Genomic DNA, 54,563 nt, shown 5'->3' on the forward strand with positions numbered 1-54,563 from the left:
CGATCGAAGCCTGCAGATGCAGGCCTTGCGTCTTGCGGTCCTCGGTGACCAGTGCAATGCCCAGCCGCCTTGCGTCGCGGGGCGAACGGATATCCACAGGCCGGCCGTCGACCTGGATTTCGCCACCGGTGCGGCCATCGCTCGAGCCGAAGATCGCTTCCAGGATCTCGGTTCGGCCCGAACCCAGCAGCCCGCCAATGCCGAGGATCTCTCCGGCGGCAAGATCGAAGCCAACGCCGTCGATCACCGTGCGCCAGCCATGCGCATCGGGCTTCGAGAGCGACAGGTTTTCGACCGAAAGCACAATGTTGCCGCCGGAGTGGCGCTCTTCCTGGGAGGAAGCGAGCAGGTTGCGTCCGACCATCGCCGAAATGATCGCATCTTCGTCCAGCCTGGCCATCGGCTCGGTCAGTACATGGCGGCCGTCGCGAAACACGGTGACGCGGCTGGCCAGATGCATGACCTCGTCGATGCGGTGCGAGATGTAGACGATGGCGACACCGCTCTCGGCAAGCTGGCGGATGATGCGGAACAGCCGCTGGCATTCGGCCGGCGACAGCGCCGAGGTCGGCTCGTCCATGATCAGGATGCGTGCCGACATCGACAGCGCCTTGGCGATCTCGACCAGCTGCTGCTCGCCGACACGCAGGGCACCGACGCGGGCTTGCGGATCGAGCTCGATGCCGAGCCGCTGCAACAAAGCGCCCGCCGCGCGGCTGCTTGCCTTGCGGTCGACAATCAGCCCGGCGATCAGCTTCTCGCGGCCAAGGAAGATGTTGTCGGCGACGCTGAGTTCAGGCACCAGGTTGAGCTCCTGATGAATGATGGCAATGCCGGCATCCTCGGCGTCGCGTACGCCAGCGAAATTGACAGGGTGGCCATCGACGCTGACCGTGCCTTCATAGCCGGTGTAGACGCCGGAGAGGATCTTCATCAGCGTCGACTTGCCGGCGCCGTTCTCGCCCATCAAGGCATGAACCTCGCCGCGCCGCAGCTCGAAGCCGACATCGACCAGGGCGGCGATGCCGCCGAAGCTCTTGGAAATATGCTCGGCGCTCAGAACGGTGTCCGACCGATCGGCAGCGCCGTGCTGCGGGGAAAGGGAACTGCTCTCTCGCATGACAATGGCGGCCTCCCTTCCGTCCTCGTCAACTTCCCGCAAACGCTAATCTAAACGTTTCGATCATGTCAAGCTGATATGAGGTGCCGCATGTTTACTGCATTTCGATTCTTGCTAAAAAGGACAGGATTCCGTACGTATTGGCCGGCAAGGGTGGCGAAACGTTTCGAAAATGACAGCATCAGGGCAAAAAAAGCACCGGAAATCCACCGCGCCCACCATGCTTCATGTGGCTGAAGCGGCACGTGTGTCTGTCGCCACCGTTTCGGCGCTGATCAATGGCACGGCGACGGTCAGTCCGGAGCTTAGCCAGCGCATCGAACAGGCGATCCGCGATATCGGCTACAAGCGCAACGCGATCGCCCGCAGCCTGAAGATGGGCACGACCCGCACGATCGGACTGACCGTGCCGCACATCACCAACCCATTCTTCACCGATGTCGTCTCGGTCATCCAGCAGGCCTTCGACCGGGCCGGCTATGCCGTCATGCTGTGCTGCACGGACGAGGATTTGAATACCCAGGACGATCAGATCAAGCTGCTGCTCGACCGCATGGTCGACGGGCTGATCGTGGCGCGCGTCGGCGACGGCGCGATCCTCAAGCGGATCGTCGACGACGCCAACGTGCCGGTGGTGCTGCTCGATCGTATCTGCAAAGGCGTCGACACCGATGCCGTGGTGCTGGACAACCAGCGCGCGGTGTTCGACGCCATCACCTATCTGATCAATCTCGGCCACCGGCGCATCGGTTACATCACCGGCACGTCGGACATTTCGCCGATGCATGACCGCATGGCGGGATATCGCGAGGCGCTTCACGCCGCCGGCTTGCCGATCGCGGAGGAGCTGATCCGCTTCGGCAATTTCCACGAGATCGACGGCTACAATGCGACCATGCAGATGCTGTCCTCGCACGATCGGCCAAGCGCGATCTTCTCGGCCAACAACCCGATGGTGATCGGCACCATGAAGGCGATCCGCGACATCGGCCTGTCCTGCCCGGAAGACATTTCAGTTGCCTGCTTCGACGACTTTCCATGGTCAGACGTGTTTCAGCCGCAGCTGACCACGGTGGCGCAGCCGGTGCAGGCGATCGGCGAACAAGCGGCCAATCTGCTTCTCGACCGTCTCGCCGGCAACAGGGACGCGCCGCCGCGCAAGCTTTTGCTCAAGGGTCGGCTGATGATCCGCAATTCCTGTCGCCCGCTGGGGGTGAAGGCGCAGAGCGTGAGCGCGTAGTCTTTCGCCCGTATAGTCCTATCAGGACTTGTCAGGCCGCCTGCGACAGCGATTTGTGCGCCTCGGCCAGGATCTCGAACGACCGTACCCGCGCCGCATGATCAAAAATCTGCGCGGTGACCATCAGCTCGTCGGCGCCGGTGCGGCGCACGAAGGCATCGATGCCTTGCCGCACCGTTTCCGGGGAGCCTACGACGGCGCAGGACAATGCCTGGCCCAGCATGGTCTTTGCCATCGGATCGAGATCGCGGTCATAGTTCTCGACAGGTGGCGGCAGCCGTCCGGCCCGGCCGGTGCGCAGATTGACGAAAGCCTGTTGCAGCGAGGTGAACAGCAAACGAGCCTCGGCATCGGTGGGCGCGGCAAAGACGTTGAGGCCAAGCATGACATGCGGTTTGTCGAGCTGCTCGGAGGGTTGGAAGCGCGAGCGGTAGACATCCAGCGCGTGATCCAGATCCGCCGGCGCGAAATGCGAGGCGAAGGCATAGGGCAGGCCGAGCATGGCGGCAAGCTGCGCGCCGTAGAGGCTGGAGCCTAGGATCCAGACCGGCACGCCCTGGCCTTCGCCGGGCACGGCACGGATGCGTTGGCCTTCCTCGGCCGGCTGGAAATAGCCCATCAGCTCGACGACATCCTGCGGGAAATTGTCGACCCCGGCCTCGAGATTGCGGCGCAAGGCGCGGGCGGTACCCATGTCGGTGCCGGGCGCCCGGCCGATGCCGAGATCGATGCGGCCCGGATGCAATGCGGCCAGCGTGCCGAACTGCTCGGCAATCACCAGCGGCGAATGGTTGGGCAGCATGATGCCGCCGGCGCCGACACGAATGGTCTTGGTGCCGCCCGCGACATGGGCAATGACGACGGCTGTGGCGGCACTGGCAATACCCGGCATGTTGTGATGCTCGGCCAGCCAGAAACGCTTGTAGCCCAGGCGCTCGGCATGGCGGGCAAGATCGAGCGAGTTGGCCAGCGACTGCGAGGCATCGCTGCCTTCGACGATCGGCGACAGGTCGAGAACGGAAAGAGCGGTCATGGGTGGGATCCTGTGTCAGGACCGCATGTAGGAAGCATCCGGCGGCGCCGCAAATTCAAAAATATTGATCAGCCTTTGACAGCTTCGGGGTCGGCGATGTCGTCCTCCTCGACGACAACCGCGTGCTGCGCGGCGAGAAAATTGCCGACATGGCTGAGCCCATCGAAATGATCGCAGAACACCTTGATGACGACCAGCAGCGGCACCGCCATCAGGGCGCCGACGAAACCCCACAGCCATGACCAGAAGGCGATGGCGATAAAGATCGCCACGGCGTTGATCTCGAGGCGCCTGCCGACCACCATCGGCGTCACGAACTGGCCTTCGACGATGTCGCACAAGATCACGAAGGCCGGCGCCAGAAGCGCGTAGAAGATGGTATCGAAGCTGATCAACGCCATGACCGTGACAAGCACGATGGTGATCAGTGCTCCGACATAGGGCAGGAAATTGAGCAGGGCGGCAGCAACGCCCCAGACCAGCGGATTGGGCACGCCGAGCGCCCAAAGACCGAGAGCGATGACCGTGCCGAGGCCGGCATTGATGATGGTGACGGTGAGCAGATAGTGCGAGATTTCGCGTTCGACGTCATAGACGACGCGCAGCGCCCGCTTCTTTTCGCTGAGGCTGGCGAAGGACTGGATGATCTTTTCATAAAACATCGTGCCGGAGGCGAGCAGGAACAGCGACAGCACGAAGATGATGGTGAGGCCTGTTCCCGCCGACAGGATGTTGCTGGCGGCCGCCGACAGGATGCCGGACTGCGCTACCGCCACCTTCTGAATGCCCGACTCCTGCGAGGTCTCGGTCAGTTGTTCGATCTGATGCGAAATCTGCATGATCTTCTCGAGCGGCTGTCGCAATTGCGCCAACCGTTCGGTGAGCTTCTGGCCGATCGACGAGGTGTTGTTGATAAGATCGATTATCGGGCCACTGAGCAGATAGCCGGCGGTGGCGAACACACAGAGGGACAACAGCACCAGAAGGGTTGCCGAGATCACTTCCGGGATACCGTGCTTGCGCAGCAGCCGGACGATCGGCGTCAGCGTCAGCGCCAGCAGGAAAGCCAGAAGCACTGGCATGAAAAAGGCGCGGGCGAAGTAGAGCGCGTAGATGGCCATGAACAGGAAGATGCCGATCAGCAACGAGCGCATCAGACGCGTGTCGGCGCGAGCCGCGGCGCGCGAATCCGGTTCATCGGAAATGTCCAGACCCCAGGCTGTGGGTTCGGTTTTCATGGTCACCCCCTCAAGCCGGCGCCCCTTCGCACGGCAATCGCCTCCATGAAACGCAGAGTTACGGGCGAGGGTTCCATGAGCCGGCTTCGGGATTGAGGCCGCTCGCGCCGGCTCCGGGTCAGGCTGCCGGCGACGTGACGGCTGTGGCGGGCTTGGCTGTTTCCTTGCGAACGATCGGCGCCACCCTGGTGCCGTAGAGTTCGATCGCCTTCATGATCTTGGCATGCGGCATGGTGCCGATCGCCATCTGCAGCAGGAAGCGGTCATTGCCGAAGATCTTGTGCTGGGCGACGATCTTTTCAGCCACTTGCTCGGGACTGCCGACGAACAGGGCGCCTGTGGGGCCGCGCGACTGGTCGAAATGCGCCCGCGAGGTCGGACCCCAGCCGCGCTCGCGGCCGATGCGATTCATCACTTCCGCCTGCGGGCCGTAGAAATCGTCCGCCGCCTGCTCGGTCGTCTCGGCGATGAAGCCGTGCACGTTGATGCTGGTGGCAAGGCCCGCCGGATCACTGCCGGCGCGCTTGGCGGCTTCGCGGTAGAGATCGAACAGCGGCGCGAAACGCGCCGGCTCGCCGCCAATGATGGCGAGCGCCAGCGGCAGGCCGAGCGCGCCAGCGCGGGCGGCAGACTGCGGCGTGCCGCCAATGGCGATCCAGACCGGTAGCCTGTCCTGGAAGGGCCGGGGATAAACGCCGCGATCGTTGATCGGCGCACGCAGATTGCCCGACCAGGTGACCTTCACGCTGTCGCGGATGGCAAGCAGCAGATCCAGTTTTTCGGCGAACAGCTCGTCATAATCCTCGAGGTTGAAACCGAACAGCGGGAAGGATTCGATGAACGAGCCGCGCCCGGCCATGATCTCGGCGCGGCCGCCCGACAGAAGATCGAGCGTGGCAAATTGCTGGAAAACGCGCACCGGGTCATCGGAAGACAGAACGGTGACCGCGCTGGTCAGCTTGATGCGCTTCGAACGCTCGGCCGCCGCGGCCAGGGCCACGACCGGTGCGGAGGCGGCATAGTCGGGCCGGTGATGCTCGCCGAGGCCGAAGACGTCGAGGCCGACCTGGTCGGCCAGCTCGATCTCCTCGATCAGGTTGCGCAGCCGCTCATGCGGGCCGATGGCACCGGGGCCCGGCTGTGGGCTGACGTCGGCGAATGTGTAGAGACCGAGTTCCATTTGATGTCATCCTGGTGTTGGGTTTTCGGGTTAGACGTAGCGACGCCTCAGCCGCGCCGCCAGTGGGGCGGACGGTGAACAGTGCATGTCGGTTTCGGCTCTATCTCTTCGTCGCCATTCCGGACGGAAAACCGCTTCACACTTTTCCTGGAATTGCTCCAAAGGCGTCTCCCGAGTGCAACAGCCGACAATTTCATGGCTGCCATGCCGTTTTGGCGCTTGAACTCTCGGTTTTCGCGCGTATGTAAGCGTCGCGAATTGACTTCAGGGAAGTGGACTTGGCTATCTACAGGGAAAAAGACGTTTTCGAGCGGCGCAATGCCGCAAACGAGGCAAAGAAGGCGCTCCTCGAGCGCTTCAAGGCAAAGCCGGCGGCGGATGATCCCGCAGTGCTGGCGCGGCAGGCTGAACGCAAGGCTATCCTTGCGGCCCGCGAAATCCGCGAGGCCGAAAAGGCCCGGCTGAAGCAGGAGAAGCTGGCACGCGAAGCGGTCGAGAAGGCCGAGCGCGAGGCAGCAGCCGAAGCGGCACGTATCGCCGCCGAGGAAGCTGCACAGGCCGAGGCCAAGATTCGGGAATCCGAAGAGAACGAGCGCATCGCCCGTCTTCTGGCCGACGAAGCCGAACGCAAGGCCAAGCGTGACGCGCGTTATGCGGCACGCAAGCAGCGTACCGGCAGGACGCCTCCGGGCTTCTCCGCCCGCTAGCTCTCGGCTACGGAGCAATCTGCTTCGAGAATCAGGGTCGCCTCGCAGCGGCCCTGAACGTGTTTGTCCCATGCATGTCGCCCTGGTCCCGGCTCTGGGAGGACGACATGCGCAAACCAAGAGACCTAAGCGTTACCGTCAGGCGGCGAACTTCAGCCCCATGATGCCGCAGACGATGAGCGCGATGCAGGCCAGCCTGATCGCGGTGGCCGGTTCGCCGAGCAGCCAGATGCCGAGCAGTGCCGTACCGACGGTGCCGATGCCGGTCCACACCGCATAGGCGGTGCCGACGGGCAGCGCCTTCAGCGCCAGGCCGAGCAGAGTGAGGCTGACGACCATCGAGGCAACGGTCAGCACGGTCGGCACCAGCTTCGAGAAGCCATCGGTGTATTTGAGGCCGATTGCCCAGCCGATCTCGAACAAGCCAGCGAAAAAGAGAAGAATCCACGACATCGACAACGCTCCATCAGAGCATCGGACCCGAAAGGTATTTCGGCGCCCGACGATCAGTCAAACAATGGCGGGTCGTCCCGTCCGGATTTGGGGAAGCGCGAGGTCGTCCCCGCCACGCCAATATAAGAATTTCGGGCGCTCGAGCAACAGCGACCGGCAACAAGTGTCGCCGGCCGTAATCTTATTGCGAAGTGGATCGCCGGACCTACTTGTCCTTGAGCTTCATCGCCTTGACCGGCGGCGCCTTCAGCGCCGGAGCCGGAGCGGGCTTCTTGGCGTCCTTCTTCGGCTTGCGGGCTTCCTTGCCTGCCTTCATCGCACCTTTAGCCATGATTCGTTCCTCCTGATGTGAGAAGCCAAGTGAAACAAGAGAACCGCCCGACCGCAAGGGGTTAGCGACTGTTGCCGCCGACAGCGGATCGCTTTCAACCGGTTTCTAGAGCAATTCACCGTTTCGCGGAAACAGTGAATTGCTCTAACTCTTTGTTTTGACGCAATTCCGGACGGAAAACCGCTTCACACTTTTCCTGGAATTGCTCTAATTTGCTCGTAAACCATGGCGGTCCGTGCCATGGTCATTTTCGCACTGCAGCATCGACCCGAGCTTCGCCGGGTGATCGTCAGGCAGGCCGTCAGGACGACAATGCGAATCCACATCGGCTGCGAGATGAGCTTCGACTTTCCGCAGGAAACGCCGCTCATCGCGATGCTGAATGTGCACTATTCGCGGGCCTCCGATCTCGAGCGGCCGGATTTCCTGATCTCCAATCCACCGGTGCCGATCGAAAGCTATCGCGACAGTTTCGGCAATTGGTGCAACCGGCTTGTCGCGCCGCCCGGGCGCTTCACCTTCGGCACCGACGCGGTGATCCGCGACCCCGGCACCTTCGAGATGGGCGACCCGATGGCCTGGCAGCACGAGGTGCGCGACCTGCCGGCGGACACATTGCTGTTCCTGCTGCCCAGCCGTTTTTGCGAAAGCGACCTTCTGGCTGACGAGGCGTGGCGGCTGTTCGGCAACACGCCGCTGGGTATTCCGCGCGTGCAGGCGGTCTGCGACTTCGTCCACAGCCACATCGTCTTCAACTACGGCAATGCACGGCCGACGCGCACCGCGGCGGAAGCCTATCGTGAACGGAGCGGCGTGTGCCGCGACTACGCGCATCTCGCCGTCACCTTCTGCCGGGCGCTCAACATCCCAACACGCTATTGCACCGGCTACATCAGCGACATCGGTATGCCGAAGCCATGGGCAAGCATGGATTTCTGCGCCTGGATGGAAGTCTATCTCGGCGGCCGCTGGCATGTCTTCGACCCGCGCAACAATGCACCGCGCATCGGCCGCATCCTGATCGCCTCCGGCCGCGACGCCGCCGACGTGCCGCTGACCCATATTTTCGGCCCGGGAACGCTTGCCGGCTTCAAGGTGTGGACCAGCGAGATCATCGAGTAGTCGCCGTTTTCCATAGACCGATCTCTCATGGCCGCTGCCGTGGACGACCCGACATTCGCGCGGTGTGATGCCTGTGGAGCTTTAGCGGCCTGGCCGCTAGACTGCGCCTTGAACGGGGGCAAATGCCATGGCCGGGCACGGCGGCTCAAAAAAGGTGATCTACGCGGCGCTCGCCGGCAATCTCGCCATCGCGCTGACCAAGTTCGCCGCCGCCGCCTTTACCGGCAGTTCGGCGATGCTGTCGGAGGGCGTCCATTCGCTGGTCGATACCGGCAATGGCGGCCTGCTGCTCTACGGCATGCACCGCGCCGCTCGCCCTGCCGATCGCACGCATCCGCTCGGCCACGGCCGCGAACTCTACTTCTGGAGCTTCATCGTCGCGCTCCTCGTCTTCGCGCTGGGCGCCGGCGTGTCGTTCTATGAAGGCGTGGTCCATATCATGGCGCCGGAGCCGGTCGCCAACGCCAAGGTAAACTATATTGTTCTGGGCCTTTCCTTCCTGTTCGAAGGCAGTTCGTGGTGGGTGGCGCTGAAGGAGTTTCGCCGGCAGAAGGGCAGGCAAGGCTGGCTGCAGGCCGTGCAGTCGAGCAAGGATCCGAGCGTCTACACCGTGCTGTTCGAGGACAGTGCGGCACTTCTCGGCCTGATCGTCGCTTTCGCCGGCATATTGGCGGCGGAACTGCTGGAGATGCCGGAGCTCGACGGCGCCGCCTCTATCGGCATCGGGCTGATCCTTGGCGCGACCGCGATCTTCCTGGCCCGCGAAAGCAAGGGCCTGCTGATCGGCGAGCCGGCGTCGCCCGAGGTGCAGATGAAAGTGCTGGCGATCGCCCAGCAGGATCCGGCGGTGCAGCGGGCGAACGGCGTCCTGACCGTCCATATGGGGCCGACAGAGATCGTCGCCGGGCTCAGCATCGAGTTCGAGGACCATTTGACGGCGCCCGAGATCGAAGCTTGCGTCGAGCGCCTGGAGGCGCAGTTGAAGAAGGAAATGCCGGAGATCACACGGCTGTTCGTCAAGCCGCAGACGTCAGGCACCTGGGAGCAGCGACGCAGGCTGATCGATTCCGCATCCGATCCTGCCCTGGACTAAAACCGTGCCATTGCCTCACGGCCTTGCGCCGCTAGATTGAAGGGGCTTTGGAGGAACGAAGATGAGAATAGACGGCGGCTGTCATTGTGGCGCCATCACCTACGAGGCGGAGGTCGATCCGGAAAAGACCACGATCTGCCACTGCACGGATTGCCAGCAACTGACCGGCACGGCTTTTCGCCTTACGGTTCCGGCGCCGGAAAGCAACTATCGCATCACCAAGGGCACGCCGAAAATCTACATCAAGATCGTGGCGAGCGGCGCCAAGCGCACCCAGGCCTTTTGCGCCGACTGCGGTTCGCATCTTTACGCCACGTCTGTCGGAGATGGTCCGAAGGTCTATGGAATTCGCGTGGGGACCGCGCGGCAGCGCCAGGATTTGATCCCGACACAGCAGAAATGGCACCGCTCGGCGCTGCACTGGCTGCCTGAATTTCAGGGCATGACCACGTTGGAGGAGCAGTAGCACCGGTCCGGCACCGCGCCTCAATCGTCGCCTTCGACGACCCTCAGCCTGAGCTGCCCGGTTTTCGAATCGGCAACGCGCGCGCCGGTATCGACCTTGGCGGCGGGACCCCGTGACGCGGCGTCTACGGCGGCATCGCCGTCGGGCTGCGCGCCGAATTCCAGCGCCTCGATCTTCTGGCCGCGCTTGGTGACCTTCGACGTCGAAACCAGTATGTCGTCGATGTCCTTGGCCGACTGGCCGAAATGCACCTGCAGCTTGCGCACCCGCTCATCGACACGTGCAACATCCTCCATCAGCCGGATGACCTCGCCCTGGATCAGGTGCGCCTGTTCGCGCATGCGGGCATCCTTGAGGATCGCCTGGATGACCTGGATCGACAGCATCAGCAGCGACGGCGAGACGATGACGACGCGCGCACGGTGCGCCTTGTGCACGATCGCCTCGAAATTCTCGTGGATCTCGGCGAACACCGATTCCGACGGCACGAACATGAAGGCAGTGTCCTGCGTCTCGCCCTGGATCAGGTATTTTTCCGAGATATCGCGGACATGGATCTCGATGTCGCGGCGGAAGGCCTGCGAAGCTGCCTTCTGCAGATCGGCGCCATCGGCGGCGCGGATGGCGTTCCAGGCTTCCAGCGGAAATTTTGCATCGATGGCCAGCGACGGCGCGCCATTCGGCATCTTCACCAGGCAGTCGGGCCGGCTGCCGTTCGACAGCGTCGCCTGGAACTCATAGGCGCCGTGCGGCAGGCCGTCGGCAACGATCGCCTCCATGCGCGACTGGCCGAACGCGCCGCGCGTCTGCTTGTTCGAGAGGATCGCCTGCAATTGCACGACCTGGCCGGCGAGCGACTGGATGTTGCCTTGCGCGACGTCGATGATCGCCAGCCGTTCCTGCAATTTGGCCAGGCTCTCATGCGTGGATTTGGTCTGCTCGGTCATGGTCTGGCCGAGCCGGCCGGTCATGGCGTCGAGGCGTTGGCCGATCGATTGCGTCAGTTCCGCCTGCCGTGCGCCGAACACTTCCGCAATGGCGCCCATGCGGCCCTGCATTTCGGCCTGGCTTTGCAGAATGCCGGCCATCCGCACTTCCGCATCGCGGGCATGATCGGCGGCTTCCGCGGCCGCCACGGCGCGCGCCTTGGCCGACCGCCACAACGCAATGACCAGCGCCACGAACAGGGCCAGAAACAGCAAAACGCCGAAGGCCAGCGCATGGCCGAGCGTGATCGTTGTGGCGCCAAGCCGGGCGACAGGCTCCGAAAGGATGGTGCTCAAATCATTCATGTGGACAGCATAGACGATTCGCCGCGATAGCACAGATCAAAACGTGAACGCGCCTGATGCCAACCGGTTGACGCGTTTCGCTGGAGGTCTTAGGTGGAACGCCATGCCGATCAAGCCGCTCATCATCCTTCCCGACCCCATCCTGCGCCAGGTTTCCAAGCCCGTAGAGCGTGTCGACGCGCCTTTGCGCAAATTAGCCGACGACATGCTGGCGACCATGTATGATGCGCCGGGCATCGGGCTGGCGGCAATCCAGATCGGCGAGCCGCTGCGCTTGCTGGTGATCGATCTCGCCAAGGAAGACGAGACGCCGGCGCCGCATGTCTTCATCAATCCGGAAATCCTGGAGAGCGCCGACGCGCGCTCCGTCTATGAGGAAGGCTGCCTGTCGATCCCGGATTATTACGCCGAGGTCGAACGCCCCGCCTCCGTGCGGGTCAAATATCTCGACCGCGACGGCAAATTGCAGGAGATAGAGGCCGAGGGGTTGATGGCGACCTGCCTGCAACACGAGATCGACCACCTCAATGGCGTCCTGTTCATCGATCACATCTCGAAGCTGAAGCGCGACATGGTGGTAAAGAAATTCAAGAAGCTCGCCAGGGACAAGGCGCCGGGCAAGCTCGTGGGATAAGGTACGGGAGTCCCCTCCAGGCCTATTGTCGGCAGGATTGCCACCAAATGGAGATGCCGACGGTCGACATGCTGATCAGGGACATTCCTGAGCCTTTGAAGCGCGAGATCGAACTGGCGGCGCGCGAGGTCGGCCAGAGCGTCTCGGACAAGGCCATCGGCCTTCTGCGCAAAGGCATAGTTGCGGAGAGGCCGGCCCGAGAGGAGTCGAGCCTCTCGGCGTGGGCTGCAATTCGCTCGGCTTTCGTATCTGAAAGCGCAATTGGCGATGAATACGCGGAAATCATGGAGAAGATCGAAGCGGAAAGATAGCGCGACGGTCGTCCCGCGACTTCGACGGCCTTGACCTAAAGCTCGTAAACCCGTTTGAAGCAGATGCCTGAGCCGGCACACTGCGCGAGCAAGAAGACAGGATACCGGAAGAAAAAATGCCCCTTCGCCTCATCTTCATGGGTACGCCGGAGTTTTCGGTGCCGACCTTGCGCGCGATCGCCGAGGCTGGCCATGAGATATCAGCCGTCTATACCCAGCCGCCGCGCGCTGCCGGACGACGCGGGCTGGAGCTGACGCCGTCGCCGGTGCAGCGCGAGGCGGAGCGACTGGGCATCGAGGTGCGGACGCCGGTTTCGCTCAAAGGCGAGGCCGAACAGGCCGCTTTTCGCGCCTTGCAGGCCGATGTGGCGGTGGTCGTCGCCTATGGACTGCTGCTGCCGAAGGCGGTTCTGGAGGCAACCCGGCTCGGCTGCGTCAACGGCCATGCGTCGCTTCTGCCGCGCTGGCGCGGCGCCGCCCCCATCCAGCGCGCCATCATGGCCGGAGACCTGGAAAGCGGCATGATGGTGATGCGCATGGAAGAGGGCCTGGACACCGGTCCGGTCGGGCTGGTTGAAAAGTGCGCCATCGAACCCGATATGACAGCCGGCGATCTGCATGATCGGTTGATGAGTGTCGGTGCTGCCTTGATGGTGGAAGCGCTGGCGCGGTTGGAAGGGAACACCCTGACATTCACCACACAAGCTGTGGATGGGGTGACCTACGCCAAGAAAATCGATAAATCCGAGACTCGCGTGGACTGGACTCGCTCGGCAAGTGAGGTCCACAATCATATTCGTGGCTTGTCGCCCTTTCCAGGCGCCTGGTCGGAGATAGGAATTGGCGGCCGCCAGGAGCGGCTGAAACTGCTTCGCTCGACGCTGTCGCAAGGCCTGTCGCCTTCGGAAGATTTGGGCGAGTCGGGAGGAATTCTCGATGACCGGCTGACGGTCGCCTGCGGGGCAGGCGCGATCAGGCTGGTCGAAGTTCAACGGGCGGGCGGAAAGCCCGCTGCCGCGTCGGAATTCCTGCGCGGGGCCAAGATCGAAAAAGGACTGAAATTCTCATGAGCATGATGTCGATACGCGCGGCAACGCCGCGGGATCGCGAGGCCATCCGCCTCGTCGAGGAACACGCTTTCGGCCAGCAGGCGGAGGCCGGTCTGGTCGACGCGCTGGTGACCGGCGGCGACGCGGTTGCCGAGCTGGTTGCGGAAGAGGACGGCCAGGTGGTCGGCCATATCCTGTTTTCGCGGCTGTTCGTCCAGAATGGCGGCAAGACCTTCGCGGCCGTAGCGCTGGCGCCGCTGGCGGTGGAGCCCTCGTTCCATGGCAGCGGCATTGGCGGCGCGCTGATCCGCGAGGCGCATATCCGCCTCAAGGATGGTGGTGAGACGCTGGCCGTGGTGCTGGGCGACCCCACCTATTACGGGCGTTTCGGCTATAGCCACACGCGTGCCGAGAACTTCGAAAGCGAATACCAGGGCGAAGCGCTGCAGGCGCTGGCCTGGGGTGACGCGCCAGAAGCAGGCAGGCTGGTCTACGCCTCCGCCTTCACCGCTCTCGCCGCGTAGAACAGTCAGCCGTTTTCACGGAAACGGCGAACTGCACTCCTCTTTGTTTTAACGCAATTCCGAACGGAAAACCGTTTCACACTTTTCCTGGAATTGCTCGAGGCGAGAGCTCTAGCCGCAAATGCCGCGTTTTCGCCTCGACATCGAATATGACGGCAGCCTGTTTGCCGGCTGGCAGCACCAGGCGGATCAGCCTTCGGTGCAGCAGGCGATCGAACAGGCGATCGAAAAATTCTGCGGCGAAGCGATCAGGCTGCGCGCCGCCGGCCGCACCGATGCCGGCGTGCATGCGACTGCGCAGGTGGCGCATGTCGACCTCGTCAAGGCGTGGCCGAGCGACAAGGTGCGCGATGCCGTCAACGCCCATCTGCAGGCGGCCGGGGCGCGCATCGCCATCCTGAAAGCGACGGTGGTCTCCGACAGTTTCGACGCCCGCTTCTCGGCCATTGGCCGCCACTATCTCTACCGCATCCTGAACCGCCGCGCGCCGGCCGCGCTCGACAAGGGCAAGGTGTGGTGGGTGCCGAAGCGGCTCGACGCCGGCGCCATGCACGAAGCGGCAAAGGTCCTGCTCGGACGGCATGACTTTACCACCTTCCGCTCGACCCAGTGCCAGGCCAACAGCCCGATCAGGACGCTGGAACGGCTCGATGTGAGCCGACAAGGCGACATGATCGAGGTCAGGGCTTCGGCGCGCTCGTTCCTGCACAACCAGGTGCGTTCGATGGTCGGCTCGCTCAAGCGTGTCGGCGACGGCGGCTGGAGCGCGGCCGACCTGAAAACAGCGCTCGAGGCGCGCGACCGCGCCGCCTGCGGCCAGGTGGCGCCGCCCGACGGGCTGTTTCTCACCGGTGTCGATTATCCGGTCGAGACGAGCCCGGAAAGGCTCTGAACTCCGACATCGTCCGGGACGGTGATGCCGAGCAACGTCTGCAGGCCGAACAGCACCAGCAGCGACGCAATGAACATGCCGACGAAAACGGCCGTGCCGACCGCTGCGCCCCTGCCCATCGTGGCATTTGTCATGCGCCAGGTCAGCACCATAGAAAGGGCAAAGAGGAACAGCGACACAAGGCTCGAAACCTGGCTTGCGGACGACAGGAAAAGCCGGATCAGCGCCGAAGGCAGCATCAGCCAGGCGGTGATGGCCGAAGCCCAGTTGCTGGCAACGACGTAGTGGACGAAGCGGCCGCCTATGCCGGCGCGCGGCGCGATGAAAGCGAGCGCAACCAGCGGCAGCACCCAGGAGCCGATGTCGACCGTCGCCAGGCGCACCAGCATGCTGAAGCGCCCCGCGAAGGCGTCGGGATCGCCGATTTCGTTGGCGATGCCGACCCAGCCGACGATCAGCGCCGGTGCTGCAACGACAATGGCGAAGAAGGAATTCCAGAAGCCGTCGGCCGACAGGTCGAGCAGGCGCAGGCCGTCGGCTCTGCCGAGCATCAATCGCCAGGCGCCCGTCAGCGAAGCTTGGGTTTCGTCCGCCGAAAGCATGCTGTTCAGCCCTGTCCGAACCAGTCTTCTATGAAGCGCTGGTAGATTTGCGTCAGCGTCTCGAGGTCGGCAATGGCGACGCGCTCGTCGACCATGTGCATGGTCTTGCCGACCAGCCCGAACTCGACCACCGGGCAATAGTCCTTGATGAAACGCGCATCGGAGGTTCCACCGGAGGTCGACAGCGTCGGCTCCTTGCCGACCGCCGACTTGATCGAGCCGCGCAGCGTTTCGATCAGCCTGTCGTCACGGGTCAGGAAGACATGGCTCGGCCGGTCGCGCCAGACGAGCTCGTAGTCGACCGGCGTCTTCTTGCCCTGCCGGTACTTCTTGCGCCTGGCCGCCTGGTCGAGCCGGTTGTGGATTTCGGCCTGCAGGGTCTCGTCCGTCCAGGTGTCGTTGAAGCGGATGTTGAAGGTCGCGGTCGCTTTGGCCGGGATGACATTGGTGGCCGGGTTGCCCACATCGATGGAGGTGACCTCCAGATTGGTCGGCTGGAAATCCCTGGTTCCCTTGTCGAAAACCGGATGCAGCAAGGCATCGACCAGGCTCATCAGCCCGCGCACCGGATTGTCGGCAAGCAAGGGATAGGCGACATGGCCCTGGCGGCCATTGACGGTGACGGCGCCGGACATCGAGCCGCGGCGGCCGATCTTGATCATGTCGCCCAGCGCATCCGGGTTGGTCGGCTCGCCGACGACAGAGGCATCCCATTTCTCGCCCCTGGAAGCCGCCCATTCGAGCAGCTTGACCGTGCCGTTGATCGCGGGGCCTTCCTCGTCGCCGGTGATCAGCAGCGAGACCGAGCCTTTCGGACCGCCATTGGCCTCGACATGGCGCGCCACGGCGGCGATGAAACAGGCGATGCCGCCCTTCATGTCGACGGCGCCGCGGCCATACATCTCGCCATTGGCGATCTCGGCGGCGAAGGGCGGATGCGTCCAGGCGGCTTCGTCGCCGACCGGCACCACGTCGGTGTGGCCGGCGAACATCAGATGCGGGCCATTGCCGGAACGCCTTGCATAGAGGTTTTCGATATCGGGCGTGCCGTCTTCGGAAAACACCGGCCGATCGACCAGGAAGCCGAGCGGTTTGAGCATCGTCTCCAGCGCGGTCAGCGCACCGCCCTCAGCGGGCGTCACCGAAGCGCAACGGATAAGGGCGGCGAGGTTTTCGGCAGGATCGGTCAGCAGCGTCATGGCAAAAGCGATAGTCGAAAGCGCAGGGCCTGTCACGGCCAGACATAGGGGCCAGCCTCATGGCTGGCGATACCGCCGATATTATGGTTTTCATGTCGTATAGTTGCGACCCGGCGCGGGCGACAGGATGGCAGACAAGGACAAACGGATCGTCATAGCCGGTGCCGGCAGCATCGGCTGCTATGCCGGCGGCTGCCTGGCGCTGGCCGGCCGAAAGGTCATTCTGCTGGCCCGGCCGCGCATCGAGGCAGCGTTGCGGCAGGGTGGATTGCGGCTCAGCGACCTCCAGGGCCGCGATCGCTCGATCAAACCGGAGGCGCTTGCCGTCACCACCGATCCGGCCGCCACCCTGCCGCAGGCGGACGTGATCCTGGTCACGGTCAAGAGCGGCGCCACTCAGGACATGGCGGATCTTATCAAAGCTCATGCCCGGCCCGACGCCGTGGTGATCAGCCTGCAGAACGGTGTCGACAATGCCGACAGGCTGCGTGCCGGACTTGGCCAGCGAACGGTGCTGGCCGGCATGGTGCCGTTCAATGTGGTGCAGTCGCCGGACGGCGAGCTGCCGCTGCGCATGCACCGCGCCAGCGACGGCAAGGTGATGGTCGAGGATGGCGATGCCGGCCTGGTCGGCCTGCTTGGTGTCGAAGGGTTTGCGGTTGAAGTGCATGGTGACATGAAGGCGGTGCTGTGGGGCAAGCTGCTGATGAATCTGAACAACGCGCTGGTGGCGCTTTCCGGCCTGCCGCTGGCAACCGAACTGGCCGACCGACGCTGGCGGCTGATCCTGGCCGGCCAGATCGACGAGGCGCTGACGGCACTGAAAGCGTCCGGCATCGAGCCGGCGCGGATCGCCGGCCTGCGGCCGGCGCTGCTGCCGAAAGTGCTCAGGCTGCCGGACTGGCTGTTCAGGCTCTTGGCGCGGCGCATGCTGGCGATCGACCCGCAGGCGCGCTCGTCGATGTGGGACGATCTTCAGCGCGGCCGGCCGACGGAGATCGACGATTTGCAAGGTGCCATCTTGCGGCTGGCGGGGAAGGCCGGCACGCCCGTGCCGACGGTTCAGCGGATCATCGCCTTGGTGCGCGCGGCGGAAGCGGAGCGGCTTGGCTCGCCGGGCCTGGCGCCGGAGCAGATTGTTGCACCGGCCGGCCGTCGATCAACGTGATCTTCTGCCAGATTTTCCGCGACAGGTTGGACGCCAGGTTCTCGATGTCGTTGACGCCGTCGATGACCACGTCGTCATTGACCGACTGCGCGAACAATGCGGCGATCTTGCCGGTGATCGACAGCATTTCGGAGCAATAGTCGAGGTAACGCGCCAGGTCGGCGGCATTGGTGATGCGGGCGGGCGAATGCGACGTTGGCTTGAAATCGGCCGACAGCGCCGCCGGATCCTTGGTCAGCTGGTGCATGTCGATGACGTGGATCAGCGAGCGCAGGCCATGCAGCTGGCGAAAGACCTGCTTGCGCTTGATGCGCTCCTCGGAGCGGATCAAGGCGAGAAATCCGACAATGGCGAGGATGAACATGTTGAGCGAAGCTTCGATGCCTTGCACAGACTGGACGGCATCACCCGGTTTGGAAATGCGGTCGAATGGCAATACGGTTCCGACGAAGATGAACATCAGTGCGCCGGCAACGACAGCGGCGACGATGAGGCCGCGCAGCCACCAGATCGGCGCTTCCAGGGCCTTGGCGCCCTGTGCCAGGTCGCGCGACAGCGAGACCAGTTCGGCGGCAACGCCGCGCAGGCCGGCATCGGGGAAACGCTCCGCAACGCGCGTCTCCAGCCGTTCTGCGGTCTCGATGATCAGTTTCGGATCAAGCGTACGGTAGCGCATGTCCGATCGAACCTCAGGGTTGTGCTGGCTCGTTGGTGCGCCGGCCGTAGCGGTTGGGTCCAGGCTGCCCCGGAAACAGGCACAACACAAGGAAGGCCACGATCGAGACCACCGGCACGAACAAGATCAGCGCCGCAATGCCCGGCTTGTCCAAATCGTGCAGCCGCTTGACCGCCAGGGCAATGTTCGACCACAGCGAGGCGATGAAGGCGACGAAGAAGATGAACGACCACATGTTGCTCTCGGCCGAACCTTCCGGCACCAGCGTGAAGCGGTAGAGTGGGAAGGCCTGGATGATGGCGACGAGCAACCCGCCAAGAAAATAGGCCGCGCGACTGACGCGGCCCGAGGTTTTGAAGAAAAGCCAGGTGAGATCTGATCTGTCAGGCAAGCGGGTCCGGTCCATATTGATTGGCGCCCCTGGCGCCTTCGAGAATGCCGCATTCCACCAGAAACCAGATCGGGCCGATCAATGGCACCAGCATGATCAGGCTCCACCAGCCCGACTTGCCGCGATCATGCCAGCGCTTGGCGTAGACTGCGAGTGCGAAATAGATCGAGGCCAGAGCGATGAGAATGCCGATGATGCCGATCTGGGCGCCACTGGCCGTGGTGATGCGTGTACCGAGGATCGCATCGAGAATAAAGGCAACGATGCCAATGACGATGAAAACGCCAATCGCGGCCCAGAACTTGCCACGGTTGATGCGACCGTCAAAACTTGTGAGCAGATACTTCCAGTCCATGTCACCCCTCCATGATGAACCCGCGCGACCGATTGTCGCGCCGGCGGAAGGTGCGCCCGCTTTGCGCAAAGATCAATCGCGCAGCAATTCGTTGATCGAGGTCTTGGACCTGGTTTTGGCGTCGACGCGCTTGACGATGACGGCGCAGTAGAGGCTCGGACCCGGCTCGCCGTTCGGAAAGGGCTTGCCCGGCATCGCTCCGGCGACGACGACGGAATTCGGCGGCACTTCGCCGTAGAAAATCTCGCCGGTAGCGCGGTCGACGATCTTGGTCGACTGGCCGATGAAGACGCCCATGCCGAGCACCGAGCCTTCGCGCACGATGCAGCCCTCGACCACTTCCGAGCGCGCGCCGATGAAGCAATTGTCCTCGATGATGGTCGGACCTGCCTGCATCGGCTCCAGCACGCCGCCGATGCCGACGCCGCCGGAAAGATGCACGTTCTTGCCGATCTGGGCACAGGAGCCTACCCCCACCCAGGTGTCGATCATGGTGCCTGTATCGACATAGGCGCCGACATTGACGAAGGACGGCATCAGCACGGCGCCCGGCGCGATATAGGCCGAGCGACGCACGATCGACCCCGGCACGGCGCGAAAGCCCTCCTTTTCGAAATCGACAGCGCCCCAGCCATCGAACTTCGACGGCACCTTGTCCCACCACGTCGCTTCGCCGGGACCACCCTTGATGATCTCCATCGGGTTGAGCCGGAAGGACAAAAGCACGGCCTTCTTCAGCCACTGGTTGACATGCCACTTGCCGTCGGCCTGCCGCTCGGCGACGCGGACGGCGCCGCGGTCGAGCAGGTCAAGCGCCGACTGGATGGCATCGCGCGTTTCGCCGCGCGTCGCAGTCGAAATCGCATCGCGTTCCTCGAAGGCCTTCTCGATGCTCTTTTCGAGGCTCGCCAGATCGGGCTTCGACATGAATTCGCTCCATTACCAAGCTGTTAAGGGGCTGAGCCTTAACCTGTTTTGAAAGTCGCGCGGACCCTATGTTAAGGCTTAATGGGGGTCAATCGCGTGTGCGTCACGGGACGGCGCAGTTAAGGGAATTGGACGGGTAGTTATGACTCCTATGGAAAAGGCGGGGTGGACGCCGCTGCCGCATTCGGACGAGGATCTGGAGCGGTCGAAGAGCGTGCCTGACACGCCGCAGACGCGTGCCGAAACCTACCGGCTCGCCTGGAACGATCCCGACTTCATGACGCGCCGCGAGTTGCGCGCGGTCAGGCTGCAACTCGAACTCCTGAAACCGGAAATGATCCTAGCCGAACGCGGCATCCGCTCGACGGTGATCCTGTTCGGCGGCGCGCGCCTGCCGGAACCCGGCGGCGAGGCCTGGGCGGCCAAGAACGAGACGCAGAAGAAGAACCTCGAAGAGAACAGCAAATACTACGAGGAAGCGCGCAAATTCGCCCGTCTCTGCTCGCAGCAATCGGCTACCTCCTATTACCGCGAATATGTCGTGGTGACCGGCGGCGGGCCTGGCGTGATGGAAGCGGGAAACCGCGGCGCCGACGATGTCGGCGCGCCGTCGATAGGCCTCAACATCGTCTTGCCGCACGAGCAGGCGCCGAACATCTATGTGACGCCGGAGCTCTGCTTCAACTTCCATTATTTCGCTATCCGCAAGATGCATTTCGTCATGCGCGCCAAGGCGGTCGCGGTGTTTCCGGGCGGCTTCGGCACGATGGACGAATTCTTCGAGACGCTGACCCTGATCCAGACAGGGCGCATGGAGCGCGTGCCGGTGATCCTGTTCGGCAAATCCTTCTGGAAGCGGGCGATCGATCTCGATTTCCTCGCCGAGCAGGGCACGATCAGCCCCGGCGATCAGGACATCATCGACTTCGTCGACACCGCGGATGAGGCGTGGGGGATTATCAGCCGGTTCTATAAGTTAGGAGAGTAGGGCTGCGGATCGGGGAATTGAAGAATTGAAGAATGAAGGGATTGTGGCTCTGCGTTCGGATCGATCCCCAATTCGTCATTTCATCATTTCTTCATTTCCCCTCCCCCCTCTCCACAATCGCCGTCAGAAACCCCGCCAGATCGTCGGTGACGAAATCGACATCATCCTCATTGGCCGGGTCGCGCTCCCATATCTCGGAAAAGGTCGGCTCGAAATTGCGCGGCACGATCAGCACCGTGGTCATGCCGAGCGACTTCGGCACCGAAAGGTTACGGGCAAGATCCTCGAACATCACCGCATTGTGGCCGGTGACGGCGTGGAGTTCGGCGAACTTCTCGTAGGTCTGGCGCGCCGGCTTGGGATTGAGCCCCGCAGCGACGATGTCGAAGATGTCGTCGAAATGGTCGAGGATGCCGAGCTGGCGCGCGGTGCGCTCGGCGTGCCTGCGGTCGCCGTTGGTGAAGATGAACTTGCGGCCGGGAAGCTGGCGGATGGCGGTGCCGAGAACGGGATCGGGCACCAGCCATGAATAGTCGATGTCGTGGACCTTCTCGAGGAAATCGTCGGGGTCGATGCCGTGGCGTGTCATCAGGCCGTTCAGCGTCGTGCCATATTCGCGGTAGAGCTCCTTCTGCAACTTGCGCGCATCGTCGCGCGGCAATGCCAACAGTTCGCCGACATACGCGGTCATCTTGACGTCTATCTGCGAGAACAGATTCGAATGGTGCGGATAGAGCGTGTTGTCGAGATCGAAGACCCAGTCGGTGACATGGGCGAAGCGGGCGGGGTCAGGGAGCGTGGTCATGGGCTCCTTATGGCATGAAACGCGCATTCCGAAAGCGACTTTATCCACAACTTCTGCTCGTTGAGGTTGCGTAAATCGTCTCACGATTCAAATTTTAGGCATCTGGGAAAGGTGGCCTTCAGGGCTTGCTGGCAGAGAGGCAGTCTTGTGGGAGCAAGCGATGAACAGCATAATTCTGAGATCCGCCGCCGTTGCTTTCGCCTCAGTCGCGGCCTCTCTCCTGCTGACCCTGATCATCGTTCCGGCCATGGGATTTCCGGTCAACCGGACGATCTGGCTGACCTCCACGCTCTGTCCGCTGGTGCTGGCGTGGGCCGCCAGCGCAAGCACTTTCTGGCAAAGCGACAGGCTGAAAAACGCGCATCGCGATCTCGCCCGAGCCCATGCCCAGCTCGCCGCCGCGCATCGCCGCCTGGCGGAAAAGGCGAGCCGCGACGACATGACCGGCATGCTCAACCGGGAAAGCTTCTTTGCCGCGCTCGACGGTTCGCGCCGCAAGTCCGATCGCGGCGCGCTGCTGATCATCGATGCCGACCACTTCAAGACCATCAACGACAATTTCGGCCACCTGACCGGCGATGACGCGCTGCTTTTGATCGCCAGCGCGATTCAGCGCGGCGTGCGCAGCGGCGATGTGCTCGGCCGCATCGGCGGCGAGGAATTTGGCGCCTTTCTGGTTGGCGCCACCGAGCAGGAGGCCAAGCGCGTCGCCGAGCGCATTCGCCGCGAAGTCGAGCTGATCCGCTTCCGGCCCGTCGACGAGCGGACCATTCCGCTCACGGTCAGCATCGGCGGTACTGTCTGCGGCGAGGAAGCCAGCGTGTCGGAGTTGATGCGCGCCGCCGACCGGCGCCTCTACCAGGCCAAGCACCAGGGCCGTAACCTGACGATCATCGACACCGGCATTTCCGAGGCGGCGTGATCCGATCTGCCGCAACCGGCCTGTTAAGAAAACTCTAACCCTGTTTGCACTCGGTTGTGCCGCTTAGCCGGGTTTTCACTGCTTTGCGGCCAGACTTGGCACGATACTGGCTTCCACGGTGATGCATGTGTCGTTCCGGGAATTGCCGTTCTGGGAACGCCATGCAGTGCCGAAGCCCAGCCGAGAGACCAGCCATGAGTTTCATCATCAAGAAAATGTCACGCCGCGCGCTCGTGCAGGCGTTGATCGCATTGCCTGCCCTGTCTTTGTTCCGCAAGCTGCCTGATGCCGATGCCGCCGGTCCAAAGCCCGACCCGAACGAGATCGTCGAGGTCGATGGCTGGATCCTGAAGCGGAGCGACCTGGCATGATCTTCGACAGCTACGAGGCGTATCGCGCTGCGAACTTCACCCCGAAGGTCTGCATCCTCGGCTCCGGTCCGGCCGGCATGACCATTGCCCGCAAGCTTGGCGCGGCCGGCATTCCGGTGGTGGTGATGGAGGCCGGTCCGCGCGAATTCAGCGACGACTCGCAGGACTTTTACCGGGGCAGCACGGTCGGGGATTTCTATTTCGATCTCGACATCACCCGGCTGCGGTTCATGGGGGGCAGTTCCAACCACTGGGCAGGCTGGTGCCGCGTGCTCGACAAGCAGGATTTCGAGCCGAAGGCCTGGGTACCCGATACGGGCTGGCCAATCGCCCGCACCGACATCGAACCCTATCTGCCGGAAGTGCGCGATATTCTCGACCTTCCGGCCCTCCGGCCCGATATGCCGATCTCGGACGACATTCGCTGGGTGCAGCTGATCAAGAGCCCGGCCGTGCGCTTCGCCGAAAAGTTCGGCGATGAACTCGACAAGGCCACGAACATCGCGGTGGTGCTCAACACTTGTGCCACCGAACTTGCCGGCGACGGCAGACGCGTGACTGGCGCCAGGCTGTGGTCGAACGGGCAGGATGCCGGCTCGTTCAGCGCTGACTATTTCATCGTCTGCACCGGTGGGCTGGAGAATTCGCGGCTGCTTCTGTGGTCCAACCAGCGCACGAACGGCGGCGTCGTGCCGAATGCAACTGCGCTTGGCCGCTACTGGATGGAGCATCCGACCTTCGAGGGCGGCAACGCCATCCTGGCCGACTATAACGCGTTCGAGGTCGACGCCGTCAACGAGGCCTTCTTCTCGCCGACACTCGCCGCCATGGAGCGGCTGCAGATCATGAATTTCGGCATCCGGCTGATCGAGACGCCGTATCCCGGGGTCAAGAGCCTTATCGCCGACCTCGCCTGCACGGCGCCCAGCATGGCGGAATGGATGTCCTACCAGCTCAGTCAGAGACTGCGCTGCGCGGCCCAGCTCTACGTCGCCTGGGAACAGGCCCCGCTGGCCTCCAACCAGATCGAGTTGTCGAAGACCGATGTCGACCATGCCGGCGTGCCGCGCATCGAACTGCACTGGAAGAAATCCGAACTGGAACATCGCACCCTTCTCGAAGGGCTCAGACTGTTCGGCGCAACGCTGATCGAGAAGAATCTCGGCCGCGTGCGCATTGCCGACTGGATCAGCAATGGTCAGGACTATCCGACCAACGACGAGACGGCGGGCCATCACCATATGGGCGGCACGCGCATGGGCACCGACATCAGCAAGAGCGTGGTCGACGCCAACTGCAAGGTGCACGGCATGGACAATCTCTATGTCGGCGGCTCCTCGGTGTTCTGCACGTCGGGTCAATGCAACCCGACGACGACGATCACCGCGCTGGCCTGCCGGCTGGGCGACCATCTCAGCAAGGTGGTCACCGCCTGACGGCTGCAGGGCAGCATGCTGCCTAGGGCAGTTCACCGTTTCACGGAACGGCGATCCGCTCTAACTCTTTGTTTGACACAATTCCGGACGGAAAACCGTTTCACACTTTTCCTGGAATTGCTCTAGAGCGTCGCCGGGTCGAGCGCCGGCTGGTCCTTGCGCCGGGCGACGATTGCCGCGAAATCGGCGGTCTGGAAGGCATCGCGCAAGGCGTCGAAGGACGGCAGCACGAAATAGGCGCGCTGGAACTTGTCGATCTCGTAGCCGGTGCGCATCACCGTTTCCAGGTCGAAGGGCACGTGGTGGGCGTCCTTGCCTTCGACCGCGAACTGCAGCTCGGTAAACGACGACATAAGGCCGGCGCCAAAGGCCTTCAGCGGCTGGCCGGCCTCCTGCATCAGGCCATATTCGGCCGTGTACCAGTAGAGCCGGGAAATCATCTCGTCGCCACCCAGCGCGATGATGTCGCCGGCCTTCTCGCCATACATCTGCATGAAATCGGCGAACACCGGTTGCGACAGCGCCGGCACATGGCCGAAGAAATCATGGAACATGTCGGGCTCGACAATGTAGTCGAGCTCCTGCCTGGTCCGCAGCCAGTTGGTGACCGGGAAGCGGCGATCGGCGAGATGGTCGAAAAACGGGGCCGCGGGAATGAGCCCCGGCACCGCGACGATCTGCCAACCGGTCAGTTTGCGCAGCTTGGCGCTGACCTCGTCGAAGTCGGGAATACGGTCGAGCAGGCCGAGTTTTTCGACGCCGTCGAGGTAGGAATGGTGGGCGAGCTTGCGCGTCAGTCTGGTCTGGCGGTCGCACAGCGTGCGCCACACCGCCTGCTCTTCATCGCTGTAATCGTAACCCTGCGACACGGTGAAATCGGCACGGCAGACCGAGTAGTCGCCGCGCAATCCTTGCGCCGCGCAGTCGCGGGCATATTCGGCAACGCTCATCGTCGTCATGGTTTTTCTCCTCGCAAAGCAAATGGCTGAGGTGTTGAAGGTTAAGCGGGTTTGCGGAGGCGAATCGGTTTTGATGATGGTTCGAATTCGGAAATCGGGATAATATTCACTCACAAATTCCCAGGAAGGAGTGGAAATGCCTCGATTCGATGATTTCGAGATCAAGATGCTTGATGTCCTGCAGCGCGACGGGCGCAAGCCGGTTTCCGAGCTGGCGCAAGAGATCGGCCTGTCGACGACACCATGCGCGCGGCGCTTCGAGGCGCTGCAGGAGGCCGGCATCATCAAGGGATTTGCCGCCGTGATCAGCCGCCGCGCTGTCGGGCTGATGGTCGAGGTGTTCATCCAGGTGCGCCTCGTCAGCCACAGCGACGGCTCGCCCGAAAGCTTCATCGCCGCCGTGCAGCGCATGGACGAGGTTTCCTCGTGCTGGACGATGACCGGCGACCATGACTTTCTGCTGCATGTCATGGTGCCGTCGGTCGACGAGCTCAACGCTTTCGTCATGCACCGGCTGATGCGGCTCGACGGCGTGCGCGACGTCCACACGCAGTTGGTGCTGCAGAACATCAAGGGCCCGGGCCATGTGCCGCTCGGGCATCTCAGGCGATGACAATGCCTGCCCTTCGCACTCCTTGAGGAAAAGCTGCACGCAAACTGCTGAAACGGGCCAAGCGCGTGTCCACATCGCCGGCCAGCTTGTGCGGACCAACTGCCCAGGAGGTCCGCCATGAAAATCGTCCTGATCAATCCGCCGCACACCGCCATCGGCAGCCGCGTGCCCGACGATCACCTGCCGCCGCTCGGCCTGCTGGCGATCGGCGGGCCGCTGATCGATGCCGGCCATCAGGTGCGCCTCGTCGACGCCGAGTTCGGGCCGATGCCGCTCGATGACGTCGTGCGCAGCGCACTGGAGGACCACCCCGACTTCGTCCTGATCGGCCATTCCGGCTCGACCTCGGCGCACCCGACCGCCTTGGCGATCGCGCGCATGATCAAGGAGCGCGAGCCGGCGACCATCATCATCTATGGCGGCGTTTTCCCGACCTATCATTGGCGCGACATCCTGGCCGCTACCGATGCCTTCGACTTCATCGTGCGCGGCGAGGGCGAAGCGACCGTGGTGGCGCTGGTCGAAGGGCTGGAAATGCGCCAGCCGGCGGCGAGCGTGGCCGGCATCGCCTATCGCGACGATCTCAGCCGCCCCTTCGCCACACAGGCGGCGATGACCATTGCCGACCTCGACGCCTACCGCGTCGGCTGGGAACTGATCGACCATACCAGTTACAGCTACTGGGGCGGCAAGCGGGCCGTGGTCATGCAGTTTTCGCGTGGCTGTCCGCATCTGTGCAACTATTGCGGCCAGCGTGGCTTCTGGACCCGCTGGCGGCATCGCGATCCGGTGAAATTCGCCAGGGAGATCGCATGGCTGCATCGCCAACATGGCGTCGAGCTCATCAATCTCGCCGACGAGAATCCGACGGTCTCGAAGAAAGCCTGGCGGGCCTTCCTCGATGCCCTGATCGCCGAGAACGTGCCGGTGCTGATCGTCGGTTCGACCCGTGCCGACGACATCGTGCGCGATGCCGACATCCTGCATCTCTACCGCAAGGCCGGTGTCATCCGCTGGCTGCTCGGCATGGAAAACACCGACGAGCAGACGCTTCAATTGATCCGCAAGGGCGGCAGCACCTCATCCGATCGCGAGGCGATAAGGCTGCTGCGTCTCAGCGGCATCCTGTCTATGGCGACCTGGGTGTCCGGCTTCGAGGACGAAGGATTTCGCGACCTGTGGCGCGGCTTTCGCCAACTCATCGCCTACGACCCCGACCAGATCCAGGCGCTTTATGTGACGCCGCATCGCTGGACGCCGTTCTTCCGCATCGCGCGGGATCGCAAGGTGATCCAGCAGGATGCGCGCCTGTGGGACTACAAGCACCAGGTGCTGCAGATGACGCGGCTGAGGCCGTGGATGCTGTTCTTCAGCGTCAAGCTGATCGAGCTGGCGGTGCAATCACGGCCGAAGGCGCTGGCCCGCATCCTGTTCCACAAGGATCCCGAGCAGCGCCATTCGATGCGCTGGTACACACAGATGGGCCGCCGCGTGTGGTTCCGCGAGGTCTGGGGCTTTCTGGTCCGCGACATCAGGGTGAAAGACGGCCCGACGCTGGCCGAATTCTGGGGCGCGCCGCAGGACGCCGAGGAGGAATCGATGTCCGTTCGACGCCCGGCCAGAAAGCCCGCCATTCCCACCATCGACAATATTGAAGATTCCGAGGCGAGAAAGTTAGCCGGCTGACGAGCCCCTCAGGGCACGATCAGCGTGCCGGCGCCATGTTCGGTGAACAGTTCCAGCAGCACCGCATGCGGGGTCTTGCCGTTGAGGATGACGACGCCTTCGACGCCGCGCTCGATCGCTTCGATGCAGGTCTCGACCTTGGGGATCATGCCGCCCGAGACCGTGCCGTCCTTGATCAGCGCCTTGGCCTCGGCCACGGTCAGTTCGTCGATCAGCTTCTTGTTCTTGTCGAGCACACCCGGCACGTCGGTGAGGAACAGCAGGCGCGTCGCCTGGCAGGCGCCGGCAATGGCGCCGGCGAAGGTGTCGGCGTTGATGTTGTAGGTGTGGCCATCGCGTCCCGGCGCCACCGGCGCCAGCACCGGGATCATTTCGGAGCGTGCCAGAAGATCGAGCAAGGTACGGTCGACCTCGACCGGCTCGCCGACGAAGCCGAGATCGAGCACGCGCTCGATGTTGGAGTCCGGATCGATCATGGTCTTGCGGGCCTTTTCGGCGAACACCATGTTGCCGTCCTTGCCGCACAGGCCGATCGCCCATTCGCCCTCGGCGTTGATCAGCGCGACGATCTCCTTGTTGATCGAACCGGCCAGCACCATTTCGACGATCTCGACCGTCTTCTGGTCGGTGACGCGCAGGCCGCCTTCGAACTTGGATTCGATGCCCATCTTGGCCAGCATGGCGCCGATCTGCGGGCCGCCGCCGTGGACGACGATCGGGTTGACGCCGGATTGCTTGAGCAGCGCGATGTCGCGCGCGAAGGCCTTGCCGAGCTCGATGTCGCCCATGGCATGGCCGCCATATTTCACCACGACCGTCTTGTGCTCGTAGCGCTGCATGTAGGGCAGCGCCCGCGACAACAGGGCTGCCTGCATTTCGGCGGTGGCGGTTATTTCCGTCATCGGCTTTTTTCCCTGAAGATCGGTAAGGACGGCGGCGTCTTAGCGGGAATTGGCGCCGCCCGCAAATGGCTTTGCTGTCATATTCGAGCGCCTCACGGCCTCGTCATCGTGTCGGCACCATCAGCGGCGCCCTGCGGCCCAGCCAACCCGAGATCTTCTCCATCTGCGCGGCGAGCGACAAAAGCGTCTCCTCGTCGCCCGGACGGCCGGCAGCCTGGACGCCGATCGGCAGGCCGGCGTCGGTGACATGGACCGGCAGGGCGATCGATGGCTGGCCGCTGACATTCTGGATCGCCGGCCAATGGGTGAACCAGAGGCTCTTGTCCATCAACTGGCCGAAGAACGGCTTCAGCTTCAGCAAGGGCGTCAGGTGAAGCTTGTCGAGCAGGTTCTCGATGAGGTCGTCGGCGCCTTTCGGATCCATTGCGCCGCAGGCAAGCGGCGGGTGGGCAATGATCGGCATCAGCACGGCGTCATACTGCGCGGTCTCTGCGATCAGCCGCCGTGAGGCGGCATGCAGCCGCTGCAGGTCGGCATAGGTCTCGCCGGACGACACCAGTTCGCCGAAGCGGGCGAGCACGCGCGTGGCCCGCTCGATGTCGCCGGCAACGGAACGGCCGACGCGCAGCGCTTCGGCCCGCATCGTGCCAGCGACGGCGGAGGCAACCGTCCTGCAGAAATCGGCGAAGAAATCGCGGCCGATAAAGGGCAAGTCGATCTCCTCGACCGTGTGGCCGCCCTCGCGGGCAAGCGCCACCGCCGTGTCGAGCGCCTTGAGCGTCTCGTCCGAGATCGGCAGGCGAAGCGGCGATTTGCGGTACACGGCCAGACTGAGCTTGCCGGGATCGCGTGCGGCGGCAGCCGCGAACGTGCCTTTCGGCCGCGGCGCGGCATAGGGCGACAGAGGATCGGGCCCGTGGGTCAGGTCGAGCAGCAGCGCGCAATCGCGCACCGAACGGGTGAGCGCATGGTCGACGACCATGCCGTACCAGCTTTCGCTCACCAGGGGCGTCAGCGGTATACGGCCGCGCGACGTCTTCAGGCCGACAAGTCCGGTGCAGGCGGCAGGCACACGGATCGAGCCGCCGCCATCGGAGGCATGCGCCACCGGCACGACGCCGGCTGCGACCAGTGCTGCCGAACCGCCCGAAGAGCCGCCGCTGGTATGGCCGGTGTTCCACGGATTGCGGGTGATGCCAAAGGCCCTGGATTCGGTCATCAATCGAAGCCCGTGCTCCGGCGATGTCGAGGTGACGATCGGGATAAGTCCGGCAGCGAGATAGCGGTCGGTCAGCGCCGAATTGACGTCGGCCAGCCATGCCGGAATGCGGCTGCCGCCATGCGTCGGCACGCCCTTGATGGCGATGCCGAGATCCATGATGGCGAAGGGAACACCAGCCAGCGGCAGCGAGGGGTCGACGGTCTTGGCGCGGGCGCGGGCGGCATCGTAGAGCGGTTCGGCCGTGGCATTGATGTCGGGACGGGTGGCCTCGGCGCGGGCAATCGCGGCGTCGGTCAGTTCGACGGCCGAAACCTCGCCCTTGCGGACCAGATTGGCGAGGCCGGTGGCATCTTCTTCCCAAAGGATTCGTTCGACCGACATGCGCGCTCCCCCATCAATGAAGGCAAGCTAGCCAGTGGCAATTCCATTGGCAATCGACCGACGGATCCGGGCCGGCGACACACAAAAGCTTAGGCGTGCACAAGGTTATTTCCGTCGTTGCAAATACATGGCAATCGCCTAATTTGCCTGCAATGACGCCGCAGGACATCACCAAGCTGATCGTTCGGACTTCGATGAAGGATCGGGCCGCGTTCGATCTGCTTTACCGGCAGACCAGCGCGAAACTTTTTGGCGTCTGTCTTCGTGTATTGAACGACCGGGGAGACGCGGAAGAAGCGCTGCAGGAAGTCTTCGTCAAGATATGGACGAAGGCTGACCGTTTTGCTGTTTCCGATCTTAGCCCGATCTCCTGGCTGGTGGCAATCGCGCGCAATCATGCGATCGATCGCATCAGAGCGCGGCGCAAACCCGCCGCCGACATCGATGCCGCGCTCGATGTGGCCGATCCGGCGCCGGGGCCTGAAGCGATGGCGGTGGCGGGCGACGAATCCGAACGTATCCACCATTGTCTCGATGAGCTGGAGAAGGACCGGGCAGCAGCCGTCCGGGGCGCCTATCTCAAGGGCGAGAGCTATGCCGAACTGGCGGAGCGCCATGGCGTGCCGCTAAACACGATGCGTACATGGCTGCGCCGCAGCCTGTTGAAACTCAGAGAATGCCTGGAAAGATGACGCTGGCAGAAGACACAGGACCGGAACGTGGAGGCGACGACCTGCTCGCCGCCGAGTACGTTCTCGGCGTGCTCGATGCCGACGAACGCCAGATCGTCTCTCGCCGCATCGATGCGGATACGGCTTTCGCCCGTCTTGTCGAGGACTGGGAGGTCAGTCTCTCACCGCTTGCCGCCGCCTATCGGGAAGTCGAGCCGCCGGTTTCGGTGAAGACCGCGGTCGACCGCCGCCTGTTCGCTACCGCTGCCGCGGTGAGCAGGCCCGCCGAAGTGCGCGGCGGCCTGTGGTCCAGCCTGGCCTTCTGGCGCGGCCTTGCCGCAGCCGCGGTTGCGGCACTGGCGATTTACATCGCCGTGCCCATTCTCAACCCACCGGTCGAGCAGCCGCAGGCGCGACTCGTCGCTTCGCTGGCCGCCGAAGGCAGCGACGTCAAATATCTTGCCGTCTACGACGCCGCGCATCACGAAGTCGGCCTGTCGCATGTCTCCGGTGAGCGTGCTTCCGGCAAGGACTTCGAGCTGTGGATGATCGAGGGCAAGAACCCGCCGGTCTCGATGGGCGTCATTCCGGCAGGTGCAACGGCGCATATTATCGTCTCGCCGGCGGCCCATCAGAAACTTGCCCAGGGCGCAGTGCTTGCCGTCAGCCTCGAGCCGTCGGGCGGTTCGCCGACCGGACAGCCGACCGGACCGGTGGTTGCCGCTGGCGACCTGAAGAGCATCTGACCGGCTCTTCACCTGAAAATCACAACAGACTATCATAAGTCTATCCTTCGCTGAACATGCCCGTAGACAGCATGTCGGCAGGCGGCCGATGGCTCGGGAAATCCCTCTGGCGCCATGGATAAAATCAAAAATCACAATATTTCTGAAACTCGGGCGAGTTTGTTCCGTATCTCCTCGCGTCCCCAAAAATGGGAAGAGAAAAACCCGAGGAGTTCGACATCATGCGTAGATACGCCACCCTTTTGCTCGCCGGTACGATCGCCGTTTCGGCCCTTGCCACCGCCGCCTACGCCGAAAACCCGATGGTTGGCGGCGCCGCCATGTATGCCAACAAGAACATCGTCGAGAACGCCGTGAACTCGAAGGATCACACCACGCTGGTCGCCGCCGTGAAGGCCGCCGGCCTTGTCGAGACGCTGCAGGGCGCCGGTCCGTTCACCGTGTTCGCGCCGACCAACGAAGCCTTCGCAGCCCTTCCGGCCGGTACGGTCGAGACGCTGCTCAAGCCAGAAAACAAGGACAAGCTCACCAAGATCCTGACCTGCCATGTCATCGGCGCCAAGGCGATGGGAGCAGATGTGGCCGCGATGGCCAAGGCTGACGGCGGCACCCACAAGGTCAAGACGGTCGGCGGCTGCGAATTGTCGCTCAAGGCCGACGGCGGCAAGGTCACGGTCACCGACGAGAACGGCAATGTCGCCAATGTGACGATCGCCGATGTCGAACAGTCCAATGGCGTCATCCACGTCATCGACAAGGTTCTTTTGCCCAAGATGTAACAAGGGGCTTGCTGCCGGCGAACTGACGGCAAGGACCCTCCGTCGATTGCACGATCCCGCTCCCGTGATCCGCAATTGGCCCGTGCACTTCGCGCCCGCCTGCATTCGGATGTGGGAGGGCGCGGAGTGTTCGTTCGAGGGGCTACCGTCACCGGCTTTTGATTTCCGCGCGGCGGTGTAGTTTGGCAAAAAGGACATCAGGAGGAACTGGTCATGAACCGTCGCGACTTTCTTTTGAGCGGTGCCGCCGCCATCGGCGTGATCGGGGCCGCGGCAACGATGCTGCGCATGGGCGATCCGCAGGCAGCACAAGCGGCCGAGAGCTTCGAGGTCGTCAAGACCGACGCCGAGTGGAAAGCCATCCTGTCGCCGGCCGCCTTCGACGTGCTGCGCAAGGAAGGCACGGAGTACCCCGGCACCAGCCCGCTGCTCAACGAACACCGCAAGGGCATTTTCGCCTGTGCCGGCTGCGACCTGCCGGTCTATTCGTCGGAGACGAAATTCGATTCCGGCACCGGATGGCCGAGCTTCTGGCAAGAGATCCCCAAGGCGATCGGCACGACCGTGGACAGGTCGCTCGGCATGACGCGTACCGAGGCACATTGCCGCCGCTGCGGCGGCCATCTCGGCCATGTCTTCGACGACGGTCCGGCGCCGACCGGCCTGCGCCACTGCATCAACGGCGTCGCGCTGACCTTCAAACCCGCCACGGCCTGAGTCCATAGACTGGAATGCAAAAAAATCCGGGCTTGCGGCCCGGAGTTTTTTGCGCGGTCAGAGCTTTTCGGGCATGGACTGGAGGAGCTTCCCGAAACCGCTGCCCACGTATCTTTGTCTTGTCGCAATCTCCAAGGGAAAGCGCTGCGCACTTTTCCTGGAATTGCTCCGTATCAGTGCCCCCCACCGCCGCCGCCACCCGGTGCGGCCGGCTTGCGGATCAGCATGGTGAACAGGCCAAGCGTCGCAAACAGCACCGTCAGCATGAAGAACACGTCCATGAAGGACAGCAGCGCCGCCTGCTGCTGGACCATGCCAGACAACTTGGAGATCGCAGCGCTTGTGGCGTCGAGGCCGGGGGTCTGCTCGAAATTGCGGGTCATGTTCTGCAGCTTGGTCTGCGCGGCTTCACTGCCCCATTGCACATGCTCGGAGAGCCTTGCGTAGTGGAAGGCGTTGCGGTCGATCAGCACGGTGTTGATCAGCGCAAGGCCGACGGCACCGCCAAGGTTGCGGGTGAGATTGAACAGGCCGGACGCGTTCTTCAGCCGCTCGGGCGGCAAGGTGCCGAGCGCGATGTTGTTGATCGGAACCATGCACAGCATCATCGAACAGCCGCGCAGGATCTGCGGGATGAGCAGCTCATAGAAATCCCAGTCGGCGGTCAGATGCGTCATCCACCAGGTGCCGGTGGCGAAGCCGAAGAAGCCGATCATCATCATCAGGCGCGGGTCCATCTTGTTCGACAGGATGCCCGAGATCGGCGCGGTGAAGAACATCGCCAGGCCGCTGACGAACAGAGCCTCGCCGATCATCATCGAATCGTAGCCGCGGATGCGCCCGAGGAACACCGGGTAGAGATAGGTCAGGCCGTAGAGACCGATGCCGATGACGAACGAGAACAGCGAGCCGAAGGCGAAGTTGATGTTGGTGAAGGCCTTCAGGTCGACGATCGGCTCCTCGGCGGTGAACACGCGCCAGAAGAACAGCACCGCGCCGACGGTCATGACGACGGCGCAGATGAAGACGCCCTGGTCCTGCAGCCAGTCATTGTTGGGGCCTTCCTCGAGCACATATTCCATGCAGCCCAGGAAAGCCGCCATGCCGGCGAGGCCCCACCAGTCGAACTTGCTGAACAGCTTGAGGTTGGGCTTGTCGAAGTCGATCAGCGTCCAGGCCGCCGTTGTCACCAGGATGCCGGGCACGACGTTGACCAGGAACAGCCAATGCCAGGACATGGCATGGCTGATATAGCCACCGACGGTCGGGCCGATGGTCGGCGCCAGCGTCGCCACGAGGCCGATCATCGGCGAGACGACGGCGCGGCGCGAGGGCGGGAAGATGGTGAAGGCAGCGGCAAAGACGCTCGGTATCATGCCGCCGCCGATGAAGCCCTGGACGGCGCGGTAGACGATCATCTGGTCGATGTTGGTGGCGGTCGCCGCCAGCGCACTGGCCGCGGTGAAGCCTGCCGCCGAGATGGTGAACAGCACGCGCGTCGACAGCATCCGGCTGAGAAAGCCCGACAGCGGGATCATCACCACTTCGGCGATCAGGTAGGCGGTCTGCACCCACGGAATTTCGTCGGAGCTGGCGCTCAGGCCGGCCTGGATCTCCGACAGCGAGGCGGAGACGATCTGGATGTCGAGGATGGCCATGAACATGCCGAACACCATCGCCAGGAAGGCGATGACGCGCCGCGTCGAAATGGTGTCAGGCACAGCCGGCCTCGCCGGCGGCGCTCCTGCTGTCAGGGTTGCGGTTGCCATGGCATTGCTCCCCGGCCGCCGCTCAATTCGACGCTGCCACTGACGCCGACCCGGATGGGGCGGTGCGGCTGTCGACGGCGACGACGACGCTCAGGCCGGCGCGCAGCTTACCGCTCTTCAGCGCATCGGCCGGCACATCGATGCGGACCGGAACGCGCTGCACGACCTTGGTGAAGTTGCCGGTGGCGTTTTCGGGCGGCAGCAGCGAGAACACGGCACCCGAAGCCGGCGCCAGCGACGAAACGGTTCCCTCGAAGTCCTGGCCGTCGGTCGCATCGACCGAGATCCTGACCTTCTCGCCGGGAACCAGCCGGGCAAGTTGTGTCTCCTTGAAGTTGGCGACGATGTAGAGCTTGTCCATCGGCACGATGACGGCGAGCTTCTGGCCGGGGCTGACAAGGTCGCCCTGCTCGACCGAGCGGTTGCCGACGATGCCGTCATATGGCGCCTTGAGCACGGTGAAGGAAAGATCGCGCAGCGCCTTGTCATGGCTGAGCTGCAGGGACGCCAGCGTGCTCGCCGATTCCGCGCGCTGCGCCTGCAGCACGCCGATATTGGCTTGCGCGGCGGCGATCTGTGCGTCGGCGCCGACAAGGGCGGCATCGGCCTGCTGGACCGCGGTCTGGGCGTCGTCCAGCTGCGCCTGCGTGCCGACATGGGTCTTGAGCAGCTGGGAGGCGCGCGCCGCGACCTTGGCTGCGTTGTCGGCCACGGCCTGGTCGGCGACCTTCTGCGCCTGGGCCTGCTGCAGCGAGGCGCGGGCCGCGTCGGTCTGGGCGTCGATACGGTCGAGCGTCTTGCTCAAGGTGGCGATCTGCGCCTCGGCCTGGGCGACGGCAATCTTGTAATCGCCGTCATCGACGACGAGCAGCGGATCGCCGGCCTTGACCAGCTGGTTCTCGCTGACCTTGACCTGATCGACATAGCCGGAAATCTTGGGCGAGATGAACGCCATGTCCGCCTGGACATAGGCATCGTCCGTCGAGATCATGAAGCGGCCCGTTGTCCAGTAGTCGTACCCATACCAGGCGCCGGCGCCCAGCAAGGCAACACCGATGATCGGCAGCAGGAAGGAACGCACCGAACGCTTCTTCCTGGCCGGAGCCTCTGCCGGCGGCGACGAGACGGGCTGGACAGGTACTTCCGGTGCTTCCGTCGCTGGCGCAACCTTGGCGTTGGGGAAGGGACGGACTTCGGCTGTGGTCGGCGCGTTCGAGGACATGACATCTCTCTAAAGTTATAATATAATACTGAACCGTTCGGTTCGATACGGCCGTTGACATAGCGCGTAAAGAGGACCATATCAAGGGCAATCGAACCGCTTGGTTCGAATTATTTTCGAGGTGTGACTTTCATGGCCGAGACCCCGCCCAATGTCGAAAACGAGTCGTGTGACGACCTGTTGGAAAGCTTGCGCCGTGGCCGCCCGGCCGCGGGGCAGGATCCGGCCAAGCGCAGCCAGATCATCGACGGCGCCCGTCGTGTCTTCATCGACAAGGGCTTCGAAGCCGCCTCGATGAACGACATCACCCGCGAGGCCGGCGTTTCCAAGGGTACGATCTACGTCTACTTCGCCAACAAGGAAGAGCTGTTCGAGGCGCTGATCGAGGAAGAGCGCGGCACCATCTTCAAGAACATGTATGACGTGCTGGACAACGCCGACAACCTGCGCGAGACGCTGGTGAAGTTCGGCAAGGTGCTGGCTCTCAAGATCACGTCGGCCAAGGTCGTCCAAGCGCAGCGCACGGTGATCGGGGCATCAGACCGTATCCCCGACATGGGCGCGCGTTTTTACGAGCGCGGTCCCAAGCGTGGCCACGACAAGGTCGCGGCCTTTCTCAATGCCGCCATCGAGCGCGACCTGCTGCGCATCGACGATGTCGATCTTGCCGCCTATCAGTTCACCGAACTGTGCCTGGCCGGTCTGTTCCGCCAGTGCATCTTCGCCTACCGCACCAAGGCCCCGACCCAGGACGAGATCGACCACATCGTCAGGTCAGGCGTCAGCATGTTCCTGAAGGCCTACGGTACCGAAAGGCTTGTGGCGGAAGAAGGCCATCAGACGATTGCTATCGAGGCCAAGCCCTAGCCAGATCATGCTCTAACTCTTTGTTTAGACGCAATTCTGGACGGAAAACCGCTTCACACTTTTCCTAGAATTGCTCTAAGGTGCGGATGCTTTAGCCGCCATTGGCGGCAAGCACGATGGCTGCCTGCAATTCCTGAAGGCCCTCGGCCTTTTCAGAAGAGGTGGCCAGCACGAACGGGAACGCCGCCGGCCGCTTCTTGATCTTTGCCAGCGTCTCCTCGATCAGCCTCGGCACGCCGGCAGTCTTGATCTTGTCGGTCTTGGTCAGCACGATCTGGTAGGACACCGCCGCCTTGTCGAGCAGCGACAGCACTTCGTCGTCCTTGGCCTTGATGCCATGACGGGCGTCGATCAGCACATAGACGCGTTTCAGCGTGACCCGGCCCTTGAGGTAATCGAAGACCAGCTTGGTCCACTCGTCGACCTTCTCCTTGGGCGCGGTGGCGTAGCCGTAGCCGGGCATGTCGACCAGCGCCAAGGGCGGCAGGTCGGCGCCCTCGCCCGAAAATCCATCCGGCACGAAATAGTTGAGCTCCTGCGTGCGCCCCGGCGTGTTGGAAGTGCGCGCCAGCCCCTTCTGGTTGACCAGCGCATTGATCAGCGACGACTTGCCGACATTCGAGCGGCCGGCAAAGGCGATTTCCGGCGGCCCTTCCGGTGGCAGGAACTTCATCGCCGGCACGCCGCGGATGAAGATCCACCCTCGCGTAAACAGTTCGGTGCCGATTATGCTGCTGTTCAGAGCGTTCAAGCTGCTGCCTCCAGAAGAGAAATATTGGCACCCCGGATAGCATCGAGGTTGCGGCTGACCTTGTCTACCGGCCAGTCCCACCACGCCACCGCCAGCAGCCGCCTGATTGTCCGGTCGTCGAAACGCATCTTTACCACCTTGGCCGCGTTGCCGGCGACGATCGCATAGGGCGGCACGTCGTGCGTCACCACTGATTTCGCAGCGACGATGGCGCCGTGGCCGATTTCCACCCCGGGCAGGATCACCGCCTCCATGCCGATCCAGACGTCGTTGCCGACAATGGTGTCGCCGCGCACCTCCTTCGACCAGGTCGCCGGATCAAAACCCTTTTCCCAGCCATGGCCGAAAATATTGAACGGATAGGTCGAAAAGCCGGACATGGCGTGGTTGGCGCCGTTCATGATGAAGCGCGCGCCCTCGGCGATGGCGCAGAACCTGCCGATGATCAGCTTGTCGCCTATGAACGGATAGTGATGCAGGACGCATTTCTCGGCGAATTTGTCCGGCCCGTCGGGGTCGTCATAATAGGTGAAGTCGCCGATCTCGATGTTCGGCGCGTTCACCAGTCCCTTGAGGAAGCCGACGCGGGTATGCATCGGGATCGGGTGCTTGATGTCTGGGTTGGGTCCGTCCATGTCGAAATCCGTCAGAGAAATGGCCGCCAGGTGCATCCGAAACTCGAATGCGCCCGTTCAAAATAGCGTGATCCGCCCTATAGCACCAATCGGGCGACGAGCGAGCTTTCCTTGACGGCCTTGCTCATTTGCTGCCGCGGCAAATCACGATCGGATCGGACAGCGCACTGTCGAAACCGCTGCCCTGATAGACGGTGACATTCGTGGCGCCGGGCGGCAGCATGAAGCTGCCTTCGACGATTTTCTGGTCGCCGGCCGGCATGTGGAGAGCCCAGCTATAGGTGCAAAACTGAGGCGGCGCCTGGGGTTCGACGTGGCTGCAGTTCAATTGCGCGCCACCCAGCATGGCGGCGCCGCCGCAACTGACGGCGCCCTTTGCGAGCGCAATGCCCGGCCATCCCGCAATGGCCGCCACGGTCGCGATCTTCAGCCAATTCATCGTCGTATCCTTGCCCGGCAACAGCCCGCTACCTGAGCCTTTGGGTGGGTCGCAGCCCATGCGTCATTTTTTCCAGGCGGGCTTAGTCCGTCTTGCGCACCGCGTCCAGCAAGATTATGTGCATGATGATAATAAGCATGCTCACTAACAGTTGCGCCGAAAAACTCCAGTACCTCCCATGCCATCGTCACCCGACATCAGCTTCGTGCTGCACGATGTCGCGCGCCTGCTTCGAAAGCGGTTCGAGCAGAGGTCGCGGGCATCGGGGCTGACCCGCGCCCAGTGGCAGGTGCTGGCCTATCTCAGCCTGCATGAAGGCATCCACCAGAACAAACTGGCGGACCTGATCGAGATCACGCCGATCACGCTCGCCCGGCTGCTCGACAAGATGGAAGCAAGCGGCTTCATCGAGCGCCGGCCCGATCCCGCTGACCGCCGGGCATGGCTGCTGTACCTGAAGCCGCAAGCCCATCCGCTGATCGAAATCATGCGCGGCAATGGGCGGAAGACGCGTGACGAGGCCTTTGTCGGCCTTTCCGCGGATGCGCAACTGCATCTGCTGCAAACCCTATCCCTCATCAAATCCAATCTGCTCGCGGCTTGCGCCCAGCCTGCCGCCGACCGGGAGAAAACACATGGCTGAATCAACCTCACCAAAGAAGCCTGTCGAAGAAGACGGATCCGCCGCCGACCGGGCGCGCGACCAAGTCATCCGGCTGGACAGCGAACGCGAGCAAAGGCGAGCCGGCACCGTCATCGACAATGACGAGCTCGAAGCACCGGTCGCCCTGGAGCCGGCGGCGCTCGAGGCTCCGTCCAAGGAGCCACGCCAGGCCGGGGTTGCGGTGGCGCCTCCGGCGCCGGTCAAGCCCAAGCGCGGCCGGGCACGGCCGATCCTGTTTGCCCTGCTTCCGTTCGCGCTGGTCGTCGGCGGCTATTACTACGTCATCGGCGGCCAGGTCATGACGACCGACAATGCCTACATCCAGGCGCAGTCGCTCGGCGTTTCCACCGATGTCTCCGGCACTGTGTCCGAGATCGACGTGCACGAGAACGAGGCGGTGAAGAAGGACCAGGTGCTTTTCCGGTTGCGGCCGGCCTCTTTCGAAACCGCTCTTGCCGCCGCCCAGGCACAGCTCGGCACAGTGCGCAACCAGGTGCTGACCTTGCAGGCGAGCTACCAGCAGTCGCAGGCGCTGATCGAGCAGGCGCAGGCCGACATCCCCTATTACGAGGCCGCTTTCCAACGCCAGCAGGATCTGCTCAAGACCTCCACCTCCTCCAAGGCGACCTTCGACAGCGCCCAGCACGACCTCGTCGCCGCCCGCCAGAAAGTGTCCGTTGCCCAAGCGCAGGCACAGGCGACGCTTGCCCAGCTCGGCGGCGACGCCAGCCAGCCGGTGGAGAAGAACCCGTTCTATCTCCAGGCGCAGTCGGCGGTGGACGACGCCCAGCGCAACCTTGCCGATTCCATCGTCAAGGCGCCATTCGACGGCATCGTCACCAATGTCGACGCGCTTCAGGTCGGCAAGTACCTGCCGGCTTCGCAGCCGGCGTTCAGCCTGATTTCGGCGACCGATCTGTGGATCGCGGCGGAGCCTAAGGAAACCGAACTGACCTATGTGCGGCCGGGACAGACGGCGACGATCAGCGTCGACAGCTACCCCGGTGCCGTCTGGCACGGCACGGTCGCCTCGATCGGCCCGGCGTCGTCGTCGAGCTTCTCGCTGCTTCCGGCGCAGAACACCACCGGCAACTGGGTCAAGGTCGTGCAACGCATTCCGATGCGCGTGACGGTGGACGATCTCCAGGGCAAGCCGCCGCTGCGCGGCGGGATGAGCGTCGTGGTCGGCATCGATACCGGCCATGCGCGCGGCCTGCCGGACTTCGTGACGGACCTCCTCGGTCGGTTCGGACAAAAGTCATGACCGGCGCCTCCGCGACAGGTGGCGTGGTCGCCAATCGCGGCGCCATCACCGCCTGCGTGATCCTGGCCGTGATCATGCAGGCGCTGGACACGACCATCGCCAATGTGGCGCTGCCCTATATCCAGGGCAGCGTTTCGGCGAGCGCCGACCAGATAAACTGGGTGCTGACGTCCTACATCGTCGCGGCGGCCGTCATGACGCCGCCTTCGGGCTACCTCGCCAATCGTTTCGGCCGCAAGCGCATCCTTTTGATATCCATCACCGGCTTCGTCGTCGCATCGGTGCTGTGCGGGTTCGCGCAGTCGCTGCCGCAGATCGTCGGCTTCCGCCTGCTGCAAGGCCTGTTCGGCGCAGCCCTGGTGCCGCTGGCACAGAGCATCCTGCTCGACATCTACAGCGTCGAGGAGCGCGGCTCGGCGATGGCGCTGTTCGGCGTTTCGGTGATGGTCGGGCCGGTGCTCGGGCCGGTCATCGGCGGCTGGCTGACCGAGAATGTCAGCTGGCGCTGGGTGTTCTACATCAACGTCCCGATCGGCGCCCTGGCCTTCGCCGGCGTGTCGATGTTCGTCCAGGAAACCAAGACCGACCTCAAGGCAAGGCTGGACTGGCTGGGCTTCGGCATGCTCAGCGTCACCATCGCATCGCTGCAGATGTTCCTCGATCGCGGCGAGCAGCTCAACTGGTTCTCGTCGTCCGAGATCATCGTCGAGGCGCTGATCTGCGCGTCGGCCTTCTACATCTTCCTCGTCCACACCTTCACCGCCAAAAACACCTTCGTGAACCCGCGGCTGTTCCTCGACAGGAATTTCGCCGTCGGCATGATCTTCATCTTCATCATCGGCATCACCTATCTGGCCTCGCTGGCCCTGATGACACCCTATCTGCAGACGCTGATGGGCTATCCGGTGGTGACGGCCGGCATCGTCATGGGGCCGCGCGGTCTCGGCACCATGGCTTGCATGTTCCTGGTCGGCAGGCTGATCGGCAAGGTGGACACACGCTGGCTGCTTCTAACCGGCCTGCTGGTCACCGCCTGGGCGATGTACGACATGACCGGCTGGACGCCTGACGTCTCGCAATGGACGATCATCAGCACCGGCTTCATCCAGGGCGCGGGCCTGGGTTTCCTGTTCGTGCCGCTGACCACCATCACCTTCGCCACGCTGGCGCCGGAGCGGCGCGCGGAAGGCACAGGCCTTTACAATCTGTCACGAAACATCGGCTCCAGCGTCGGCATCTCGGTGGTCACCGCGCTGTTGACGCAGAACGTGCAGATCAACCACGCCAACATCGCCACCTATGTGACACCCTACAACCAGGCGTTCAGCAATCCGGCGATCTTCCAGGCAATGGATCCCTACAGCGCCGCGGGCCGCGCCGCGCTCGACGGCGTGGTCACGCTGCAGGCCACGATCATCAGCTATATGAACGACTTCAAGCTGATGATGATCCTGTCGCTTGCTGCCATTCCGCTGGTTCTGTTGCTGCGCAAGCCGGCGACTCCGGCCAAGATCGACCACAGCGCCGTGATGGAGTGACGACGCTCGAAACTTATCCGGCTGCACAGGCAACAGCCAAAAAGAAACCGGGGTCCTGTGAGGGACAGGACCCCGGCCGATGCCGATACGACTTCCCAAGAAACATGGCACCTCGTCATGAGGCGGGGATAGCAGGCCCGAGAAAGCCCCAACGGACCTGCCTTGATCCCCTGCCGAAAGCCGTTACTTCGGCAACAACACCTTGTTGACGACATGGATGACGCCGTTCGACTGGTTGACGTCGGCGATCGTCACTCGCGCCTCGCCGCCTGACTCATCCATGATGTAGAGCTTGCCCTTCTTGACTTCGGCGGTCAGCGTGTCACCGGAGACGGTCTTCATCTCGTACTTGCCGCCCATCGCCTTGGCCTTCTTCATCATCTCGGCGCCGGAGATCTTGCCGGCCACGACATGCGCGGTCAGCACCTTGGTGAGCTTGCCCTTGTTCTCCGGCTTCAGCAGCGTGTCGACGGTGCCCTTGGGCAGTTTCGCAAACGCTGCGTTGGTCGGGGCAAAGACTGTGAACGGGCCAGCGTTTTGCAGCGTGTCGACCAGGCCGGCGGCCTTGACCGCGGCGACCAGCGTCGTGTGGTCCTTCGAATTGACGGCGTTCTCGACGATGTTCTTGGTTGTGTACATCGGCGCGCCGCCGACATTCGGGTTCTTGGCATAGGCGGGCGCGGCAATCGCCACGCCGGCGACGAGTGCGGAAAGGGCGATGATCCTGAATGACGGCAAGCGCATGTGGTCTTCCTCCGTGTGAGGGCTGATCGGAATTGATAGCCTTTGGAAACGCACAGGCAGTCACGCCGCCGAGGGGGCGCAAGTTTCGCCGATCACGGGAACGTGATGCCGGAGCTGCTTAAACGAAAAGCCCCGCGCGAGGCGGGGCTTTGAAGACTGGAGAAAGCGCTGCGCCTTCTATTCGGCCGGTGATGGTTTCTTTCGGAACAGCGCGACCAGATTGTCCCACAGCTCGATCTTGGCGCCCTGGCGCTTCATGATGATGCCCTGCTGGAGGATCGACAGCGTGTTGTTCCAGGCCCAGTAGATGACCAGGCCGGCCGGGAAACCCGCCATCATGAAGGTGAAGATGACAGGCATCCAGGTGAAGATCGCAGCCTGCGTCGGATCCGGCGGCGTCGGGTTCATGCGCATCTGCAGGAACATGGTGACGCCCATGATCAGCGGCCAGACGCCGATCATCAGCATGTGCGGCAGGGTGACCGGGATCAGGCCGAACAGGTTGAACAGCGACGTCGGATCGGGCGCGGCCAGATCCTGGATCCAGCCGAAGAACGGCGCGTGCCGCATTTCGATGGTGATGTAGAGCACCTTGTAGAGCGAGAAGAAGACCGGGATTTGCAGCGCCACCGGCCAGCAGCCGGCAAGCGGGTTGATCTTCTCGGTCTTGTACAGCTCCATCATCGCCTGCTGCTGCTTCATCTTGTCGTCCGCGTATTTCTCGCGGATCTCGAGCATTTTCGGCTGCACCTTCTTCATGTTCGCCATCGACGCGTACGACTTGTTGGCGAGCGGATAGAAGATGGCCTTGACGATGACGGTGGTGGCGAGAATGGCCAGGCCGAAATTGCCGAAGAATTTGTAGAGCGTGTCGATCAGCCAGAACATCGGCTTGGTGATGAAGTGGAACCAGCCCCAGTCGATCAAAAGGTCGAACCGCTTGATATGACGGTCTTCCGCATAGGCGTTGATCTTGCCGACTTCCTTGGCGCCCGCGAAGATCTCGCTCTCCACCGTCGCCGACTGGCCGGCATCGACGGTGATCGGGTCGGTGAGGAAGTCGGACTGGTAGCGATGGCGGCCGTCCTCGAAATAGGCATAGCGCGGCTGGAACGGCTGCTTCTCGGTCGGCACCAGCGTCACCGCCCAGTATTTGTCGGTGATGCCGAGCCAGCCGTCGGTCGACTTGCCCGGCGTGAACTGCTTGTCCTTCTCGATGGACGCGTATTTGTGTTCCTGCAGGCCTTCCGTGCCGGTGAAGCCGATCAGGCCCTCATGCAGCACATAGGTGCTTGCAACGAGCGGCTTGTCGAAGCGGGTGACGCGGCCGTAATTGGACAGCGAGACGGCGGCCGTGCCGGCATTCTGCACCGTGTCGGACACCGTGAACATGTAGTTGGTGTCGACGGAAAAGGTGCGCTTGAAGGTCAGGCCCTTGTCGTTCGAATAGGTCAGCGTGACCGGGGTCGTCGGCGTCAGTGTCGCATTGCCGTCGACAGCCCACACTGTTTCGGGACCGGGCACCGCGCCGGTCTTGTCGTTGCCGACGAAGCCGATCTCGGCATAGTAGCCATTGGGCAGTGCTGCCGGATTGAGCAGGCTGATCTCGGGCGAGTTCTTGTCGACCGTCTCGGTGTAGTGCTTGAGCTTGAGGTCGTCGAGACGGGCGCCGGTCAGGTTGATCGAACCCTCGAGGCTCGGCGTGTCGATCTTCGCGCGGGTCGTCGTGGCCAGTGCCTGTTCGCGGCCGGCCGGCGTCACGGCATCGGTGCCGGGTGCGTTTGGAATGGCGCCAGGGGCGGCGGGCGTTCCGGTGTCGGTACCGGGATTGGTGCCGGCGGCCTTCTTCTGCTCCTCGACGCGCTGCTGTTCGACGCGGGCGGCCTCGCGCTGCGCTTCGCTGCGCGGCAACACATAAAAATATTGCCATACCGCCAGGATCAGCACCGACAGCGCGATGGTGATGAAGAAGTTCCGGTTGTTTTCCATCGAAAGCCCTTGGCCTATCGTGTTCCGCGCAGTCGGCGGGAGAGTTCGGCCTTCAATTGGCCGAACGGAGTGGTAAGCACGTCTTCGCGCCCGACGATGACATAGTCATTGCCAGGCGCCATGTCACTTGCCGCATGCGTACGGACGGCTTCTCGCAGCCGCCGCCGGACGCGGTTGCGGACAACCGCATTGCCGACCTTCTTGGTGACGGTGTAGCCGACGCGCGGCGACAGGCCGTCGCCGCGGTCGAGAACTTCGACGAGAAAAAGCCGCCCGCGTCGTTTTTCACCACGACGGACAGCCAGGAATTCCGCGCGCTTCAGAAGCCGCTTGGGATTTGGTCCCACTGGCTTGCCGGATGCGGGCAACGATCTCGTCTTCCGTTCAGGCGCTGAGCCGCTTGCGACCGCGGTTGCGGCGAGCTGCGACGACGCCGCGACCACCCTTGGTGGCCATGCGGGCACGAAAGCCGTGCCGACGTTTGCGGACGAGTTTGGACGGTTGGTAGGTACGCTTCATTTGTTTTAATACCGCGGGGTGCGGCCCTTCTTGATTCTGTCACTGTGTAACAGGAGCTTTGCCGGGCCGGCTTTGGCGCGATCGAAACCGCGCCGGGACGAATGGCCCGAGCGTGTGCGGGCTTATAGAAAGAAGGCTTTTGGAAGTCAATCCGGAGTCGTCGGGCCGAAAGCTTCGCCATTCAGGCCGGTTTATGTTTGCGACCAAGGATGAAATTGGCAAAAAAGCCGTAATCGCCTAATCTGCGTTGATCAAGTGATCGTGAAGACATTAGCCGCATGAGCGAAACCATACAGGCACAGGAAGGGATTGGCACGGCGGGGTCCACCGAGGCGCCGGCCAGCGTGCGCACGGTTCCGCTGTCGCGCGGCCTGTCGACCAAGCTGCTGCTACTGACCATCGTCTTCGTGCTGCTGGCCGAAGTGCTGATCTTCCTGCCCTGGATCGCCAGCTACCGGCTGAACTGGCTGAAGGAGCGGCTGAGCACGGCGGCGGCGGTGTCGATCGTGCTGGTGCAGGGTGAACCCACCTCGCTGTCGCGCACGGCGCAGAACGACGTGCTGATGGCGATCGGCGCCAAGGCGATCGCGGTGCGCGACGGCGGCGTCTCGCGGCTGCTGGTGGTGGCCGAAATGCCGCCGAAGGTCGACGAACACATCGATATCGCCTCGATCGGCATGATCAAGGGCATGACCGGCGCGCTCGACACGTTGTTTTTCGGCGGCGACCGTATGCTGCGCGTCTTCGGTCCGGTCGGCGACTCGGACAAGGAGTTCGAGCTGATCATGCCCGACAACAGCCTGCGCAACGCGATGCTGCGCTATTCGCGCAACGTCGCCTTCGTCTCGCTGCTGATCTCGCTGTTCACCGCCATGCTGGTCTACGCCGCCATCGACCTGATCATGATCGGGCCGATCCGGACGATGACGCGCTCGATGCTGTCTTTCTCCGAAGCCCCTGACGATCCCGGGCGGATCATCCATCCGGCTGCCCGCGCCGACGAGATCGGCGTTGCCGAGCGCGAGCTGTCGCAGATGCAGGAACGGCTGCAAAAAATGCTCTCCGAGCAGAAGCATCTTGCCGATCTCGGCCTGGCGGTTTCCAAGATCAACCATGACATGCGCAACATCCTGGCTTCGGCGCAGCTGATGTCGGACCGCTTGCGTCAGGTCAAGGATCCGACGGTGCAGGCCTTCGCGCCGAAACTGCTGCGCGCGCTCGACCGCGCCGTGTCTTATTCCGAAGGCGTGCTTCACTACGGCCGCACGCAGGAGCCGCCGCCGGCGCGCCGACGCCTGAGGCTGCGGCAACTGGTCGAGGACGTGCATGGCCTGCTTGACATCGAGCAAGGCATCGAGTTCGTCAATTCGGTTGAGCCGGCCTTCGAGGTCGATGCCGATTCCGACCAGTTGTTCAGGGTGCTGACCAATCTGTGCCGGAATTCCGTGCAGGCGATGGCGACCGACAGTGAAAGCGCCCTGGTGCGCCGCCTGGCGGTGTCGGCCGTGCGCCTGGGCAGCGTCAGCCGCATCGCCGTCAGCGACACCGGCCCCGGCCTGCCGCCCAAGGCGCGGGAAAACCTGTTCGCGGCCTTTCGCGGCTCGGCGCGCAGCGGCGGCACCGGCCTTGGCCTGGCGATCGCGCACGAACTGATCCGCGCGCATGGCGGCACGGTCGAGCTGGTCGAGAGCATTGGCGGGCGCACCACATTCGCCGTCACCATCCCCGACCAGCCGGTCCGGCTCGACCAGGCCCGCAACGGCCTGCGCCGCCCGGCGTGAGGTTCTTGACCGGTTTCCGCTTGGCAACACCTAGCTTTTCGGTCTCACCCCTTCCTTCCAGAAACATGTCGCCCGCGAAACGGCCTTTTGCCCTGAGAGGCGGCATGCATGGAAAGCGCATCGTCTGAACCACCCAGACACGATGCGCTTTGGTTGTTTTGAGGCGCCGAGAAGCGAGCTGTCATTGCCGGATGACACGCCTGCGACAAAACTTTTACCGGATCGGCTTGCTTTTCGGAAATTCAGTCGCTAGGGAACACGTCTCGTCGCGACCGGTCGTTCACGATCGGATCGCGGGGTCATGGAAAGCATGGCCTGTTGCGCGCCCGTAGCTCAGCTGGATAGAGCACCAGACTACGAATCTGGGGGTCAGGAGTTCGAATCTCTTCGGGCGCGCCAAAACCATTCATCGTTTCTATGCGACGATATAGCTGCCGAATTGGTGCCTACGCGACGAGCGGGGAATAGCCTGCGAGCGAAAAAGCGTAGAAACGGCGGCGTTAGGCAGTAAAGAGTTCGAAGCTCTTCAGATTGGCGGAGTTCCGACGCGGCCGGAGCGGAGTTCCAAGCGGTGATTGATGTGGATGGTGCCGACGACGATCTGACAGCGATCTCCCGACAGGCGAGCATCATGTATTTGTATCAGATCATGGATCGAGGTCAGCAGGCGCTCATACCACTTGGTCGGCGTGTGTCAGTCACTCGAAACCTGCTTCGGTTTTCCGGCATCCGCGGCATTGTCCCCATGCGCAGCGGCCTTCCCGGGTTCAGGAAAGCATTTCGACGCGCAGCGGATGTTCTCCGCGCGTCAGAAGGGGCGCCGGGCCCTGGTCCAGTCGCCCGAGCCGGATCAGGCCGCGCGACCAGCGGTAGGGACCATGAAACATCGCCAGATTGCCCCAGGGGGCGTAGTAGCAGAGATCGCCAGTCGCCTCGTTGCCGAAGCGACCGCTGCCTTCCTCGGTGAGCTTGCGCGGCAGGTAGGCGATCTTCTCGTTGGTCGAATAGTCGTCGATCGTCAGATCCAGCGGCAGGATCGAGACCAGATCGTGCGCGGAAGGATTGTCCTCCAGCGTCGCCGTGAAATCCTGATCCCCGAAGATGAATCTAAGGCGCATGGTGGCTCCTTTCCTATCCGTGGCTGCGTCGGTCTGAGAGCGCACCGAAGAGGGGAGCGCGAGGCTGGCAGCACCTGCCAGCAAGGTGCGGCGTGAAAGCCATACGGCGGCGCGTGTCATTTAAAGTCTCCCGGTCGGTGCGGCCATGTCCATCGTTCCTGCACACGGCCGCACCCTTCGACGATACGACCTGGTCAGGCAGCGAGATGCTGGTTGAAGAAGCTGGTCAGCTTGTCGAACGGGATCACGTCCACCTTGTCGTAAAGATCGGTGTGGCTGGCGCCTGGAATGATCATGAGTTCCTTCGGCTCCGCCGCTGCCGCGAAGGCGGTTTCGCTGAAGTAGCGCGAATGGGCCTTTTCGCCATGGATGAACAGGATCGGGCGCGGCGAGATTTCAGCGATGTAGGTCAGGATCGGCATATTCATGAACGACAGCGGCGTGGTCTGCGTCCAGGAATTGCCTGAGTTGACCGCGCGCGCATGGTAGCCGCGCGGCGTCCTGTAATAGTCATGGTAGTCGACCAGGAACTGCGCCTCGCCGCCGTGCAGGTCGTTGTAGGGTGGTTGATAGGCTGGCGCGCCGTTTTCCGCATCCGTCCAACGCTGCCGACCCAGTTGCTCCAATGTCTGTGCGCGCTGTTCGGGGGTCACGCTGTCGTTGTAGCCCTTCGACATAACACGGGTCATGTCGTACATGGTGCTCGCCACCACGGCCTTGACGCGCTTGTCTGCGGCGACGGCATTCAAAGCCATGCCGCCCCAGCCGCAGATGCCGATGACGCCGATGCGCTCACGGTCGACGGCGGCGTGCAGGCCGAGATAGTCGACGGCCGCGCTGAAATCCTCGGTGTTGATGTCCGGCGAAGCGAGATTGCGCGGCTCGCCGCCGCTTTCGCCGGTGTAGGACGGATCGAAAGCCAGTGCGACGAAGCCGCGCTCGGCCATCGTCTGCGCGTAAAGGCCAGAGGATTGTTCCTTAACAGCGCCGAACGGACCGCCGACGGCAAGCGCCGGCAGACGTCCGCCGGCCCGGTCCTTCGGCAGATAGAGATCACCCGACAGTGTGATGCCGTAGCGGTTCTTGAATGTGATCTTCTCGTGATCGATCTTATCGCTGAGCGGAAAGACCTTATCCCATTGCTTTGACATATTCTGAGCCTTTGCTTTGAAGGGGTTGGATATTGAAACTGCACCGAAGGCGGCGACGCCTGCGCCGGTCAACTTCAACAGTTCGCGCCGGTGGATGACGCTTGCCGAATTTTTCGTGTCAGGGGTATTCATGGGCATTTCCGATCTCCTGTTGGTATGAATTGGGATTGGGCAGTTCGTTGAACGAACGTCAGTGCGGGGCGTCCGGGCTTCAGCAACCGCCGGCCATTGCCGATCAGGGCGATTGCAAGGCCGGCGAGAACCACGCTGCCGGCGAAGGTCGCGAAGACCGTCATGCCATCCAGCAGCAGCCCGCCGACCACGGCACCGAGCAGGATCGACGCCTGGATGGCTGCGACCATCAGGCTTCCGGCGGCTTCCGGCGCATCGTCCGCGTTTTGGGACATCCACGTCATCCAGATCACAGACATTGCGGTGTTCGCCGCGCCCCAGAGAGCAAGGAAGAGGCCGGCGGCGGCTACCGAACCGCCGAGAAGCAGGAGCCCCAGCGTGCAGCCGCCCATCAGCAGCGCGGGCAACCGCAGCAGCGGTGCGACATTGCCGCTCACGAAACGCCCTGCCGCCCATGTTCCGAGGAAGCCCGCACAGCCCAGTACAAGCAACAGGATCGAGAGCGTCCCCACGTTGACGCCCGTCACCTGCTCCAGGAAGGGGCGCAGATAGGTGAACATGGTGAAGGCCGAGCCCCAGGATAACATCGAGGCAATAAGGCCGCGCAGGAAATGGGGGCGCTTCAGCAGGCCGAACATCGTCCGGAAATCCTGCCGCTGGCGCGCGGGCAACGACGGCAGCGCGATCAAGTGCCAGACGAGGTTGATGGCGACGATTGGCGTCAGCGCCCAGAACACCGCGCGCCAGCCGAACACGGCGCCGAGATAGCTGCCGATCGGCGCGGCGAAGGCCGCAGCGATCGCCTGTCCGCCATACATCAAGGCGAGCGCGCGCGGCACATCCCTTTCAGGGACCAGCCGCATGATGACGGCGGTGGCCAGTGCCCAGAAGCCGCCGATGCAGATGCCCAACAGGCCTCGACCGAGCATCAGCACGGAGAAATTCGGGGCCGCCGCAACCAGAACCAGTGACAACAGCATGAAAGCCGTCATCGCGACCAGAACCCATTTGCGGTTCAGCGTTCCAGCGGCGGTGGTGATGACCATGCTCGCCGCTATGGCGAAAAGACCGCTGATCGAGATCGCCTGTCCGGTCTGTCCCTCAGTTGCGCGCAATCCTTCGGCCATGGGGGTGAGCAGGCTGACCGGCATGAATTCCGAGGCGATCAGCATTGCCACACACAGTGCCATCGAAAGAACCGCGCCCCAGGCGGCGTCCGGTTTGCTATCCGCATCGGTTGCGGCGGCAATCGCCATGTCGTTTGCTCCTGCTGAATTGTTGCAACGCAAAACTAGTGGCTTTGCCATAAAGCGATTATCCATCGAAATTCGCATGAACTAATCGAACACATCGAATAATGTGCTGCGGCATGGCAACCGAGAGAAGCTCATGGCCAAAACCGACCTCAATCAACTGACGTGGTTTCAGGCAGTCGCCGAGGAGCGCAGCTTCACCAAGGCGGCGGCAAAGCTCGGCGTCGCGCAGTCGACGCTCAGTCACAGGATCAAGCAGATCGAAGCGCAAATGGGCATACGCCTCCTGACCCGCACCACGCGCAATGTCGCGACGACCGCCGCAGGCGAGCGGCTGTTACAGACGATCGCCCCGCGCATCGGCGAAATCGAGGATGAGATCGCCGCGTTGATGGCGTTTCGTGAAAAACCCTCGGGCTCGATCAGGCTGACGCTGTCCGACCACGCGCTTGAAAGCGTGGTTTGGCCCAAGCTGAAGCCAATCCTCAGCGCCTATCCCGATATCGGTGTCGAACTGATCCTGGACAGCACGTTCCGCAACATCGTCGAGGAGGGCTTCGACGCGGGCGTCCGGTTGGGAGAGAGCGTCGAGAAGGACATGATCGCGGTCCGAATTGGTCCGGACTGGCGTTTGGTGGCCGTGGCTTCTCCCGACTATTTCGCCGCGCGTGGTGTGCCTGAGCACCCACAGGACCTGATCCGCCACGTCTGCATCAACATGCGTCACGAGACCGCCGGCGGTCTTTATGCATGGGAGTTCGAGAAGGATGGGCAGGCGTTGCGCGTCCGGGTAAACGGCCAGCTGACCTTCAACAATTCCTATGCCATGATCGACGCAGCCGTGCACGGCTACGGCATCGCCTATGTGCCCGAGAACATCGTGGAGCGGCACATCGCCTCGGGCCTGCTGGTGCAGGTCCTCGACGATTGGTCGCCGTTCTTCGACGGCTATTTCCTCTATTATCCGAGCCGTCGTCAGAATCTTCCCGCGTTCAAGGTCATCGTCGACGCGCTACGACATCGGAATTGAGACAAGAGGATCTAACCCGCGCGATTGGCTGCACGCCGAGCCCGTTTCGCCCCGCTCGCATAGCACCCACCTGCGGAAGACACGGTATTTTCCGGATCTCGGGCATCAAGATCGTCCTTCCCACGCCCGCTCTATCGCCACGCCTCGTTCGGCTCGTCTTCGCACGTCGAGAACGCAAAGCGGGGCGGGATGTTGCAGAGCAAATCTTCGCAGCGCCATCACCCCAATGTGCGTGGTAAGACCGCGACAGGCGCAACCAGCGGAGCCTGATTTGACCATGACCTCTACCCCCATCAAGCGCGCTTTGATCACCGGGGCCGGAGCGGCCGACGGCATCGGTTTCGCCATTGCCCGCCAGCTCGGCCATGCCGGCCATGCCGTTTTTCTCACCGGTGCCAGTGGGCGTGTGCTCGATCGTGCCGTTGAGCTCCGTGCAGAAGGCATCGACGCCAAGGCCGTGGTCGCCGATCTCACCATCGCTGCCGATGTCGCGCGGTTGCGGGCCGATGTCGGCGCGGTCGATATCCTTGTCAACAATGCCGGCATGGGCTCGCTGGCATCGCCATCGGTCGACAAGGCGTTTCTCGCCATGACCGAGGCCGACTGGGATCAGGGGATCGACGTCAGCCTGAAGACGGCATTCCTCGTCACCAAGGCGTTTCTGCCGGCGATGGTCGAAGCGGGCTACGGGCGTATCGTCAATGTGGCGTCGGTCACCGGACCGCTGGTGTCTTTCGAGGGCACATCAGCCTATTCCGCCGCCAAGGCCGGCATGGTCGGCCTGACACGCACGCTGGCGCTCGAAGTGGCGAAAAACGGCATCACGGCCAACGCGGTGGCTCCCGGCTGGATCGAAACAGGGTCGTCGAGCGAGATGGAGCGGCAAGCCGCCCTGAATACGCCGCCGGCGCGGGCCGGGCGACCGGATGAGGTGGCCGCCGCGGTCGTGTTCCTGGCCTCGGAAGGCGCCAGCTATGTCAACGGCGCCTTGCTGGTGGTCGATGGCGGCAACAGCCTTCAGGAGCGCAAGGGCTGAAGCCGTCCAACGCGTCGGGTGCGAGAATTCAGCCTTTGCCCGAGCTTTTGCCTGCCCCCGGCGCTTCCGGCCTGAGATAGACGGCCAAGCAGCAGCAACAGATCGCCAAGCCCGCGACTGGATATTTCAGGGCGACCAGCCCCGCCAGCGCGAATAGGCAGAGCGTCGCGAGCGACCGGATGCGCATGCGCTTGCGCACCGCGAGCGGAACCGCGTTCTCCGGCATCGGGTCGATGAGTTCGCGGATCAGAAGAATGTAGGTCAGGTTCACCAGGAAGAAGACGGCGGCATAGAAGGCGACCGGCTGCGGCGCCAGCTCGCTGACCGCCATCCACGCGGTCGCCAGCGGCAGCAGCGAAACCGAGAACAGATGCGCGAAATTGTACCACATCAGGCTGGCTGTCGCCTCCCTGGCGTGGCGTAACAGATGATGATGGTTCGCCCAGACGATGGCGATGAAGAGATAGCTGACGCTGTAGCTCAGCCATGTCGGCCAGAGCTCCAGAAGCGCCTTGAACGTCGGCAACTCCGGCGGGCGCAAGTCGAGGACCAGCACCGTGATGAGGACGGCGAACACGCCATCCGAAAATGCGCTCAACCGATCGAGCCCTGTCGAGGGAAGCACTGGACCGTCCTCGTCGCAGTTCGTGAGACATATAGTAGTGCTGTCGATAGCAATATCCATGGCCGCTCGGACCATCTGACGCCGCCACCAGCGCCGCTCAGGACGCCTTGGCCAGAAAACTCTGGTAGTCCGATTTCGCCTGCAGCAGGCGCAGCACATTGTCGCGCGAGCCCCTTACGTGGGCGCGGGCCAGCGTGCCGGCTCGGGCGGCATCGCCTGCGCAGATCGCCTCGACGATCTCGGCATGCTCGTCGCGGGCGATCTTCCATTCGTCGAGCCACAACAGTTCGGTCCAGACATAGTGCTGGCACTTGTCGAGGATGCCGCACAGCATGTTGTGCAGCATGACGTTGCCGCTGATTTCGGCGATGACGCGGTGCAGGTCGATGCCGACTTCGAGCTCCTGGAATTTTTCGCGCGTGGTTCGCTCCGGAATGGCGGCCAGCCGCTCGCATTCGGCCAGCATGGCACGCAGCCGCGCCTTGTCCTGTTCCGTCGCAGCAGCGGCGGCCAGTTCCGTCGCGTGGCCGTCGAGCAGTTCGCGGATCTCGAAGGCCTCGCGGAACATGTTGATGTCGAACTCGGTGACGACATAGCCCTGGCGCGGCCGGCCGGTGACCAGGCCGTCGCGCTCGAGGCGGTTGAAGGCCTCGCGCACCGGCGTGCGGCTGACATTGAGTTTTGCGGCGATGTCGTTCTCGGTGACGCGCGATCCCGGCGGGATCTGGCCGGTCACGATCATCGCCTTGAGCGCGGAATAGACCGAGTCGCGCAGCGTGTTTTTGGTTTCCTTGGCCAAGTTCCGTTTCCAGTTCTCCGGTCTTTCCGCCGGCAT

At 63.1% G+C, this 54,563-nt stretch carries 59 protein-coding genes and 1 tRNA gene (1 of these 60 cut by a window edge); 29 read left to right on the forward strand and 31 right to left on the reverse strand.

Annotated features, from left to right (window positions below):
* On the reverse strand, positions 1-1,120 hold the 5' portion of the coding sequence (locus AC0L2D_RS12095) for a sugar ABC transporter ATP-binding protein (protein WP_127366601.1). Its footprint begins 464 nt before the window's first position; only the first 1,120 of its 1,584 coding nucleotides appear in the window; it begins with the start codon at positions 1,118-1,120; the stop codon falls past the left edge of the window.
* A 220-nt stretch (positions 1,121-1,340) separates the two neighbouring features.
* On the opposite strand from AC0L2D_RS12095, the gene AC0L2D_RS12100 reads away from it, so the two are divergent.
* Positions 1,341-2,360: a LacI family DNA-binding transcriptional regulator gene (locus AC0L2D_RS12100; protein WP_063170953.1), complete on the forward strand. Its 1,020-nt coding sequence runs from the start codon at positions 1,341-1,343 to the stop codon at positions 2,358-2,360.
* 31 nt (positions 2,361-2,391) lie between these two features.
* Here AC0L2D_RS12100 and AC0L2D_RS12105 read toward each other — a convergent pair whose 3' ends face one another.
* The 3 genes from AC0L2D_RS12105 to AC0L2D_RS12115 form a co-directional block, all read right to left on the reverse strand.
* The gene (locus AC0L2D_RS12105) at positions 2,392-3,393 is read right to left on the reverse strand and encodes an LLM class flavin-dependent oxidoreductase (RefSeq protein ID WP_064992802.1); all 1,002 of its coding nucleotides are present in this window, start codon (positions 3,391-3,393) and stop codon (positions 2,392-2,394) included.
* Positions 3,394-3,461: 68 nt separating this feature from the next.
* A complete protein-coding gene (locus AC0L2D_RS12110; protein WP_473541130.1) occupies positions 3,462-4,631 on the reverse strand; it encodes an AI-2E family transporter in 1,170 nt (389 codons plus the stop codon).
* Positions 4,632-4,749: 118 nt separating this feature from the next.
* Positions 4,750-5,811: an LLM class flavin-dependent oxidoreductase gene (locus AC0L2D_RS12115; RefSeq protein WP_013528461.1), complete on the reverse strand. Its 1,062-nt coding sequence runs from the start codon at positions 5,809-5,811 to the stop codon at positions 4,750-4,752.
* 278 nt (positions 5,812-6,089) lie between these two features.
* On the opposite strand from AC0L2D_RS12115, the gene AC0L2D_RS12120 reads away from it, so the two are divergent.
* Positions 6,090-6,518, forward strand: coding sequence for a DUF6481 family protein (locus AC0L2D_RS12120; RefSeq protein ID WP_013528462.1), 429 nt, complete (start codon positions 6,090-6,092; stop codon positions 6,516-6,518).
* Between the two features lie 138 nt (positions 6,519-6,656).
* On the opposite strand, the gene sugE is transcribed toward AC0L2D_RS12120, so the two are convergent.
* Complete coding sequence (gene sugE / locus AC0L2D_RS12125; RefSeq protein WP_013528463.1) at positions 6,657-6,971, reverse strand: quaternary ammonium compound efflux SMR transporter SugE; 315 nt, start codon at positions 6,969-6,971, stop codon at positions 6,657-6,659.
* 205 nt (positions 6,972-7,176) lie between these two features.
* Positions 7,177-7,302, reverse strand: a complete 126-nt coding sequence (locus tag AC0L2D_RS12130) for a hypothetical protein (RefSeq protein ID WP_013528464.1) — start codon at positions 7,300-7,302, stop codon at positions 7,177-7,179.
* Between the two features lie 312 nt (positions 7,303-7,614).
* Between AC0L2D_RS12130 and AC0L2D_RS12135 the strand changes: the two genes are divergently transcribed.
* The 3 genes from AC0L2D_RS12135 to AC0L2D_RS12145 all read left to right on the forward strand — a co-directional run bounded on the left by AC0L2D_RS12135 (position 7,615) and on the right by AC0L2D_RS12145 (position 9,983).
* Positions 7,615-8,424, forward strand: coding sequence for a transglutaminase-like domain-containing protein (locus AC0L2D_RS12135; protein ID WP_275953525.1), 810 nt, complete (start codon positions 7,615-7,617; stop codon positions 8,422-8,424).
* Positions 8,425-8,551: 127 nt separating this feature from the next.
* Complete coding sequence (locus AC0L2D_RS12140; protein WP_013528466.1) at positions 8,552-9,517, forward strand: cation diffusion facilitator family transporter; 966 nt, start codon at positions 8,552-8,554, stop codon at positions 9,515-9,517.
* Between the two features lie 61 nt (positions 9,518-9,578).
* Complete coding sequence (locus AC0L2D_RS12145; protein ID WP_013528467.1) at positions 9,579-9,983, forward strand: GFA family protein; 405 nt, start codon at positions 9,579-9,581, stop codon at positions 9,981-9,983.
* 20 nt (positions 9,984-10,003) lie between these two features.
* Here AC0L2D_RS12145 and AC0L2D_RS12150 read toward each other — a convergent pair whose 3' ends face one another.
* Entirely contained in the window at positions 10,004-11,275 is a 1,272-nt protein-coding gene (locus tag AC0L2D_RS12150) for a DNA recombination protein RmuC (RefSeq protein WP_013528468.1), read from the reverse strand.
* Positions 11,276-11,378: 103 nt separating this feature from the next.
* Between AC0L2D_RS12150 and def the strand changes: the two genes are divergently transcribed.
* From def to truA, 5 genes are all read left to right on the forward strand, one after another.
* On the forward strand, positions 11,379-11,909 hold the full coding sequence (def, locus tag AC0L2D_RS12155) for a peptide deformylase (RefSeq protein ID WP_473541131.1): 531 nt from the start codon (positions 11,379-11,381) through the stop codon (positions 11,907-11,909).
* A gap of 47 nt (positions 11,910-11,956) precedes the next feature.
* Positions 11,957-12,220: a hypothetical protein gene (locus AC0L2D_RS12160; RefSeq protein ID WP_013528470.1), complete on the forward strand. Its 264-nt coding sequence runs from the start codon at positions 11,957-11,959 to the stop codon at positions 12,218-12,220.
* Between the two features lie 116 nt (positions 12,221-12,336).
* A complete protein-coding gene (gene fmt / locus AC0L2D_RS12165; RefSeq protein ID WP_275953275.1) occupies positions 12,337-13,290 on the forward strand; it encodes a methionyl-tRNA formyltransferase in 954 nt (317 codons plus the stop codon).
* On the forward strand, positions 13,287-13,793 hold the full coding sequence (locus AC0L2D_RS12170) for a GNAT family N-acetyltransferase (RefSeq protein ID WP_013528472.1): 507 nt from the start codon (positions 13,287-13,289) through the stop codon (positions 13,791-13,793). The genes fmt and AC0L2D_RS12170 overlap by 4 nt, the downstream gene beginning before the upstream one ends.
* A gap of 121 nt (positions 13,794-13,914) precedes the next feature.
* Positions 13,915-14,685 carry a tRNA pseudouridine(38-40) synthase TruA gene (gene truA, locus AC0L2D_RS12175; RefSeq protein WP_013528473.1) on the forward strand — a complete coding sequence of 257 codons (771 nt, stop codon included), beginning with the start codon at positions 13,915-13,917 and terminating at the stop codon, positions 14,683-14,685.
* Here the strand turns inward: truA and AC0L2D_RS12180 are convergent.
* Complete coding sequence (locus tag AC0L2D_RS12180; protein WP_013528474.1) at positions 14,652-15,287, reverse strand: hypothetical protein; 636 nt, start codon at positions 15,285-15,287, stop codon at positions 14,652-14,654. The genes truA and AC0L2D_RS12180 overlap by 34 nt on opposite strands.
* A gap of 5 nt (positions 15,288-15,292) precedes the next feature.
* On the reverse strand, positions 15,293-16,486 hold the full coding sequence (gene dapE / locus AC0L2D_RS12185; RefSeq protein ID WP_473541132.1) for a succinyl-diaminopimelate desuccinylase: 1,194 nt from the start codon (positions 16,484-16,486) through the stop codon (positions 15,293-15,295).
* A gap of 127 nt (positions 16,487-16,613) precedes the next feature.
* Here dapE and AC0L2D_RS12190 point away from each other — a divergent pair, with 127 nt between their 5' ends.
* Positions 16,614-17,654, forward strand: a complete 1,041-nt coding sequence (locus AC0L2D_RS12190) for a 2-dehydropantoate 2-reductase (protein WP_473541134.1) — start codon at positions 16,614-16,616, stop codon at positions 17,652-17,654.
* Here AC0L2D_RS12190 and AC0L2D_RS12195 read toward each other — a convergent pair.
* The 4 genes from AC0L2D_RS12195 to dapD form a co-directional block, all read right to left on the reverse strand.
* Positions 17,557-18,330 carry a hypothetical protein gene (locus tag AC0L2D_RS12195; RefSeq protein WP_063169724.1) on the reverse strand — a complete coding sequence of 258 codons (774 nt, stop codon included), beginning with the start codon at positions 18,328-18,330 and terminating at the stop codon, positions 17,557-17,559. The genes AC0L2D_RS12190 and AC0L2D_RS12195 overlap by 98 nt on opposite strands.
* A gap of 13 nt (positions 18,331-18,343) precedes the next feature.
* Positions 18,344-18,721 carry a DUF805 domain-containing protein gene (locus tag AC0L2D_RS12200; protein ID WP_024502086.1) on the reverse strand — a complete coding sequence of 126 codons (378 nt, stop codon included), beginning with the start codon at positions 18,719-18,721 and terminating at the stop codon, positions 18,344-18,346.
* On the reverse strand, positions 18,714-19,076 hold the full coding sequence (locus AC0L2D_RS12205; RefSeq protein WP_013528479.1) for a DUF805 domain-containing protein: 363 nt from the start codon (positions 19,074-19,076) through the stop codon (positions 18,714-18,716). Before AC0L2D_RS12205 ends, AC0L2D_RS12200 begins: the two co-directional genes overlap by 8 nt.
* Before the next feature lie 72 nt (positions 19,077-19,148).
* Entirely contained in the window at positions 19,149-20,003 is an 855-nt protein-coding gene (dapD, locus tag AC0L2D_RS12210; RefSeq protein WP_024502087.1) for a 2,3,4,5-tetrahydropyridine-2,6-dicarboxylate N-succinyltransferase, read from the reverse strand.
* 142 nt (positions 20,004-20,145) lie between these two features.
* Here dapD and AC0L2D_RS12215 point away from each other — a divergent pair, with 142 nt between their 5' ends.
* Positions 20,146-20,991, forward strand: a complete 846-nt coding sequence (locus AC0L2D_RS12215) for an LOG family protein (RefSeq protein ID WP_013528481.1) — start codon at positions 20,146-20,148, stop codon at positions 20,989-20,991.
* Between the two features lie 91 nt (positions 20,992-21,082).
* Here AC0L2D_RS12215 and AC0L2D_RS12220 read toward each other — a convergent pair whose 3' ends face one another.
* On the reverse strand, positions 21,083-21,796 hold the full coding sequence (locus tag AC0L2D_RS12220; protein ID WP_013528482.1) for a pyrimidine 5'-nucleotidase: 714 nt from the start codon (positions 21,794-21,796) through the stop codon (positions 21,083-21,085).
* 160 nt (positions 21,797-21,956) lie between these two features.
* On the opposite strand from AC0L2D_RS12220, the gene AC0L2D_RS12225 reads away from it, so the two are divergent.
* The 3 genes from AC0L2D_RS12225 (at position 21,957) to AC0L2D_RS12235 (ending at position 24,525) form a co-directional block, all read left to right on the forward strand.
* Positions 21,957-22,718: a GGDEF domain-containing protein gene (locus AC0L2D_RS12225; RefSeq protein ID WP_013528483.1), complete on the forward strand. Its 762-nt coding sequence runs from the start codon at positions 21,957-21,959 to the stop codon at positions 22,716-22,718.
* Positions 22,719-22,912: 194 nt separating this feature from the next.
* Positions 22,913-23,089, forward strand: a complete 177-nt coding sequence (locus AC0L2D_RS12230; RefSeq protein ID WP_082826619.1) for a hypothetical protein — start codon at positions 22,913-22,915, stop codon at positions 23,087-23,089.
* Positions 23,086-24,525 carry a GMC oxidoreductase gene (locus tag AC0L2D_RS12235; RefSeq protein WP_473541135.1) on the forward strand — a complete coding sequence of 480 codons (1,440 nt, stop codon included), beginning with the start codon at positions 23,086-23,088 and terminating at the stop codon, positions 24,523-24,525. Before AC0L2D_RS12230 ends, AC0L2D_RS12235 begins: the two co-directional genes overlap by 4 nt.
* A 122-nt stretch (positions 24,526-24,647) precedes the next feature.
* Here the strand turns inward: AC0L2D_RS12235 and phhA are convergent, their stop codons facing one another.
* Positions 24,648-25,484 (reverse strand): phenylalanine 4-monooxygenase, encoded by an 837-nt coding sequence (phhA, locus tag AC0L2D_RS12240; RefSeq protein WP_224620819.1) that lies wholly within the window; start codon positions 25,482-25,484, stop codon positions 24,648-24,650.
* A 136-nt stretch (positions 25,485-25,620) separates the two neighbouring features.
* Here phhA and AC0L2D_RS12245 point away from each other — a divergent pair, with 136 nt between their 5' ends.
* Both AC0L2D_RS12245 and bchE read left to right on the forward strand, forming a co-directional pair.
* Positions 25,621-26,097 (forward strand): Lrp/AsnC family transcriptional regulator, encoded by a 477-nt coding sequence (locus AC0L2D_RS12245; RefSeq protein WP_024502088.1) that lies wholly within the window; start codon positions 25,621-25,623, stop codon positions 26,095-26,097.
* Between the two features lie 117 nt (positions 26,098-26,214).
* On the forward strand, positions 26,215-27,783 hold the full coding sequence (gene bchE / locus AC0L2D_RS12250) for a magnesium-protoporphyrin IX monomethyl ester anaerobic oxidative cyclase (protein ID WP_473541137.1): 1,569 nt from the start codon (positions 26,215-26,217) through the stop codon (positions 27,781-27,783).
* 8 nt (positions 27,784-27,791) lie between these two features.
* Here bchE and argB read toward each other — a convergent pair whose 3' ends face one another.
* Both argB and AC0L2D_RS12260 read right to left on the reverse strand, forming a co-directional pair.
* Entirely contained in the window at positions 27,792-28,685 is an 894-nt protein-coding gene (argB, locus tag AC0L2D_RS12255; RefSeq protein WP_013528489.1) for an acetylglutamate kinase, read from the reverse strand.
* A 103-nt stretch (positions 28,686-28,788) separates the two neighbouring features.
* Positions 28,789-30,288 carry an amidase gene (locus AC0L2D_RS12260; protein ID WP_473541138.1) on the reverse strand — a complete coding sequence of 500 codons (1,500 nt, stop codon included), beginning with the start codon at positions 30,286-30,288 and terminating at the stop codon, positions 28,789-28,791.
* Between the two features lie 152 nt (positions 30,289-30,440).
* On the opposite strand from AC0L2D_RS12260, the gene AC0L2D_RS12265 reads away from it, so the two are divergent.
* From AC0L2D_RS12265 to msrB, 4 genes are all read left to right on the forward strand, one after another.
* Positions 30,441-30,980, forward strand: coding sequence for a sigma-70 family RNA polymerase sigma factor (locus AC0L2D_RS12265; protein ID WP_013528490.1), 540 nt, complete (start codon positions 30,441-30,443; stop codon positions 30,978-30,980).
* Complete coding sequence (locus AC0L2D_RS12270; RefSeq protein ID WP_013528491.1) at positions 30,977-31,705, forward strand: anti-sigma factor; 729 nt, start codon at positions 30,977-30,979, stop codon at positions 31,703-31,705. Before AC0L2D_RS12265 ends, AC0L2D_RS12270 begins: the two co-directional genes overlap by 4 nt.
* A gap of 221 nt (positions 31,706-31,926) precedes the next feature.
* A complete protein-coding gene (locus tag AC0L2D_RS12275; protein ID WP_013528492.1) occupies positions 31,927-32,484 on the forward strand; it encodes a fasciclin domain-containing protein in 558 nt (185 codons plus the stop codon).
* A gap of 213 nt (positions 32,485-32,697) precedes the next feature.
* Positions 32,698-33,201, forward strand: coding sequence for a peptide-methionine (R)-S-oxide reductase MsrB (gene msrB / locus AC0L2D_RS12280; protein ID WP_013528493.1), 504 nt, complete (start codon positions 32,698-32,700; stop codon positions 33,199-33,201).
* A gap of 173 nt (positions 33,202-33,374) precedes the next feature.
* Here msrB and AC0L2D_RS12285 read toward each other — a convergent pair whose 3' ends face one another.
* Complete coding sequence (locus tag AC0L2D_RS12285; protein ID WP_024502091.1) at positions 33,375-34,970, reverse strand: DHA2 family efflux MFS transporter permease subunit; 1,596 nt, start codon at positions 34,968-34,970, stop codon at positions 33,375-33,377.
* Positions 34,971-34,992: 22 nt separating this feature from the next.
* Positions 34,993-36,192, reverse strand: a complete 1,200-nt coding sequence (locus tag AC0L2D_RS12290) for an HlyD family secretion protein (protein WP_473541139.1) — start codon at positions 36,190-36,192, stop codon at positions 34,993-34,995.
* 132 nt (positions 36,193-36,324) lie between these two features.
* Here AC0L2D_RS12290 and AC0L2D_RS12295 point away from each other — a divergent pair, with 132 nt between their 5' ends.
* On the forward strand, positions 36,325-37,059 hold the full coding sequence (locus tag AC0L2D_RS12295) for a TetR/AcrR family transcriptional regulator (protein WP_013528496.1): 735 nt from the start codon (positions 36,325-36,327) through the stop codon (positions 37,057-37,059).
* A gap of 91 nt (positions 37,060-37,150) precedes the next feature.
* On the opposite strand, the gene yihA is transcribed toward AC0L2D_RS12295, so the two are convergent.
* The 3 genes from yihA to AC0L2D_RS12310 form a co-directional block, all read right to left on the reverse strand.
* A complete protein-coding gene (gene yihA / locus AC0L2D_RS12300; RefSeq protein ID WP_024502094.1) occupies positions 37,151-37,810 on the reverse strand; it encodes a ribosome biogenesis GTP-binding protein YihA/YsxC in 660 nt (219 codons plus the stop codon).
* A complete protein-coding gene (locus AC0L2D_RS12305; protein WP_027161114.1) occupies positions 37,807-38,445 on the reverse strand; it encodes a CatB-related O-acetyltransferase in 639 nt (212 codons plus the stop codon). Before AC0L2D_RS12305 ends, yihA begins: the two co-directional genes overlap by 4 nt.
* A 124-nt stretch (positions 38,446-38,569) precedes the next feature.
* Entirely contained in the window at positions 38,570-38,884 is a 315-nt protein-coding gene (locus AC0L2D_RS12310; RefSeq protein ID WP_024502096.1) for a hypothetical protein, read from the reverse strand.
* Positions 38,885-39,062: 178 nt separating this feature from the next.
* Between AC0L2D_RS12310 and AC0L2D_RS12315 the strand changes: the two genes are divergently transcribed.
* From AC0L2D_RS12315 to AC0L2D_RS12325, 3 genes are read left to right on the forward strand one after another with little or no spacing between them, the layout of a single operon-like run.
* Positions 39,063-39,527, forward strand: a complete 465-nt coding sequence (locus AC0L2D_RS12315) for a MarR family winged helix-turn-helix transcriptional regulator (RefSeq protein WP_473541140.1) — start codon at positions 39,063-39,065, stop codon at positions 39,525-39,527.
* Positions 39,520-40,812, forward strand: a complete 1,293-nt coding sequence (locus AC0L2D_RS12320) for an HlyD family secretion protein (protein ID WP_473541141.1) — start codon at positions 39,520-39,522, stop codon at positions 40,810-40,812. Before AC0L2D_RS12315 ends, AC0L2D_RS12320 begins: the two co-directional genes overlap by 8 nt.
* The gene (locus AC0L2D_RS12325; protein ID WP_064992787.1) at positions 40,809-42,350 is read left to right on the forward strand and encodes a DHA2 family efflux MFS transporter permease subunit; all 1,542 of its coding nucleotides are present in this window, start codon (positions 40,809-40,811) and stop codon (positions 42,348-42,350) included. The genes AC0L2D_RS12320 and AC0L2D_RS12325 overlap by 4 nt, the downstream gene beginning before the upstream one ends.
* Before the next feature lie 183 nt (positions 42,351-42,533).
* On the opposite strand, the gene AC0L2D_RS12330 is transcribed toward AC0L2D_RS12325, so the two are convergent.
* The 4 genes from AC0L2D_RS12330 to rpmH all read right to left on the reverse strand — a co-directional run bounded on the left by AC0L2D_RS12330 (position 42,534) and on the right by rpmH (position 45,602).
* Entirely contained in the window at positions 42,534-43,094 is a 561-nt protein-coding gene (locus AC0L2D_RS12330) for a fasciclin domain-containing protein (RefSeq protein WP_473541142.1), read from the reverse strand.
* Positions 43,095-43,271: 177 nt separating this feature from the next.
* Positions 43,272-45,083, reverse strand: coding sequence for a membrane protein insertase YidC (gene yidC / locus AC0L2D_RS12335; RefSeq protein WP_013528504.1), 1,812 nt, complete (start codon positions 45,081-45,083; stop codon positions 43,272-43,274).
* A gap of 14 nt (positions 45,084-45,097) precedes the next feature.
* Positions 45,098-45,451 (reverse strand): ribonuclease P protein component, encoded by a 354-nt coding sequence (rnpA, locus tag AC0L2D_RS12340; protein ID WP_013528505.1) that lies wholly within the window; start codon positions 45,449-45,451, stop codon positions 45,098-45,100.
* Positions 45,452-45,467: 16 nt separating this feature from the next.
* Positions 45,468-45,602, reverse strand: a complete 135-nt coding sequence (rpmH, locus tag AC0L2D_RS12345) for a 50S ribosomal protein L34 (RefSeq protein WP_008833937.1) — start codon at positions 45,600-45,602, stop codon at positions 45,468-45,470.
* A gap of 278 nt (positions 45,603-45,880) precedes the next feature.
* Here rpmH and AC0L2D_RS12350 point away from each other — a divergent pair, with 278 nt between their 5' ends.
* Together AC0L2D_RS12350 and AC0L2D_RS12355 are read left to right on the forward strand one after the other, a co-directional pair.
* The gene (locus AC0L2D_RS12350; RefSeq protein ID WP_473541143.1) at positions 45,881-47,383 is read left to right on the forward strand and encodes an ATP-binding protein; all 1,503 of its coding nucleotides are present in this window, start codon (positions 45,881-45,883) and stop codon (positions 47,381-47,383) included.
* Between the two features lie 322 nt (positions 47,384-47,705).
* Positions 47,706-47,782: transfer RNA gene (locus tag AC0L2D_RS12355), tRNA-Arg, on the forward strand.
* A 368-nt stretch (positions 47,783-48,150) separates the two neighbouring features.
* Here the strand turns inward: AC0L2D_RS12355 and AC0L2D_RS12360 are convergent.
* From AC0L2D_RS12360 to AC0L2D_RS12370, 3 genes are all read right to left on the reverse strand, one after another.
* Complete coding sequence (locus AC0L2D_RS12360) at positions 48,151-48,621, reverse strand: cyclophilin-like fold protein (RefSeq protein WP_024502099.1); 471 nt, start codon at positions 48,619-48,621, stop codon at positions 48,151-48,153.
* Between the two features lie 74 nt (positions 48,622-48,695).
* Positions 48,696-49,790 carry an alpha/beta hydrolase gene (locus AC0L2D_RS12365; protein ID WP_013528508.1) on the reverse strand — a complete coding sequence of 365 codons (1,095 nt, stop codon included), beginning with the start codon at positions 49,788-49,790 and terminating at the stop codon, positions 48,696-48,698.
* A complete protein-coding gene (locus AC0L2D_RS12370; protein ID WP_013528509.1) occupies positions 49,781-51,040 on the reverse strand; it encodes an MFS transporter in 1,260 nt (419 codons plus the stop codon). Before AC0L2D_RS12370 ends, AC0L2D_RS12365 begins: the two co-directional genes overlap by 10 nt.
* A 133-nt stretch (positions 51,041-51,173) precedes the next feature.
* On the opposite strand from AC0L2D_RS12370, the gene AC0L2D_RS12375 reads away from it, so the two are divergent.
* On the forward strand, positions 51,174-52,067 hold the full coding sequence (locus AC0L2D_RS12375) for a LysR family transcriptional regulator (protein WP_473541144.1): 894 nt from the start codon (positions 51,174-51,176) through the stop codon (positions 52,065-52,067).
* A 277-nt stretch (positions 52,068-52,344) separates the two neighbouring features.
* The gene (locus tag AC0L2D_RS12380) at positions 52,345-53,103 is read left to right on the forward strand and encodes an SDR family NAD(P)-dependent oxidoreductase (RefSeq protein ID WP_473541146.1); all 759 of its coding nucleotides are present in this window, start codon (positions 52,345-52,347) and stop codon (positions 53,101-53,103) included.
* 28 nt (positions 53,104-53,131) lie between these two features.
* On the opposite strand, the gene AC0L2D_RS12385 is transcribed toward AC0L2D_RS12380, so the two are convergent.
* Positions 53,132-53,701 (reverse strand): TMEM175 family protein, encoded by a 570-nt coding sequence (locus tag AC0L2D_RS12385; RefSeq protein WP_027161123.1) that lies wholly within the window; start codon positions 53,699-53,701, stop codon positions 53,132-53,134.
* Between the two features lie 124 nt (positions 53,702-53,825).
* The gene (locus AC0L2D_RS12390) at positions 53,826-54,527 is read right to left on the reverse strand and encodes a GntR family transcriptional regulator (protein WP_473541148.1); all 702 of its coding nucleotides are present in this window, start codon (positions 54,525-54,527) and stop codon (positions 53,826-53,828) included.
* Between the last annotated feature and the right edge of the window lie 36 nt (positions 54,528-54,563).

It is taken from the genome of Mesorhizobium sp. WSM4833, from assembly GCF_055811095.1.

Coding starts and splice junctions, on each gene's coding strand:
- AC0L2D_RS12135 (WP_275953525.1), top strand. CDS start 7,615: ATGCGAATCCACATCGGCTGCGAGATGAGCTTCGACTTTCCGCAGGAA.
- AC0L2D_RS12320 (WP_473541141.1), top strand. CDS start 39,520: ATGGCTGAATCAACCTCACCAAAGAAGCCTGTCGAAGAAGACGGATCC.
- phhA (WP_224620819.1), bottom strand. CDS start 25,484: ATGACGACGATGAGCGTTGCCGAATATGCCCGCGACTGCGCGGCGCAA.
- AC0L2D_RS12225 (WP_013528483.1), top strand. CDS start 21,957: ATGAACAGCATAATTCTGAGATCCGCCGCCGTTGCTTTCGCCTCAGTC.
- AC0L2D_RS12220 (WP_013528482.1), bottom strand. CDS start 21,796: ATGACCACGCTCCCTGACCCCGCCCGCTTCGCCCATGTCACCGACTGG.
- AC0L2D_RS12245 (WP_024502088.1), top strand. CDS start 25,621: ATGCCTCGATTCGATGATTTCGAGATCAAGATGCTTGATGTCCTGCAG.
- AC0L2D_RS12275 (WP_013528492.1), top strand. CDS start 31,927: ATGCGTAGATACGCCACCCTTTTGCTCGCCGGTACGATCGCCGTTTCG.
- AC0L2D_RS12330 (WP_473541142.1), bottom strand. CDS start 43,094: ATGCGCTTGCCGTCATTCAGGATCATCGCCCTTTCCGCACTCGTCGCC.
- AC0L2D_RS12110 (WP_473541130.1), bottom strand. CDS start 4,631: ATGAAAACCGAACCCACAGCCTGGGGTCTGGACATTTCCGATGAACCG.
- yidC (WP_013528504.1), bottom strand. CDS start 45,083: ATGGAAAACAACCGGAACTTCTTCATCACCATCGCGCTGTCGGTGCTG.
- msrB (WP_013528493.1), top strand. CDS start 32,698: ATGAACCGTCGCGACTTTCTTTTGAGCGGTGCCGCCGCCATCGGCGTG.
- AC0L2D_RS12380 (WP_473541146.1), top strand. CDS start 52,345: ATGACCTCTACCCCCATCAAGCGCGCTTTGATCACCGGGGCCGGAGCG.
- AC0L2D_RS12265 (WP_013528490.1), top strand. CDS start 30,441: ATGACGCCGCAGGACATCACCAAGCTGATCGTTCGGACTTCGATGAAG.
- AC0L2D_RS12260 (WP_473541138.1), bottom strand. CDS start 30,288: ATGTCGGTCGAACGAATCCTTTGGGAAGAAGATGCCACCGGCCTCGCC.
- def (WP_473541131.1), top strand. CDS start 11,379: ATGCCGATCAAGCCGCTCATCATCCTTCCCGACCCCATCCTGCGCCAG.
- AC0L2D_RS12310 (WP_024502096.1), bottom strand. CDS start 38,884: ATGAATTGGCTGAAGATCGCGACCGTGGCGGCCATTGCGGGATGGCCG.
- AC0L2D_RS12150 (WP_013528468.1), bottom strand. CDS start 11,275: ATGAATGATTTGAGCACCATCCTTTCGGAGCCTGTCGCCCGGCTTGGC.
- AC0L2D_RS12235 (WP_473541135.1), top strand. CDS start 23,086: ATGATCTTCGACAGCTACGAGGCGTATCGCGCTGCGAACTTCACCCCG.
- bchE (WP_473541137.1), top strand. CDS start 26,215: ATGAAAATCGTCCTGATCAATCCGCCGCACACCGCCATCGGCAGCCGC.
- AC0L2D_RS12105 (WP_064992802.1), bottom strand. CDS start 3,393: ATGACCGCTCTTTCCGTTCTCGACCTGTCGCCGATCGTCGAAGGCAGC.
- AC0L2D_RS12195 (WP_063169724.1), bottom strand. CDS start 18,330: ATGCGCTACCGTACGCTTGATCCGAAACTGATCATCGAGACCGCAGAA.
- AC0L2D_RS12145 (WP_013528467.1), top strand. CDS start 9,579: ATGAGAATAGACGGCGGCTGTCATTGTGGCGCCATCACCTACGAGGCG.
- AC0L2D_RS12325 (WP_064992787.1), top strand. CDS start 40,809: ATGACCGGCGCCTCCGCGACAGGTGGCGTGGTCGCCAATCGCGGCGCC.
- AC0L2D_RS12290 (WP_473541139.1), bottom strand. CDS start 36,192: ATGTCCTCGAACGCGCCGACCACAGCCGAAGTCCGTCCCTTCCCCAAC.
- AC0L2D_RS12270 (WP_013528491.1), top strand. CDS start 30,977: ATGACGCTGGCAGAAGACACAGGACCGGAACGTGGAGGCGACGACCTG.
- AC0L2D_RS12130 (WP_013528464.1), bottom strand. CDS start 7,302: ATGGCTAAAGGTGCGATGAAGGCAGGCAAGGAAGCCCGCAAGCCGAAG.
- dapE (WP_473541132.1), bottom strand. CDS start 16,486: ATGACGCTGCTGACCGATCCTGCCGAAAACCTCGCCGCCCTTATCCGT.
- dapD (WP_024502087.1), bottom strand. CDS start 20,003: ATGTCGAAGCCCGATCTGGCGAGCCTCGAAAAGAGCATCGAGAAGGCC.
- truA (WP_013528473.1), top strand. CDS start 13,915: ATGCCGCGTTTTCGCCTCGACATCGAATATGACGGCAGCCTGTTTGCC.
- AC0L2D_RS12180 (WP_013528474.1), bottom strand. CDS start 15,287: ATGCTTTCGGCGGACGAAACCCAAGCTTCGCTGACGGGCGCCTGGCGA.
- fmt (WP_275953275.1), top strand. CDS start 12,337: ATGCCCCTTCGCCTCATCTTCATGGGTACGCCGGAGTTTTCGGTGCCG.
- AC0L2D_RS12315 (WP_473541140.1), top strand. CDS start 39,063: ATGCCATCGTCACCCGACATCAGCTTCGTGCTGCACGATGTCGCGCGC.
- AC0L2D_RS12160 (WP_013528470.1), top strand. CDS start 11,957: ATGGAGATGCCGACGGTCGACATGCTGATCAGGGACATTCCTGAGCCT.
- AC0L2D_RS12285 (WP_024502091.1), bottom strand. CDS start 34,970: ATGGCAACCGCAACCCTGACAGCAGGAGCGCCGCCGGCGAGGCCGGCT.
- AC0L2D_RS12365 (WP_013528508.1), bottom strand. CDS start 49,790: ATGCCCATGAATACCCCTGACACGAAAAATTCGGCAAGCGTCATCCAC.
- AC0L2D_RS12230 (WP_082826619.1), top strand. CDS start 22,913: ATGAGTTTCATCATCAAGAAAATGTCACGCCGCGCGCTCGTGCAGGCG.
- argB (WP_013528489.1), bottom strand. CDS start 28,685: ATGACGGAAATAACCGCCACCGCCGAAATGCAGGCAGCCCTGTTGTCG.
- AC0L2D_RS12205 (WP_013528479.1), bottom strand. CDS start 19,076: ATGGACTGGAAGTATCTGCTCACAAGTTTTGACGGTCGCATCAACCGT.
- AC0L2D_RS12215 (WP_013528481.1), top strand. CDS start 20,146: ATGACTCCTATGGAAAAGGCGGGGTGGACGCCGCTGCCGCATTCGGAC.
- AC0L2D_RS12295 (WP_013528496.1), top strand. CDS start 36,325: ATGGCCGAGACCCCGCCCAATGTCGAAAACGAGTCGTGTGACGACCTG.
- AC0L2D_RS12140 (WP_013528466.1), top strand. CDS start 8,552: ATGGCCGGGCACGGCGGCTCAAAAAAGGTGATCTACGCGGCGCTCGCC.
- AC0L2D_RS12115 (WP_013528461.1), bottom strand. CDS start 5,811: ATGGAACTCGGTCTCTACACATTCGCCGACGTCAGCCCACAGCCGGGC.
- AC0L2D_RS12170 (WP_013528472.1), top strand. CDS start 13,287: ATGAGCATGATGTCGATACGCGCGGCAACGCCGCGGGATCGCGAGGCC.
- rpmH (WP_008833937.1), bottom strand. CDS start 45,602: ATGAAGCGTACCTACCAACCGTCCAAACTCGTCCGCAAACGTCGGCAC.
- sugE (WP_013528463.1), bottom strand. CDS start 6,971: ATGTCGTGGATTCTTCTCTTTTTCGCTGGCTTGTTCGAGATCGGCTGG.
- AC0L2D_RS12375 (WP_473541144.1), top strand. CDS start 51,174: ATGGCCAAAACCGACCTCAATCAACTGACGTGGTTTCAGGCAGTCGCC.
- AC0L2D_RS12100 (WP_063170953.1), top strand. CDS start 1,341: ATGCTTCATGTGGCTGAAGCGGCACGTGTGTCTGTCGCCACCGTTTCG.
- AC0L2D_RS12360 (WP_024502099.1), bottom strand. CDS start 48,621: ATGACACGCGCCGCCGTATGGCTTTCACGCCGCACCTTGCTGGCAGGT.
- AC0L2D_RS12350 (WP_473541143.1), top strand. CDS start 45,881: ATGAGCGAAACCATACAGGCACAGGAAGGGATTGGCACGGCGGGGTCC.
- AC0L2D_RS12305 (WP_027161114.1), bottom strand. CDS start 38,445: ATGGACGGACCCAACCCAGACATCAAGCACCCGATCCCGATGCATACC.
- AC0L2D_RS12370 (WP_013528509.1), bottom strand. CDS start 51,040: ATGGCGATTGCCGCCGCAACCGATGCGGATAGCAAACCGGACGCCGCC.
- AC0L2D_RS12190 (WP_473541134.1), top strand. CDS start 16,614: ATGGCAGACAAGGACAAACGGATCGTCATAGCCGGTGCCGGCAGCATC.